Origin of the sequence: Ensifer soli (assembly GCF_041928815.1) — a bacterium.
Classification (GTDB): Bacteria; Pseudomonadota; Alphaproteobacteria; order Rhizobiales; family Rhizobiaceae; genus JBHFEI01.
Window position 1 is genome coordinate 219870 of record NZ_JBHFEI010000004.1, and the last position, 54555, is coordinate 274424.

General features: G+C 67.6%; 56 protein-coding genes (2 of these 56 running past the window's edge). 30 read left to right on the top strand and 26 right to left on the bottom strand.

Annotated features, from left to right (window positions below):
- Together ACEVQ6_RS08165 and ACEVQ6_RS08170 are read right to left on the bottom strand one after the other, a co-directional pair.
- A protein-coding gene (locus ACEVQ6_RS08165; protein ID WP_374888442.1) for an alpha/beta fold hydrolase crosses the window boundary here: on the bottom strand, positions 1-887 show its 5' portion. 10 nt of this gene lie to the left of the window's left edge; only the first 887 of its 897 coding nucleotides appear in the window; it begins with the start codon at positions 885-887; its stop codon lies beyond the left edge, outside the window.
- Positions 888-903: 16 nt separating this feature from the next.
- The gene (locus ACEVQ6_RS08170) at positions 904-2973 is read right to left on the bottom strand and encodes a transglycosylase SLT domain-containing protein (protein ID WP_374888443.1); all 2070 of its coding nucleotides are present in this window, start codon (positions 2971-2973) and stop codon (positions 904-906) included.
- A 351-nt stretch (positions 2974-3324) separates the two neighbouring features.
- Here ACEVQ6_RS08170 and dapA point away from each other — a divergent pair, with 351 nt between their 5' ends.
- Positions 3325-4209 carry a 4-hydroxy-tetrahydrodipicolinate synthase gene (gene dapA, locus ACEVQ6_RS08175; RefSeq protein WP_374888444.1) on the top strand — a complete coding sequence of 295 codons (885 nt, stop codon included), beginning with the start codon at positions 3325-3327 and terminating at the stop codon, positions 4207-4209.
- Entirely contained in the window at positions 4209-4688 is a 480-nt protein-coding gene (gene smpB / locus ACEVQ6_RS08180) for an SsrA-binding protein SmpB (protein WP_374888445.1), read from the top strand. The genes dapA and smpB overlap by 1 nt, the downstream gene beginning before the upstream one ends.
- Positions 4689-4725: 37 nt before the next feature.
- Here smpB and ACEVQ6_RS08185 read toward each other — a convergent pair whose 3' ends face one another.
- Both ACEVQ6_RS08185 and ACEVQ6_RS08190 read right to left on the bottom strand, forming a co-directional pair.
- The gene (locus tag ACEVQ6_RS08185) at positions 4726-5064 is read right to left on the bottom strand and encodes a hypothetical protein (protein ID WP_374888446.1); all 339 of its coding nucleotides are present in this window, start codon (positions 5062-5064) and stop codon (positions 4726-4728) included.
- Positions 5065-5184: 120 nt separating this feature from the next.
- Complete coding sequence (locus ACEVQ6_RS08190; RefSeq protein ID WP_374888447.1) at positions 5185-5763, bottom strand: LabA-like NYN domain-containing protein; 579 nt, start codon at positions 5761-5763, stop codon at positions 5185-5187.
- A 495-nt stretch (positions 5764-6258) separates the two neighbouring features.
- On the opposite strand from ACEVQ6_RS08190, the gene rpoZ reads away from it, so the two are divergent.
- The 8 genes from rpoZ to ACEVQ6_RS08230 all read left to right on the top strand — a co-directional run bounded on the left by rpoZ (position 6259) and on the right by ACEVQ6_RS08230 (position 13672).
- Entirely contained in the window at positions 6259-6666 is a 408-nt protein-coding gene (gene rpoZ / locus ACEVQ6_RS08195; protein ID WP_374888448.1) for a DNA-directed RNA polymerase subunit omega, read from the top strand.
- 101 nt (positions 6667-6767) lie between these two features.
- Positions 6768-8987, top strand: coding sequence for a RelA/SpoT family protein (locus tag ACEVQ6_RS08200; protein WP_374888449.1), 2220 nt, complete (start codon positions 6768-6770; stop codon positions 8985-8987).
- A gap of 197 nt (positions 8988-9184) precedes the next feature.
- The gene (locus tag ACEVQ6_RS08205; protein ID WP_374888450.1) at positions 9185-9337 is read left to right on the top strand and encodes a DUF3563 family protein; all 153 of its coding nucleotides are present in this window, start codon (positions 9185-9187) and stop codon (positions 9335-9337) included.
- 242 nt (positions 9338-9579) lie between these two features.
- A complete protein-coding gene (acpS, locus tag ACEVQ6_RS08210; protein ID WP_374888451.1) occupies positions 9580-9999 on the top strand; it encodes a holo-ACP synthase in 420 nt (139 codons plus the stop codon).
- Positions 10000-10132: 133 nt separating this feature from the next.
- Positions 10133-10876 carry a signal peptidase I gene (gene lepB / locus ACEVQ6_RS08215; RefSeq protein WP_374888452.1) on the top strand — a complete coding sequence of 248 codons (744 nt, stop codon included), beginning with the start codon at positions 10133-10135 and terminating at the stop codon, positions 10874-10876.
- A complete protein-coding gene (gene rnc, locus ACEVQ6_RS08220; protein WP_374888453.1) occupies positions 10876-11589 on the top strand; it encodes a ribonuclease III in 714 nt (237 codons plus the stop codon). Before lepB ends, rnc begins: the two co-directional genes overlap by 1 nt.
- Positions 11590-11605: 16 nt before the next feature.
- A complete protein-coding gene (era, locus tag ACEVQ6_RS08225) occupies positions 11606-12541 on the top strand; it encodes a GTPase Era (protein WP_374888454.1) in 936 nt (311 codons plus the stop codon).
- 129 nt (positions 12542-12670) lie between these two features.
- Positions 12671-13672 carry a glutathione S-transferase family protein gene (locus ACEVQ6_RS08230; RefSeq protein WP_374888455.1) on the top strand — a complete coding sequence of 334 codons (1002 nt, stop codon included), beginning with the start codon at positions 12671-12673 and terminating at the stop codon, positions 13670-13672.
- Positions 13673-13676: 4 nt separating this feature from the next.
- On the opposite strand, the gene ACEVQ6_RS08235 is transcribed toward ACEVQ6_RS08230, so the two are convergent.
- Positions 13677-14498 carry a DUF2865 domain-containing protein gene (locus tag ACEVQ6_RS08235; protein WP_374888456.1) on the bottom strand — a complete coding sequence of 274 codons (822 nt, stop codon included), beginning with the start codon at positions 14496-14498 and terminating at the stop codon, positions 13677-13679.
- Positions 14499-14770: 272 nt separating this feature from the next.
- Here ACEVQ6_RS08235 and ACEVQ6_RS08240 point away from each other — a divergent pair, with 272 nt between their 5' ends.
- The 3 genes from ACEVQ6_RS08240 to ACEVQ6_RS08250 all read left to right on the top strand — a co-directional run bounded on the left by ACEVQ6_RS08240 (position 14771) and on the right by ACEVQ6_RS08250 (position 18443).
- Positions 14771-17071 carry a Tex family protein gene (locus ACEVQ6_RS08240; protein ID WP_374888457.1) on the top strand — a complete coding sequence of 767 codons (2301 nt, stop codon included), beginning with the start codon at positions 14771-14773 and terminating at the stop codon, positions 17069-17071.
- 113 nt (positions 17072-17184) lie between these two features.
- Positions 17185-17931 carry a DNA repair protein RecO gene (gene recO / locus ACEVQ6_RS08245; protein WP_374888458.1) on the top strand — a complete coding sequence of 249 codons (747 nt, stop codon included), beginning with the start codon at positions 17185-17187 and terminating at the stop codon, positions 17929-17931.
- Between the two features lie 2 nt (positions 17932-17933).
- Positions 17934-18443 (top strand): PaaI family thioesterase, encoded by a 510-nt coding sequence (locus ACEVQ6_RS08250; RefSeq protein WP_374888459.1) that lies wholly within the window; start codon positions 17934-17936, stop codon positions 18441-18443.
- A 42-nt stretch (positions 18444-18485) separates the two neighbouring features.
- On the opposite strand, the gene ACEVQ6_RS08255 is transcribed toward ACEVQ6_RS08250, so the two are convergent.
- Positions 18486-20519 carry a PhoX family protein gene (locus tag ACEVQ6_RS08255; RefSeq protein WP_374888460.1) on the bottom strand — a complete coding sequence of 678 codons (2034 nt, stop codon included), beginning with the start codon at positions 20517-20519 and terminating at the stop codon, positions 18486-18488.
- Positions 20520-20679: 160 nt separating this feature from the next.
- On the opposite strand from ACEVQ6_RS08255, the gene ACEVQ6_RS08260 reads away from it, so the two are divergent.
- The 3 genes from ACEVQ6_RS08260 to ACEVQ6_RS08270 all read left to right on the top strand — a co-directional run bounded on the left by ACEVQ6_RS08260 (position 20680) and on the right by ACEVQ6_RS08270 (position 25699).
- Positions 20680-23490 (top strand): DUF2339 domain-containing protein, encoded by a 2811-nt coding sequence (locus tag ACEVQ6_RS08260; RefSeq protein ID WP_374888461.1) that lies wholly within the window; start codon positions 20680-20682, stop codon positions 23488-23490.
- Positions 23491-23492: 2 nt separating this feature from the next.
- A complete protein-coding gene (locus ACEVQ6_RS08265; protein ID WP_374888462.1) occupies positions 23493-24347 on the top strand; it encodes an MOSC domain-containing protein in 855 nt (284 codons plus the stop codon).
- Between the two features lie 161 nt (positions 24348-24508).
- Positions 24509-25699: an MFS transporter gene (locus tag ACEVQ6_RS08270; protein WP_374888583.1), complete on the top strand. Its 1191-nt coding sequence runs from the start codon at positions 24509-24511 to the stop codon at positions 25697-25699.
- Positions 25700-25703: 4 nt separating this feature from the next.
- Here ACEVQ6_RS08270 and ACEVQ6_RS08275 read toward each other — a convergent pair whose 3' ends face one another.
- On the bottom strand, positions 25704-25946 hold the full coding sequence (locus tag ACEVQ6_RS08275) for a hypothetical protein (RefSeq protein ID WP_374888463.1): 243 nt from the start codon (positions 25944-25946) through the stop codon (positions 25704-25706).
- A 110-nt stretch (positions 25947-26056) separates the two neighbouring features.
- Between ACEVQ6_RS08275 and ACEVQ6_RS08280 the strand changes: the two genes are divergently transcribed.
- Positions 26057-26572 (top strand): superoxide dismutase family protein, encoded by a 516-nt coding sequence (locus ACEVQ6_RS08280; protein ID WP_374888464.1) that lies wholly within the window; start codon positions 26057-26059, stop codon positions 26570-26572.
- A 120-nt stretch (positions 26573-26692) separates the two neighbouring features.
- Here ACEVQ6_RS08280 and ACEVQ6_RS08285 read toward each other — a convergent pair whose 3' ends face one another.
- The 8 genes from ACEVQ6_RS08285 to ACEVQ6_RS08320 form a co-directional block, all read right to left on the bottom strand.
- A complete protein-coding gene (locus ACEVQ6_RS08285) occupies positions 26693-27598 on the bottom strand; it encodes a mechanosensitive ion channel family protein (RefSeq protein WP_374888465.1) in 906 nt (301 codons plus the stop codon).
- Between the two features lie 73 nt (positions 27599-27671).
- Positions 27672-28211, bottom strand: a complete 540-nt coding sequence (locus ACEVQ6_RS08290; protein ID WP_374888466.1) for a tyrosine phosphatase family protein — start codon at positions 28209-28211, stop codon at positions 27672-27674.
- A 1-nt stretch (position 28212) separates the two neighbouring features.
- On the bottom strand, positions 28213-28788 hold the full coding sequence (locus ACEVQ6_RS08295) for an HD domain-containing protein (protein WP_374888584.1): 576 nt from the start codon (positions 28786-28788) through the stop codon (positions 28213-28215).
- A gap of 26 nt (positions 28789-28814) precedes the next feature.
- A complete protein-coding gene (gene ygfZ / locus ACEVQ6_RS08300; RefSeq protein ID WP_374888467.1) occupies positions 28815-29660 on the bottom strand; it encodes a CAF17-like 4Fe-4S cluster assembly/insertion protein YgfZ in 846 nt (281 codons plus the stop codon).
- A gap of 43 nt (positions 29661-29703) precedes the next feature.
- Positions 29704-30471 (bottom strand): hypothetical protein, encoded by a 768-nt coding sequence (locus tag ACEVQ6_RS08305; RefSeq protein WP_374888468.1) that lies wholly within the window; start codon positions 30469-30471, stop codon positions 29704-29706.
- 14 nt (positions 30472-30485) lie between these two features.
- Complete coding sequence (locus tag ACEVQ6_RS08310) at positions 30486-30743, bottom strand: hypothetical protein (protein WP_374888585.1); 258 nt, start codon at positions 30741-30743, stop codon at positions 30486-30488.
- A gap of 356 nt (positions 30744-31099) precedes the next feature.
- Complete coding sequence (locus tag ACEVQ6_RS08315) at positions 31100-31492, bottom strand: TIGR02301 family protein (protein ID WP_374888469.1); 393 nt, start codon at positions 31490-31492, stop codon at positions 31100-31102.
- Positions 31489-31899, bottom strand: coding sequence for an NUDIX hydrolase (locus tag ACEVQ6_RS08320; protein ID WP_374888586.1), 411 nt, complete (start codon positions 31897-31899; stop codon positions 31489-31491). Before ACEVQ6_RS08320 ends, ACEVQ6_RS08315 begins: the two co-directional genes overlap by 4 nt.
- Before the next feature lie 72 nt (positions 31900-31971).
- Here ACEVQ6_RS08320 and ACEVQ6_RS08325 point away from each other — a divergent pair, with 72 nt between their 5' ends.
- A complete protein-coding gene (locus ACEVQ6_RS08325; protein WP_374888470.1) occupies positions 31972-32739 on the top strand; it encodes an SOS response-associated peptidase in 768 nt (255 codons plus the stop codon).
- A gap of 66 nt (positions 32740-32805) precedes the next feature.
- On the opposite strand, the gene ACEVQ6_RS08330 is transcribed toward ACEVQ6_RS08325, so the two are convergent.
- Together ACEVQ6_RS08330 and ACEVQ6_RS08335 are read right to left on the bottom strand one after the other, a co-directional pair.
- On the bottom strand, positions 32806-32976 hold the full coding sequence (locus ACEVQ6_RS08330) for a hypothetical protein (RefSeq protein WP_374888471.1): 171 nt from the start codon (positions 32974-32976) through the stop codon (positions 32806-32808).
- Between the two features lie 113 nt (positions 32977-33089).
- A complete protein-coding gene (locus ACEVQ6_RS08335; RefSeq protein WP_374888472.1) occupies positions 33090-33224 on the bottom strand; it encodes a hypothetical protein in 135 nt (44 codons plus the stop codon).
- A 119-nt stretch (positions 33225-33343) separates the two neighbouring features.
- Here ACEVQ6_RS08335 and cysS point away from each other — a divergent pair, with 119 nt between their 5' ends.
- From cysS to rarD, 8 genes are all read left to right on the top strand, one after another.
- Entirely contained in the window at positions 33344-34756 is a 1413-nt protein-coding gene (gene cysS / locus ACEVQ6_RS08340; protein WP_374888473.1) for a cysteine--tRNA ligase, read from the top strand.
- 40 nt (positions 34757-34796) lie between these two features.
- Complete coding sequence (locus tag ACEVQ6_RS08345; RefSeq protein ID WP_374888474.1) at positions 34797-35195, top strand: VOC family protein; 399 nt, start codon at positions 34797-34799, stop codon at positions 35193-35195.
- Complete coding sequence (locus ACEVQ6_RS08350; RefSeq protein WP_374888475.1) at positions 35192-35674, top strand: GFA family protein; 483 nt, start codon at positions 35192-35194, stop codon at positions 35672-35674. The genes ACEVQ6_RS08345 and ACEVQ6_RS08350 overlap by 4 nt, the downstream gene beginning before the upstream one ends.
- The gene (locus ACEVQ6_RS08355; protein ID WP_374888476.1) at positions 35671-36162 is read left to right on the top strand and encodes a GFA family protein; all 492 of its coding nucleotides are present in this window, start codon (positions 35671-35673) and stop codon (positions 36160-36162) included. The genes ACEVQ6_RS08350 and ACEVQ6_RS08355 overlap by 4 nt, the downstream gene beginning before the upstream one ends.
- Positions 36159-36632: a GFA family protein gene (locus ACEVQ6_RS08360; protein ID WP_374888477.1), complete on the top strand. Its 474-nt coding sequence runs from the start codon at positions 36159-36161 to the stop codon at positions 36630-36632. The genes ACEVQ6_RS08355 and ACEVQ6_RS08360 overlap by 4 nt, the downstream gene beginning before the upstream one ends.
- 18 nt (positions 36633-36650) lie before the next feature.
- Positions 36651-37610 (top strand): prolyl aminopeptidase, encoded by a 960-nt coding sequence (pip, locus tag ACEVQ6_RS08365; protein WP_374888478.1) that lies wholly within the window; start codon positions 36651-36653, stop codon positions 37608-37610.
- A gap of 38 nt (positions 37611-37648) precedes the next feature.
- The gene (gene cimA, locus ACEVQ6_RS08370) at positions 37649-39265 is read left to right on the top strand and encodes a citramalate synthase (protein WP_374888479.1); all 1617 of its coding nucleotides are present in this window, start codon (positions 37649-37651) and stop codon (positions 39263-39265) included.
- Between the two features lie 121 nt (positions 39266-39386).
- Positions 39387-40316, top strand: coding sequence for an EamA family transporter RarD (gene rarD / locus ACEVQ6_RS08375; RefSeq protein ID WP_374888480.1), 930 nt, complete (start codon positions 39387-39389; stop codon positions 40314-40316).
- Between the two features lie 169 nt (positions 40317-40485).
- Here the strand turns inward: rarD and ACEVQ6_RS08380 are convergent, their stop codons facing one another.
- The gene (locus ACEVQ6_RS08380; RefSeq protein WP_374888481.1) at positions 40486-41103 is read right to left on the bottom strand and encodes an LOG family protein; all 618 of its coding nucleotides are present in this window, start codon (positions 41101-41103) and stop codon (positions 40486-40488) included.
- 250 nt (positions 41104-41353) lie between these two features.
- On the opposite strand from ACEVQ6_RS08380, the gene ACEVQ6_RS08385 reads away from it, so the two are divergent.
- From ACEVQ6_RS08385 to pssA, 4 genes are all read left to right on the top strand, one after another.
- Positions 41354-43264, top strand: coding sequence for a LysM peptidoglycan-binding domain-containing protein (locus ACEVQ6_RS08385; RefSeq protein WP_374888482.1), 1911 nt, complete (start codon positions 41354-41356; stop codon positions 43262-43264).
- A gap of 169 nt (positions 43265-43433) precedes the next feature.
- Positions 43434-45320 carry an ABCB family ABC transporter ATP-binding protein/permease gene (locus tag ACEVQ6_RS08390; RefSeq protein ID WP_374888483.1) on the top strand — a complete coding sequence of 629 codons (1887 nt, stop codon included), beginning with the start codon at positions 43434-43436 and terminating at the stop codon, positions 45318-45320.
- Between the two features lie 86 nt (positions 45321-45406).
- Positions 45407-46105: a phosphatidylserine decarboxylase gene (locus tag ACEVQ6_RS08395; protein WP_374888484.1), complete on the top strand. Its 699-nt coding sequence runs from the start codon at positions 45407-45409 to the stop codon at positions 46103-46105.
- Positions 46106-46191: 86 nt separating this feature from the next.
- Positions 46192-47037, top strand: a complete 846-nt coding sequence (gene pssA, locus ACEVQ6_RS08400; protein ID WP_374888485.1) for a CDP-diacylglycerol--serine O-phosphatidyltransferase — start codon at positions 46192-46194, stop codon at positions 47035-47037.
- Between the two features lie 3 nt (positions 47038-47040).
- Here pssA and ACEVQ6_RS08405 read toward each other — a convergent pair whose 3' ends face one another.
- From ACEVQ6_RS08405 to ACEVQ6_RS08440, 8 genes are all read right to left on the bottom strand, one after another.
- Complete coding sequence (locus tag ACEVQ6_RS08405; protein ID WP_374888486.1) at positions 47041-47871, bottom strand: M15 family metallopeptidase; 831 nt, start codon at positions 47869-47871, stop codon at positions 47041-47043.
- A gap of 49 nt (positions 47872-47920) precedes the next feature.
- Complete coding sequence (locus ACEVQ6_RS08410) at positions 47921-48307, bottom strand: hypothetical protein (protein WP_374888487.1); 387 nt, start codon at positions 48305-48307, stop codon at positions 47921-47923.
- A 214-nt stretch (positions 48308-48521) separates the two neighbouring features.
- The gene (locus tag ACEVQ6_RS08415) at positions 48522-49265 is read right to left on the bottom strand and encodes an SDR family NAD(P)-dependent oxidoreductase (RefSeq protein ID WP_374888488.1); all 744 of its coding nucleotides are present in this window, start codon (positions 49263-49265) and stop codon (positions 48522-48524) included.
- 140 nt (positions 49266-49405) lie between these two features.
- A complete protein-coding gene (gene purF / locus ACEVQ6_RS08420; RefSeq protein WP_374888489.1) occupies positions 49406-50896 on the bottom strand; it encodes an amidophosphoribosyltransferase in 1491 nt (496 codons plus the stop codon).
- Between the two features lie 142 nt (positions 50897-51038).
- A complete protein-coding gene (locus tag ACEVQ6_RS08425) occupies positions 51039-51638 on the bottom strand; it encodes a CvpA family protein (RefSeq protein WP_374888490.1) in 600 nt (199 codons plus the stop codon).
- A 36-nt stretch (positions 51639-51674) separates the two neighbouring features.
- Entirely contained in the window at positions 51675-53087 is a 1413-nt protein-coding gene (gene radA / locus ACEVQ6_RS08430; RefSeq protein ID WP_374888491.1) for a DNA repair protein RadA, read from the bottom strand.
- A 35-nt stretch (positions 53088-53122) separates the two neighbouring features.
- Positions 53123-54256 carry an alanine racemase gene (alr, locus tag ACEVQ6_RS08435; protein ID WP_374888492.1) on the bottom strand — a complete coding sequence of 378 codons (1134 nt, stop codon included), beginning with the start codon at positions 54254-54256 and terminating at the stop codon, positions 53123-53125.
- A gap of 4 nt (positions 54257-54260) precedes the next feature.
- On the bottom strand, positions 54261-54555 hold the end of the coding sequence (locus tag ACEVQ6_RS08440) for a replicative DNA helicase (protein ID WP_374888493.1). 1205 nt of this gene lie beyond the right edge of the window; only the last 295 of its 1500 coding nucleotides appear in the window; the start codon falls outside the window, past its right edge — the gene reads right to left on this strand; its stop codon occupies positions 54261-54263.

The following is a 54555-nucleotide window of genomic DNA, read 5'->3' on the forward strand; positions in this document are numbered from 1 at the left end:
CGTTCCACGCGTTCGACAAAGTCGCGGATCGCCGCGAGGCAGTCCGGCCTGTGCAGCAGGGGCGCATGGCCCTGTCCGGCGGCCGTCACCGCGGTGCAGTCCCCATGGCGCGCCTGCATGGCCGCTACGGTTTCTTCAGAGAGAAGATCGGAGTGCTCGCCCCGGATGACCATCAGCGGCATGCCGGCAAAGCCGGCGAACAGCGGCCAGAGGTCCGGTAACGGGGTCTCCGGCGTCAGGCTCGCGAGCGGCGCCCGGATTGCCGGATCGTAGGCGGCGACGAAGCGGCCATCCTCCTCGACATGGATCGCCTGCGCCATGTCGTTCCAGTCCTCGTCATCCAGGGCAGGAAAGCGGGCGCCATGGACGGCGCGGAGCGCCGCAGCCGCATCGTTCAGCGACGGATAGGGGCGCGCGGCGTGAAGATAAGCGGCAATGTTCATCAGCCCCTGCCGCTCGATGACCGGACCGATATCGTTGAGGACGACGCCGCGAAGACGCGTCGGATCGCTCGCCGCCAGCAGATGCAGCACGAGGCCGCCGCGCGAGGTGCCGATGAACACGGCCGGCGGCAAAGCGAGATGGCGGAGCAGGGTGCCGACGTCGGCGGCCTCGACGGGGAGCGTGTAGCTGGTGCCGGCCGGGTCCCGCGCCGAGCGCCCGCGTCCGCGCGCGTCCAGTGTCACGATACGACGCGGCGTGGCGCGGTCCTTTGACAGGAGAACCGCCAGGGCATGAAAATCGCCGCTGTTGCGCGTCAGTCCCGGTAGGCAGACGATCGTCGCGGCTTCCGGGTTCGGGACATCCGGGCGATAGTCGCGCGCGTAAAGCATAAGCCCGTCGTCGGCGGCGAAAACATGCTCGATGAAGGCGTTCTCAGGCGGCATGTCGATCCTTCAGGCTTCAGGTCCGGCCGCGCCGCAGGTCCTCGACGATGTCGGCCGGCTGGCCGAGGCGGCTCTTGTAGACCTGGTAGTTCTCCATCACCCTCTGCACGTAGTTGCGCGTTTCGGCGAAGGGAATGCGTTCGATCCAGTCGACCACCTCGTCGATCGGCTTGCCGCGCGGGTCGCCGTAACGGGCGATCCACTGCGGCACGCGGCGTGGGCCGGCATTGTAGGCGATGAAGGTCAGGATGTAGGACCCGCCGAAACTGTCGATCTGCTCGCCGAGATAATGGGCGCCGAGCGTCGCATTGTAGGCGGCATCGCTGGTCAGCCGTTCCTTCGAATAGGCGAGGCCGTAACGGCTGGCGACGCCCTTCGCCGTGCCGGGCAGGATCTGCAGCAGTCCGCGCGCATCCGCCGGCGAGACGGCGGCGGGGTTGAAGGCGCTTTCCTGCCGGGCGATGGCATAGGCGAGCGCCTTGCCCGAGCCGCCGATATCGGCCTCGCCCGGAATGACGCCGAGCGGGAAGGCGAGCGCCGCGACGTCGATGCCGCGGCCGAAGGCGATCTTGCCTATCTGCAGCGACAGCGCGTGGCTGCGCTTGCGCTCCGCCTCGGCCGACAACAGCGCCAGTTCGCCGGGGCTCGTCAGTTCGCCCGCGAGCGCGCGGTAGAGCGCATCGCCCCGCCAGCCATGCCCGGCCGCGTCGAGCCGGGCGATCGCCTGCACCGCCTGTCGGCTTGAAAACCGCCGGCGGTCCTCCTCGGACGGGGCCGGATAGGCGACGTTGAGCGCGGTCCGCCCGAGCTTTGCCGCGGCAAGCTGGCCGTAAAAGGTGCCGGGGAAGGCAGCCGCCCTGGTAAATAACGCCGACGCCGTGCCGGGGCCGCCCGCTTCCGCCGAACGGCCGAGCCAGTAGAGCGCCCGCGATGCCGAGACCGGCCGGGCGGAGACATCGAGCAGCCGCTGGAAATGCCGGGCGGCGGTCGCTGGCTCGCCGAGGCCGCGCAACGCATACCAGCCCGCGTGGAATTCCGCGTCGATCATGTCCGTCGGATCGGCCGCGACATGGGCGGCGGCGATGCGATAGGCGGCCGCATAGTCGCCTCGATCGGCGAGGCCGCGGCTGACGACCCGCTGCTCGACCCACCACTCGCCGGGATCGATCAGTGCGGCCTTGTCCTTCGGCACGCCGGCGAGCAGGGCCGCCGCCTCCTCATAGCGCTCCTGCTTGCGCAACTGCTCGATACGGATGAACCGATAGGCGGGATCGTTGTACCAGGAGCGGTCGACCGCCGCGATCAGCGCCGGCGCGGTCTTCGCGCCACGGATCATCGCCGCCCAGGCGCGGAACAGCGACTGCGCGTCGCCGCGCTCGGAAAAGCGGGCGGCCTGTTCGATCCGGCTGCGATAGAGCAGCATTTTCATCCGCCGCGCATGGTCGCCGACGGTGAGGAGCGTCGGGAACTCGGTCATGATCCGGGTTTCCGTCGCAACGTCGAGCACGTCCTCGCGCCAGACGTGGCCGAGCAGCGTCTTCGCGTCGTCGATGCGTCCGGCGGCGCTCAGGGCCCGCGCCAGGACGATGGCGCCATCCGCCGTCTCCGGCCGGGTCTTGCCGAACGCGGCGATTACCTCGGCGGGGGAGGGGTTTTCGCGCAGCAGCGCGCGCTCGGAATGGCCGCGCAACGCCTCGAGCCCCGGCCAGCCCTTCAGCAGCTTTTGCGCCTCAGCGATCTCGAAGGAGGGAACGCCCCGCTGGCCGGAAACGGCGATGGCCCAGGTGAGCACCAGCCGGTCGGCGGCATTGCGCGGCATGCGGTCGCGCGCGGCGATCGCCGCCTCCGCCTGCCGGTTGGACAACGCGTCGAGCCCTTGCTTCAGCAGGCTGATATCGGCGATCGGTGAACTCGCGCGCAGGATGGAGCCGGTCACCTCGCCCGAGGCGCCGTTCATCGCGATCGCACGCGTTTCGGGCTTGAACGTCGGCACCGGTACGGCGTTGCCGACCGAGCCGCTCGTCACGATGACGGCGCCGATCCCCAGCATGGCGGCGGCGATCCCCGACCAGAGCTTCACGCGCATGAAGAACCTCGCGCCTTTGGCGCTCCGCGGGCCTTGGCCCGCCGCGCCCGAACACCCTCTGCACAGGCCGGGGCGACGCCCGGCCGGCGGTTTCGGGATGTCATACGGTCAAAACCCATTTGAGGATGCTTATCCTAACGAAACGTTAAGCCGTCGGTTCAAATACGGTCGTTATCCGGCCCTTGGAGGCAAGATTGCCTGTTCTCTCCGCCATGCCGCCCTGTCGTCAAATGGTCACAGAGGGCGCTTGCCGCCATCGGGACACATCATTATGGTGCCTGCGATTTCCTAACCAGCGAATACGGCCAAAGCATGGGGCGAACCCTGCGGCCGGCGATCAGGAGCAGTCCGATGTTCAAGGGGTCCATTCCCGCTCTTGTCACCCCTTTTACGGAAACCGGCGCCGTCGATGCCGATGCTTTCGTCGCCCATGTCGAATGGCAGATCGCCGAGGGCAGCCACGGCCTCGTGCCGGTCGGCACGACCGGCGAATCGCCGACGCTGTCGCATGACGAGCACCGTAAGGTGGTGGAACTCTGCATCGAGGCGGCAGCCGGTCGCGTGCCCGTGATCGCCGGCGCCGGATCGAACAACACCCGGGAGGCGATCGAACTCGCCCAGCACGCCGAAAAGGCCGGCGCCGATGCCGTCCTCGTCGTGACGCCCTACTACAACAAGCCGACGCAGAAGGGCCTTTATGCCCATTACGCGGCGATCGCCGGCGCCACCCGCCTGCCGATTGTCATCTACAACATTCCCGGCCGGTCCGTCGTCGACATGTCGCCGGAGACGATGGGGGCGCTGTCGAAGGCCTTTTCCAACATCGTCGGCGTCAAGGACGCGACCGGCAAGATCGAGCGCGTCTCCGAGCAGCGGATCGCCTGTGGGCCCGACTTCGTCCAGCTTTCGGGCGAGGATGCCACCGCGCTCGGCTTCAACGCCCATGGCGGCGTCGGCTGCATCTCGGTGACCGCCAATGTCGCCCCGCGCCTGTCGGCGGAATTCCAGAACGCCACGCTCGCCGGCGATTTCGCGCGGGCGCTCGACTATCAGGACAGGCTGATGCCGCTGCACAAGGCGATCTTCCTGGAGCCCGGCCTCTGCGGGGCGAAATACGCGCTGAACCGGCTGCGGGGCGTCAGCCGCGCGGTGCGCACGCCGCTGCTGCCGACGCTGGAGCCGGGCACGGAAGCGGCCATCGACGCGGCGCTTCAGCATGCGGGATTGATGAACTGATGGCACCCAAGGGCAGCCAGAGGACGGTCGGCAAGATCGTGGCGGAGAACCGCAAGGCGCGCTTCAACTACGAGATCGTCGATACCTACGAGGCGGGTCTGGTGCTGACCGGCACGGAGGTCAAGTCGCTGCGCGACGGCAAGGCCAACATCGCCGAATCCTACGCCACCAACGAGGGTGGCGAGATCTGGCTGATCAATTCCCACCTGCCGGAATATCTCCAGGCGAACCGCTTCAACCACGCGCCGCGCCGCCGCCGCAAGCTGCTTCTGTCGCAGCGCGAGATCCACAAGCTGACGAGTGCGGTCAGCCGCGACGGCATGTCGCTGGTGCCGTTGAAGATCTATTTCAACGAAAAGGGCCGGGCGAAGCTCGAACTGGCGCTGGCGCGCGGCAAGAAGCTGCACGACAAGCGCGAGAGCGAGAAGGAGCGCGACTGGAACCGGCAGAAGGGCCGCCTGCTGCGCGAGCGCGGCTGAGGCAGGCGCCGTCTCGCCACACGGGCGCGGCCGGGCGTCACAGTTCCGAATAGAGCCTGTCGATGAGGGAGCCTGCTTTTGCCGGCGGCGGGCCGTCGGGTGCGAAAGGGCGCAACTGTGCGAGCACCGCGACGCTCAGCGTATTCGCGGCCGTCGCGGCAAATCCGGTTTCCTCGGCAAGCGCCTTCAGGCGCGCGGCATGCCCGGCATCCTCGGCCGCCTTCCTCGCCGAGGCGTCCTGCGCCGAGGGGGGAGGGGCGCCGTCGCTCGCCTGAACCTCACGCGGGGGATGACCGTCGCCGCCGCTCGGGGCTGGCGGTGCTAAAAGCGGGTGATCGCCGGACACGGCATTGACCGACATGACATTGACCGACATGCGTTTCCTCCTGATGCGCGGCCTTCCGACATCTGACGCATAGCAGAAGAAAATTGCGGCAGCATTGCTGCTACCGCATTGATTTTATTAAAATGAAAGCCATTGGCACGGGCCGTGCGATCAGTTGTCCTGCGTATCGTGGACCGGCTCGACGACGCGCGAGGCCCGCTCCGAGGGGTCGCGCCCCACTTCCGCCTTCAGTGTGATGAGGTCGATGAAGTGATCCGACTGGCGGCGCAGGTCGTCGGCGATCATCGGCGGCTGGGTCGCCATCGTCGAGACGACGGACACCTTGCGGCCCTTGCGCTGCAACGCTTCGACCAGAGTGGTGAAATCGCCGTCGCCGGAGAAAAGCACCAGGTGATCGACCGTCTCGGACTGTTCCATGGCATCGATTGCCAGTTCGATGTCCATGTTGCCCTTGACCTTGCGGCGGCCGAGGCTGTCGGTGAATTCCTTCGCCGGCTTGGTGACGACCTTGTAACCGTTGTAGTCCAGCCAGTCGATCAGCGGGCGGATCGAGGAATATTCCTGGTCCTCGATCAGCGCGGTATAGTAATAGGCGCGCAGCAGATAGCCGCGTTTCTGGAAGGCCTTCAGCAGCTTTCGATAATCGATGTCGAAACCCAGGCTTTTCGATGCGGCGTAAAGATTGGCGCCGTCGATGAAAAGCGCGATTTTTTCACGGGGGTCGAACATGGACCTATCCTTTTTTTGATTATGACGAACCTGCGGTCGGACGACTCCTACACGGAATACGCAAGTCCGTACATTAACTTTTCTTCATGTAATGTGATCACGGATCACGAAATGAGATAGACCAGTTTTCTGAACGGTCCTATCGCTAGATCTTGCGGGTTCGGCAACCCGTTGCGCGCCGTCGCGGCCGGCCTTTTGCGACGCATGCCGGTCATGGCTCCGGCATTGTCTCGGCGCTCGATGCCGGCATGGGCGTTGTTCCTTCCGGGGTTTCGTCCGGTGTTGAGAGACGTTCCCGGCTGACGGAACTCCACCTGGTTTTGACGGAGACCTTGAAATTCACCCGGTTTGATAGTATCGCCGGCCTACGTATCTGGACCACAGGTTTGGCGACGCAAGTACGCTATGCTGCCTTCCGGAACAATTCAACTGCGCCAATGCGCCGCTGCGGAACTTTATTCCGCCTTGCGACCGCTTCACACGAGAGGACTGACCATGGCCCGCGTCACGGTAGAAGACTGCATCGACAAGGTCGACAACCGCTTCGAGCTCGTGCTCCTGGCAAGTCATCGCGCCCGCCTGATTTCCCAGGGCGCGGCCATAACCGTCGACCGGGACAACGACAAGAACCCGGTCGTGGCGCTGCGCGAGATCGCCGACGAGATGTTGTCGCCCGACGATCTCAAGGAAGACCTGATCCATTCGCTGCAGAAGCATGTCGAGGTCGACGAGCCCGAGCCCGATGCCGCCTCGCTGATCGCCGGCGATGCGATTCCCGCCGACGCCGCGCAGGTCGAAGACGAGGACCAGCCGGAACTGATGACCTTCGACCGCATGTCGGAGGAAGAACTGCTCGCCGGCATCGAGGGCCTCGTGCCGCCGGAAAAGAGCGACGACTACTGATCCGCACGCCGGCGCCGTCCTTTGCGCCATGAAATCTTTGCAAAAGGATGCGCCGGTCCTATGATCGGCGCATCTTTTTGTTTTCCCGGAGCTTCTCCAGCATGATGCGTCAGTACGAGCTCGTCGAGCGCGTCCAGAAATACAAGCCTGACGTCAACGAGGCCCTGCTCAACAAGGCCTATGTCTATGCGATGCAGAAGCACGGCCAGCAGAAGCGCGCCAGCGGCGATCCCTACATCTCCCATCCGCTCGAGGTCGCGGCGATCCTCACCGAGATGCATCTCGACGAATCGACGATCGCGGTCGCGCTGCTGCACGACACGATCGAGGACACGACGGCGACGCGCGCCGAGATTGACGATCTTTTCGGCGAGGACATCGGCGCGCTGGTCGAGGGGCTGACCAAGATCCGCAAGCTCGACCTCGTCACCAAGAAGGCGAAGCAGGCGGAAAACCTGCGCAAGCTGCTGCTCGCGATCTCCGACGACGTGCGCGTGCTGATGGTCAAGCTCGCCGACCGGCTGCACAACATGCGCACCCTCGACCACATGTCGGCCGAGAAACGCAAGCGCATCTCCGAGGAGACGATGGACATCTATGCGCCGCTCGCCGGCCGCATGGGCATGCAGGACATGCGCGAGGAACTGGAGAACCTGTCCTTCCGCCATATCAATCCGGAAGCCTTCGAGACGGTCACCCGCAAGCTCGCCGAGCTTTCGACGGTGAACGAAGGCCTCGTCAAGAAGATCGAGGACGAGCTGCGCGAGCTGCTGTCGGCCGAGGGGCTGGTCAACGCGCAGGTGAAAGGCCGGCAGAAGAAGCCCTATTCCGTCTTCCGCAAGATGCAGTCGAAGTCGCTGTCCTTCGAGCAGCTCTCCGACGTCTGGGGCTTCCGCATCCTCGTCGAGGACATTCCCGCCTGCTACCGCGCGCTCGGCATCGTCCACACGCGCTGGCGCGTGGTTCCCGGGCGTTTCAAGGACTATATCTCGACGCCGAAGCAGAACGACTACCAGTCGATCCACACGACGATCGTCGGTCCCTCGCGCCAGCGCATCGAGCTGCAGATCCGCACCCGGCAGATGCACGAGATCGCCGAATACGGCATCGCCGCCCACACGCTCTACAAGGACAGCGTCGCCGCTCCCGGCGCCAATTCGATGGCGCCCGGCTCGAATGCCTATTCCTGGCTGCGCCGGACGATCGAATCGCTGGCCGAGGGCGAGAACGCGGAAGAATTCCTTGAATACACCAAGCTCGAGCTTTTCCAGGACCAGGTGTTCTGCTTCACGCCGAAGGGGCAGCTGATCGCGCTGCCGCGCGGGGCCACCCCGATCGACTTCGCCTACGCGGTCCACACCAATATCGGCGACACCTGCGTCGGCGCCAAGATCAACGGCCGGATCATGCCGCTCGTCACGCGGCTCACCAATGGCGACGAGGTCGAGATCATCCGCTCGGGCGTTCAGGTGCCCCCACCGGCGTGGGAGGAGATCGTCGTCACCGGCAAGGCGCGCTCGGCGATCCGGCGGGCGACGCGGGCCGCGATCCGCAAGCAGTATGCCGGGCTCGGCCACCGGATTCTGGAGCGCACCTTCGAGCGGGCGGGAAAGAGCTTTTCGCGCGAGGCGCTGAAGCCGTCGCTGCACCGGCTCGGCCAGAAGGAGGTGGAGGACGCGATCGCGCTGGTCGGCCGCGGCGAACTGTCCTCCCTCGACGTGCTGCGCGCCGTCTATCCGGATCACCAGGACGAGCGGGTGACGCCGAAGCCGAATACGGACGAGGGCTGGTTCAACATGCCCTCGGCGACCGGCATGGTGTTCAAGCTGCCGCAGCGCCGCCGCGATGCCGAGACCGGCGCGGAGGGACCGGAGGCGCTGCCGATCCGCGGCCTTTCGGGCAATGCCGAGGTGCGCTTCAGCCCCTCCGGCGCCGTCCCCGGCGACCGGATCGTCGGCATCATGGAGAAGGACCGCGGCATCACCATCTATCCGATCCAGTCCGCGACCTTGCAGAAGTTCGACGACGAGACCGATGCCTGGATCGACATGCGCTGGGATCTCGACCAGGCCAACAACACCCGCTTCATGGCGCGGATCGCCATCACGGCGCTGAACGAGCCCGGAACGCTGGCCGAGGTCGCCCAGGCCGTCTCCTCGAGCGATATCAACATCCGCTCGCTCGCCATGGGGCGCGTCGCCGCCGATTTCAGCGAATTGCAGCTCGATCTCGAGGTCTGGGACCTGCGCCAGCTGAACCACCTGATCGCGCAACTGCGCGAACTGCCCTCGGTCTCGAGCATCAACCGCGTCTTCGACTGACGCCGTCGCCCCATCCCCGCCATGATTGGCGCCCTCGATGCCGTTCGAGGGCGCAAATGCCTATCCTGGCGGCAAAGATTGCGGCGAAGCTGTGAAGGTCATGCGGTCGGCGCATGGCTGCCGCCAGCTTCTGGCGCTGGTGGGGGAGGGGCCTCTCGCCTATCTTCTGTCCCGGGAGATGAAGAAAGAGGTTTGTCATGTTTAAGCAGCTCAAGAAAATCACCCGCGCCCTCCAGGTCCCGAGCACCGAAGAGCGGGAACTCGCCTATCTCAACGGGTCGCTCGATCGTATCGATCTCGAGTTCCGTCAGCGCCAGATCGACCGCGGCATGTTCCGCAAGAGCTTCTGAGCCTACGCACAGCCATAAGGCTTTGAGAAAAAGCCATGCAATGAGTGCATGGCTTCGATGCGGTTGTCCGCGATCGGGTGCGCCATGACGCCGCACCTGTCCCCGGTCCGTGTGATTGCCGCCGGCCTGCGCGATGCGGCCACGGCGGATTTGACCGTCGCACGGGCTTGGCATTCGTCCTCGAAACTGGTTTCCTCCGGCGCCGGCCGGCGCACTCCGCCGCCGGCGGATCGCGAGGCCGCATGATTATCGGTATCGGAAGCGACCTGATCGACATCAGGCGCGTCGAACAGTCGCTGGAGCGTTTCGGCGAGCGCTTCACCCGCAGGGTCTTCACGCCGGTCGAGGTCGCCAAGTCCGACGGCCGGAAGAACCGGGCGGCCTCCTACGCCAAGCGGTTCGCCGCCAAGGAGGCCTGCTCCAAAGCGCTCGGCACCGGCCTGTCCCAGGGCGTGTTCTGGAAGGACATGGGCGTCGTCAATCTGCCCGGCGGCAAGCCGACGCTCGCGCTGACCGGCGGGGCCGCGCTGCGGCTTGAGGCGATGCTGCCGCCCGCGCACCGCGCCGTCATCCACCTGACCATCACCGACGACTTTCCGCTCGCGCAAGCCTTCGTGATAATCGAGGCCCTGCCGGTTGCTCCCTTGGCGGGAAACGGCTAGAGCATCAAAAATTGCGCGCCGGCAGGGCCCGGCGGGGACCGACGCGATCGACGCCCGGTGACGACGGGACCGGCACGCAACCAGGACGGCCGCGCATTCCGATGGCCCGGCAATCACGAAGGAACGACGCAGCGTGGCTGAGAAAATCGAATCGAAACAGAGCGGCCTCTGGGAAAACGTCAAGGTCATCATCCAGGCGCTGCTGCTCGCGGTGGTGATCCGCACGGTGCTGTTCCAGCCGTTCACGATTCCGTCGGGCTCGATGATGCCGACGCTGCTCGTCGGCGACTATATCTTCGTCAACAAGTTCTCCTACGGCTATTCGAAATACTCGCTGCCCTTCTCGCTCGATCTCTTCGAGGGCCGCATCTTTGCCAGCGAACCGAAGCGCGGCGACGTCGTCGTCTTCCGCTTTCCGCCAAACCCCGACATCGACTACATCAAGCGCCTCGTCGGCCTGCCCGGCGACCGGATCCAGGTGCGCAACAGCGTGCTTTACGTCAACGACCAGCCGGTCGAGCGCATCGCCGACGGCGAGTTCCGCGCCGACGACCAGTACGACACCGGCGCGCCGGTCCCCGTCTTCCGCGAAACGCTCGACACGGGCGTGACCTATGACACGCTCGACCAGTTCCCGGATTCGCGCGGCGACAACACCCGCGAGTTCATCGTCCCCGAAGGCCACTACTTCATGATGGGCGACAATCGCGACAACTCCGCCGACAGCCGCTTCGACGTCGGTTTCGTGCCGGCGGAGAACCTCATCGGCCGCGCCAGCATCATCTTCTTCTCGCTCGGCAGCGACACGTCCTTCCGCGAGATCTGGAAGTGGCCGGCGAATCTTCGCTACGACCGCCTGTTCAAGGTCGTCGAGTAATGGCCGAACGGCCTCTCGGCGCCGAGGAGGCGGCGGAGCTCGAGGCGGTGCTCGGCCATGCCTTCGGCGACAGGTCCCGGCTGGAGCGCGCCGTCACCCATTCGAGCGCGCGCGCGGCGAAGAAGGGCGCGAGCTACGAGCGCCTCGAATTCCTCGGCGACCGGGTGCTCGGCCTGTGCATCGCCGAGCTTCTGTTCGAGACCTTCCGGACGGCGAACGAGGGCGAGCTTTCCGTGCGCCTCAACCAGCTCGTCAGTGCGGAGAGCTGCGCGGCGGTCGCGGACCGGCTCGATCTCGCCCGCTTCATCCGCACCGGCGCCGACGTGAAGAAGCTGACGGGCAAGCACATGCTCAACGTGCGCGCCGACGTGGTGGAATCGCTGATCGCCGCCGTCTATCTCGACGGCGGGCTGGAGGCGGCGCGGTCCGTCGTGCTCAAGCACTGGTCGGACCGGGCCAGCCGCGCGGACGGCGCAAGACGGGACGCGAAGACGGAATTGCAGGAATGGTCGCACGCCAAATTCGGCGTCGCGCCGCAATACAGGATCGACGAGCGCTCCGGGCCGGATCACGATCCGCGCTTCCGCGTCACCGTCGAGATCGCCGGCCTCGCGCCGGAAACGGGAACGGACCGCTCGAAGCGCGCCGCCGAGCAGGTGGCGGCGACGCGCATGCTCGAGCGCGAGGGCGTCTGGCAGAAGGCTTCGGCCTGAACGGGATGGGACGAGGATGACGGACAGCACTGAAGAGATCGCCGGGGCGGAGACGCCGCCGACCCGTTCCGGTTTCGTCGCGCTGATCGGCGCGACCAATGCCGGCAAGTCGACGCTGCTCAATCGGCTGGTCGGCGCCAAGGTGTCGATCGTCAGCCACAAGGTGCAGACGACGCGCGCGATCGTGCGCGGCATCGCCACTCATGACAATGCCCAGATCGTCTTCATGGACACCCCCGGCATCTTCAAGCCGCGCCGCAGACTCGACCGCGCCATGGTGACGAGCGCCTGGGGCGGCGCCAAGGACGCCGACGTCATCCTCATGCTGATCGACAGCGAGCGTGGCCTGAAGGGCGACGCGGAGGCGATCATCGACGGCCTGAAGGAGGTCCACCAGCCGAAGATCCTCGTCCTCAACAAGATCGACCAGGTCGCCCGCGAGGACCTGCTGACGCTCGCGGCGGCCGCGAACGAGGCGATCCGCTTCGAGCGCACCTTCATGATCTCGGCGCTCAACGGGTCGGGCTGCGAGGATCTTCTCGACCATCTGGCGAAAACCCTGCCCGAAGGCCCGTGGTATTATCCGGAAGACCAGATCTCCGACCTGCCGATGCGCCAGCTCGCCGCCGAGATCACCCGCGAAAAGCTGTTCCTGCGGCTGCACCAGGAGCTTCCCTATTCCTCCCATGTCGAGACGGAGCGGTGGGAGGAGCGCAAGGACGGATCGGTGCGCATCGAACAGGTCATCTACGTCGAGCGCGACAGCCAGAAGAAGATCGCGCTCGGCAAGAATGGCGAGGCGATCAAGGCGATCTCGATGGCATCGCGCAAGGAACTGTCCGAGATCCTCGAACAGCCGGTGCATCTCTTCCTGTTCGTCAAGGTGCGCGAGAACTGGGGCGACGATCCCGAGCGCTTCCGCGAGATGGGGCTCGATTTCCCAACCTCCTGACCGTCGGGATCCTGAACAGTCTGTCGAGGGTTGGGCGGCTTGCCGCGATGATGCCGGCGTGGGATGCCGTTGCCCGACAACAGCAACGCCGCCGCGCTGCGCGCGCCGGCCCGACCGGGATCCTCCGCCATGCCGCAACTCGTCGACGGGAAATGGGAAAAGGGCGACGTCGCCGCCAGCGAAATGAAGAACGGCGCCTTCCACCGCGAGCCGACCGTCTTTCGCCGCTGGATCACCGCCGACGGAGGTCCCGGCCCGGACGGCCAGCCGGCGGTCAAGGCCGAGCCTGGCCGCTACCGGCTCTTCGTCTCCTATCTCTGTCCCTGGGCCTCGCGCACCATCGCCATGCGGTCGTTGAAAGGGCTCGACGGGATCGTCGGCCTCTCGGTGTCCGAGCCCGAGCTCGGCGAGAACGGCTGGGAATATGCCGAGCCGCAATTCGCCGGCGCGCGCGTCGGCGCGATCCGCTACCAGCACGAGCTCTACACCGCCTCGGAGCCGCATTATACCGGCAAGGTCTCCGTGCCGGTGCTCTGGGACATGCGGGAGGGCGTCATCGTCAACAACGAATCGGCCGACATCATCCGCATCCTCAACGGGGCCTTCGACGGGATCGGCGGCAACCGGCTGGATTTCTATCCCGCCGACCTCAAGGACGTCATCGACCATTGGAACGCGCCAATCTACGAGACGGTCAACAACGGCGTCTACCGGGCCGGCTTTGCCAAGACGCAAGCCGCCTATGAGGAGGCCGTCACCCGGCTCTTCAAGACGCTCGACATGCTCGACGCCCATCTCGGCGAAAACCGCTATCTTGCCGGCACGCGGCTGACCGAGGCGGATCTGCGCCTGTTCGTCACGCTGATCCGCTTCGACGCCGCCTATCATGGCGCCTTCAAGTGCAACATCCGCAGGATCGAGGACTATGCCCATCTGCCCGGCTATCTGCGCGAGATCTACCAGTGGCCCGGCATCCGCGCCTCGGTCCGCATCGACCACATCAAGCGCGGCTATTACGGCATCCGCCACATCAACCCGACGGGCATCGTGCCGCTCGGACCGCTGGTCGACTATGATACGCCGCACGGCCGCGGGGCGCTTGCCGGCGAGGGCGTGACCGTCCGGCCCTGAACGATCACTCGGCCGGAAAGAAGCTCGGCCCGACCAGGCGCACCTTGCGCGGCACGTCGAGGCGGCCGCGCAGGGCCGTCTGCATCAGGCCGCCGGTCGTCACCGTCGCGTCGATGGCGGGCGCGCTCGCCGCGAGGTCGGCTTCCGCCTCGCTGGTCACGGCCGGCTCCTTCCGCCTCTCCTTCGTCGAGCGGGCGATGATCTCGGCGGCCTGGCGGTAGTAGCGGGCCGTGTCGCAGCGCTTGACGGGCGAGGCGGCGCGATAGGCGCCGGCCGTCGGCAGGTCGGCGTAGCGGCGCCCCGTCGCAAGCGAGGTCATGCTCTCGCTCGTCCGGTCGATGCCGTCGACGCGGAACACTTCCATGTCCTGCGTATCGCAGATCAGCCGGCACTGGGCGGCGATCAGCGTTTCGTCGCGGGCGCTGCCGTAGCCGGAATTGGGCGAGGGAAAATAGTAGCCGTCGGACAGGCGCACGCACATGGTCTGGATCTTGCCGCGGGCTGCCGGCACGCCGTCGCCGGGCCCGCGCTTCGGCGTCTGCGCGCTCGCGACGGCTGCGCAGTCGGCGGCCGGCGACACCGCCGAGAGCGCGCGCTCGGCCGCCGCCAGCCGCCGGTTGATGTCGCGGCAGGCGGAGAAAAGTCCGTCCTCGGCGCCGGTGCAGCCTCGTCTTGCGGAACTCGCCCGGATCGCCGCGATCTGGCGGACGAGCGCCTGCGACGCGCCGTCGAGGCCCACGCCGCGGCAGGTCTCCGCCTTTGCCGTACCGGCCAGCGCGACGAGCGCGCCCGCGAGGATCGCCATGCGCAAGGCAATACCGGTCATCGTCATCTCTCCCGCCTCATCACATCCTTCGTCACGCACACGCAGCCATGGCGCGCAGTGTCTTGCGCGGCCCTGCAACTCATGGTCTCGTCAGGATCGTGTGGCAGCTATACAGCCGGGCGGTGCGCATTGGCCAGTGGCATTCGCGTGGATCTTTACAAATGGTAAACCGCAAAGCTGTGGACCGGCCGGGCCACGCCTTCGCCTTGCCTTGGCCTTATCCGAGCGCCTATCTATGGTCCGACGCCTTTCGACAGAAACCGGAATTGCCCATGCCCCCGATCCCGTCCAAATCCATTCCCGTCCTCATCGCGGCGGAGATCAAGGCGACGCCCGCGCAGGTGACGGCGGCGATCGGCCTGATCGACGAGGGCGCGACCGTGCCCTTCATCGCCCGCTACCGCAAGGAAGTGACCGGCGGGCTCGACGACACCCAGCTTCGCACTCTTTCCGAACGCCTCGTCTATCTGCGCGAACTGGAGGCCCGCCGCGCGTCGATCCTTGATTCGATCCGCACGCAGGGCAAGCTGACGGACGAGCTTGAACAGAAGATCGCCGCCGTCGCCACCAAGGCGGAGCTGGAAGACATCTATCTTCCCTACAAGCCGAAGCGGCGCACCAAGGCGGAGATCGCCCGCGAGCGCGGCCTCGGGCCGCTCGCCGAGGCGATCCTCGCCGACCGCAGCGTCGCACCGGCCGAGCGCGCCAAGGCCTTCCTCACGGCCGAGGTCGCCGACGTCAAGGCGGCGCTCGAGGGCGCCCGCGACATCGTCGCAGAGGGCATCGCCGAGAATGCCGACCTGCTCGGCCGCCTGCGTACCCACATGCGCTCCGTCGCGATGATCCGTTCGAAGGTCGTCGAGGGCAAGCAGGAGGCGGGCGCCAAGTTTTCCGACTATTTCGACCATACCGAGCGCTGGTCCGGCGTGCCCGGCCACCGGGCGCTCGCCATGCTGCGCGGCTGGAACGAGGAGTTTCTTTCCGTCGACCTGACGGTCGACCTCGACGATCCCGCGCCGGTCCGGCCGGTGGAGCGGATCATCGCTGCGGCCTACGCGATCGGCAAGGCGCCGGGCGACCTCTGGCTGATGGAGGTGATCGGCTGGACCTGGCGGGTGAAGCTGTCGCTGTCGCTGTCGCTCGATCTCATCCGCGAGCTGCGCGAGCGGGCCGAGCAGGAGGCGATCGGCGTCTTTGCCCGCAACCTCAAGGATCTGCTGCTCGCCGCGCCCGCCGGCTCGCGCCCGACCATGGGGCTCGATCCCGGCATCCGCACCGGCGTCAAGGTCGCCGTCGTCGACGGCACCGGCAAGCTCCTCGAAACCGCCACCGTCTATCCCTTCCCGCCGCGAAACGACGTGCGCGGCACGCAGGCGGAGCTGGCGGGCCTCATCCGCAAGCATAAGGTGGAACTGATCGCCATCGGCAACGGCACCGGCAGCCGGGAAACGGAAAAGCTCGTCGCCGACATGCTGGCGCAGCTTCCCGCTCCGAAGCCAACCAAGGTGATCGTCTCGGAGGCCGGCGCCTCCGTCTACTCCGCCTCCGAAACCGCGGCGGCCGAATTTCCCGGCCTCGACGTCTCGCTGCGCGGCGCCGTGTCGATCGCCCGCCGCCTGCAGGATCCGCTCGCCGAGCTCGTCAAGATCGAGCCGAAGTCGATCGGCGTCGGCCAGTACCAGCACGATGTCGACCAGGGCCATCTCGGCCGCTCGCTCGACGCGGTGGTGGAGGACGCGGTGAACGCCGTCGGCGTCGACCTCAACACCGCCTCCGCGCCGCTGCTCGCCCGCGTCTCCGGCCTCGGCAGGTCGTCGGCCGAGGCGATCGTCGCCTATCGCGACGCGACCGGGCCTTTCGGCGCACGCAAGGAGCTTTTGAAGGTGCCGCGCCTCGGCGCCCGCACCTTCGAGCAGTGCGCCGGCTTCCTGCGCATCCCGAACGGCAAGGAGCCGCTCGACGCCTCCTCGGTGCATCCCGAGGCCTATGGCGTCGCCCGCCGGATCGTCGAGGCCTGCGGGCGCGACCTGCGCGCGCTGATGGGCGACAGCGCCGCGTTGAAGAGGCTCGATCCGCAGACCTTCGTTGACGAGCGCTTCGGCCTGCCGACGGTCAAGGACATTCTGTCGGAACTGGAAAAGCCCGGCCGCGACCCCCGCCCGAGTTTTAGGACGGCGACCTTCGCCGACGGCATCGACGACATCAAGGACCTGAAGCCCGGCATGCTGCTCGAGGGCACGGTGACCAATGTCGCCGCCTTCGGCGCCTTCGTCGACATCGGCGTGCATCAGGACGGGCTGGTGCACGTCTCCCAGCTCGCCGACCGCTTCGTCAAGGACCCGCACGAGGTCGTCAAGGCCGGCGACGTGGTCAAGGTGCGCGTCACCGAGGTGGACGTTCCCCGCAAGCGCATCGGCCTCTCCATGCGCAAGGACAGTGGCGCGGAGCAGGGCAGGGCGCCGGGCGGCAGGCCGCAGGAACGGTCGCAGGCGCGCGCCCCCCAGCAGAAGCCCCAGCCGCAGAGTCAGGGTGCTTTCGGTGCGGCACTCGCCGAGGCGATGCGCAAGAAGTGAGCCACAAACCATGTCGCGCAGGAACGTCACGCGTCAAGACAGACGCTTGGAGCCTGCGCGGCGAACCCGGCTCGCGGCACGCTTTCCGTCGCGGTGAAAGGCGGCCCTGAGCCATGCAGTGGAGTGACGCGGCGATCATCCTCGGCGTCAAGCGGCTCGGCGAGACCTCGGTCATTGCCGAGGTGATGACGCCCGGCCATGGCCGCCATCTCGGCATCGTCCGTTCCGGCCGCTCGCGGCAGATGCAGCCGGTGCTCCAGCCCGGCAACGGCGTCGAGGTGACCTGGCGGGCGCGCCTCGACGAGCATCTCGGCGAATTCCGCATCGAGCCGGTCCGCATGCGCGCAGCCGCGCTGATGGAAGCGGCCGGGCCGATCCATGCGGTGCAGGCGATGGCGGCGCTGCTGCGGCTCCTGCCCGAACGCGATCCCCATCCCGCCCTCTACCGAAGCCTCGACGTCATCCTCGATCATCTCGACGTCCCGGCCGATGCCGGCGAACTCTACATCCGTTTCGAGCTCGCCGTCCTCGCCGAGCTCGGCTGCGGGCTCGATCTCGGCGCCTGTGCCGCGACGGGTGCGCGCAGCGGCCTTGCCTATGTCTCGCCGAAGAGCGGCCGCGCCGTCAGTGAGGGGGCGGGCGCGCCCTATGCCGACCGGCTTCTGCCGCTGCCGCCCTTCCTGCGCGAGGAGGAGCGCCGGGCGGCGGATGCGCAGGGCCTCAGCGACGCCTTCCGCCTCACCGCCTTCTTCCTCGCCCGCCACGTCTTCGAGCCGCGCGGCATCGCGCCGCCGCTCGCCCGCGAGAGCTTCGTCCAGGCGACCCTGAAGGCCCTCGATCCGCAACGCGCGAAAGGATGACGATGAGCGTCGAACTCTATCCGGGCATGACCGCCTCCGGCATCGGCACGGTGCCGCTCTCAGCGCTGGAGCAGGACGGCGGTCTCGCGGCGCTGCTCGACCTTCTGTCCGGAAAGCATCCGGCGCCGCCGATGGCGAAGACGCTGAAGATGGGATTGCGCGAGGCGGAGGCGGGCAGGGTGCTCTTTTCCGGCCTGCCCTCGGAGGAGCATCTCAACCCGCTCGGCACGGTCCATGGCGGATGGACGGCGACGATCATGGATTCCGCGCTCGGCTGCGCGGTGATGAGCGTGCTTCAGCCCGGCGAGGCCTATACCACCGTCGAGTTCAAGGTGAACCTCGTCCGCCCGCTGTTTCCGTCGAGCGGCGAGGTGTTCTGCGAAGGCAGGCTCCTGCACCGGGGCCGCACCCTCGCCACGTCCGAGGCGACGCTGAAGGACGGCGCGGGCAAGCTGATCGCCCATGGCACGGAAACCTGCGCCATCTTTCCCGTCGCCGCCCTGAAACGATAGCGGCGACCGCACCGGATCTCTCCGGTGCGGCTCCGGCGAGGGTCAGCCAATCCGGCCGCCGCCCGTCCGGGTGACGGCGACGACGGCCGGGCGCACCGGCATGTCGTCGCGGAAATCCGGCCAGCGGGTCGCCGGGTTTTCGAAGGTGGCGAGCCCCGCGTCGCCCGGATGCTGGACGGCGAGGAAGAAGGTGTCGGCGGTCGGGTTGAAGCTCGGCCCGCACATCTCCGCCCCGACCGGCACGCGGAAGAACAGGGTCGAGGTGCCGCGCGCAGCGCCTTGCGTGTCGATCGCCCAGATGCCGTCGGTGCGGCCGGTGTCCTTCTCGTTGTTGCCGTCGGTCGAGACCCAGAGGCGGCCCTCCGCGTCGATGGCGCAATTGTCCGGCATGCCGAACCAGCCGTTCCTCGTCGTCGCGGTGGAAAAGGAGGCGCCAACCTCGGCGAGCGACGGATCGCCGCATTTGAGTAGAACGTCCCAGGTGGCGCTGGTCGCGGCGAAGTCGCCGTCAGGCTCGCTGATCTCGATGATGTGGCCGAAGGCGTTGTCCGCGCGCGGATTGGCCGCGTCGGTCTGGTCGGCCTTGCGCCGCGTGTTGTTGGTCAGCATCACATAGACCTTGCCGGTCTTCGGATTGGGCTGAACGTCCTCCGGCCGGTCCATCTTGGTTGCTTGAAGCAGGTCGCCGGCGCGGCGCGTCTCGATCAGCACGTCCGCCTGGCTGTTGAAGCCGTTCTCCGGCGTCAGCGGGCCCTGGCCGAAGACGAGCGGAAGCCAGGCGAGCGTGCCGTCCTCGTCGAAGCGGGCGACATGGAGCGTTCCGGCGTCGAGGAGATCTCGGTTGGCGGCGCGGTCGTCCGGGTTGAACGTGCCGGCGGTGACGAATTTATAGACATAGTCGAAGCGCTCGTCGTCGCCGCAGTAGAAGACGACGCGGCCGTCCTTGTTGACGACCGATTCGGCGCCCTCGTGCTTCATCCGGCCGAGCGCGGTGCGCTTCTTCGGCACGGATGCCGGATCCAGCGGGTCGACCTCGACCACCCAGCCGAAGCGGTTCGCCTCGTTCGGCTCCTTGGATACGTCGAAACGGTCGTAGAACGACGCCCATGCATATTGGCCGCCGGGGATGCCCATGCGCTTCATCTGGGCGAATTCGGGATGGTCATCGGCGAGCGTGCCGCCGAAATAGCCGTTGACGTTTTCCTCCGCCATCAGCCAGGTGCCCCAGGCGGTGACGCCGCCGGCGCAGTTGTTGAACGTGCCGAGCACCTTCGTCCCGGTCGGGTCGGCGGAGGTCTTCAGCCGGTCGTGGCCGGCGGCGGGGCCGGTGATCTCCATCGCGGTCGCGACCGTGATGCGACGGTTGTAGCGCCCGTCGAGAACCGGCTGCCACTTCCCGTCGATCTTGCGGATCTCGATGACCGTGCCGCCATGCGCGGCCATCTCGATGTCGACCAGGGCTTTCGTGTAGTCGCCGAGGACGACCTTCTCCTCCTCGACCTCGACGCCGTTCTCGACGACCGGCTTGCCGTCCTTCGTCTTCTTCTCTTTGACGACGCGGGCGAAGTTCGGGAACATCAGCTCGGCATTGGTATATTCGTGGTTGACCACGAGAAGCCCGTGGTCGGGATTTCCGTCGAGCGGGATGAAGCCGACATAGTCGTTGTTGTAGCCGAAGAGCCGTGCCTGGGCCTCTGCCGTCTGGTTCATCGGGTCGAAATCGGGGCTGTCGGCGAACACCTTGTCGCCCCAGCGCATCAGGATCTCGGCCTCGTGGCCGTCGGCGACGTGATGGGTCCCGTCGACGCCGGCCTCCACTTCCGCAAAGTCGAAGGCGGAGCCGGTCTCGGCGCGCGCATCCTCGGCGGTCAGGAGCGCGAGCGGACTGACCGTGGTCGAGATCGCCGCGACGGCGAGCGATCCGGACATGAAGGCGCGGCGGGAGAAGCGGCGACGGATGATGTCGCCCATCGTCGGATTGGCGGAACAGTTCCGTCCGACATCCTCGACGGCCTCGCGGCGCTCGGTCAGCGTCTGGAAACCGGTTGCGTCATGACCGTTCACATGCGTGTCCATCGTGTGCTCCTCTCGTCGCCAAAGCCCGTGCGGCCGCCGGCCGCCCGCATCCTCTCTGCCCTCCCTCCGTGACAGGCGCACGACAATCTCGGCGCGGCGCGGCCACCTCAGGCGGCAGCGGCATTGGGCCGGACGACAAAAGCGGCTATGGTCGCCGCCCGTGCCGATCGAGGATCCGATGTTCGAACTGCTTGCCGTTGCCGCTTTCCTTCTCTCGCTTGCCGCCTGGCGGGGGCGCAGCCGCCTTGCCGCCCTGGAGCGCGAGGTGGCCGACCTGCGCCAGGAACTCGGCCGCATCACCGGCGTCGCGATCGAACCGGCCGGCCGCAGGGGACTGCCGGCGGCAGCCGCGGCCGGCCACCCGCCGCCGCGCAAGACCATCCTCTTCAAGCCGGCCGTCACCGGCGCCGCGAGTTTCTCCGGCGAGGGCGACCTGCCGCAGGAAGCGGTGGAGAAGGCCGCGCGCGGCGAGCCCGCCAGCGTCAAGGCGCGCGTCGCCGAAGCGCCGCAGCCCTCCGAATCACCCGCGCCGAAGGAGAGCCTCGAAAGCCGGCTCGGCGCGCGCTGGGCGGTCTGGGTCGGCGGCATCGCGCTCGCGCTCGGCGGCGTCTTCATGGTGAAATATTCGATCGATGCCGGGCTGTTGAGCCCCGGCGTGCGGCTGGCGCTCGCCGCCCTCTTCGGCCTCGCCCTCGCCGCGGCCGGCGAATTCATCCGCCGCCGGGCCGTGCCGCGGATCGTGCCCGCTTTCGGCAATGCGATGATTCCCGGCGTGCTGACCGCCGCCGGCGCGGTCACGCTCTTCGGCGTCGTCTATGCGGCCTATGGCGTCTACGGCTTCATCGGGCCGACCGGCGCCTTCCTCCTTCTGGCGCTGGTCTCGGTCGGAACCGTCGGGCTCTCGCTCCTGCACGGGCAGGCGCTCGCCGGCCTCGGCCTGCTCGCCGCCATGGAGACACCGCTTCTCGTCGACACCGAGGCCCCGGACGGCTGGAGCCTCGTCGCCTATCTCCTCGTCGCCTTCGCCGCGACACTCGCCGCCGCCCATCGCCGCGGCTGGCGCGTCGTGCCCTCGCTCGCCAATCTCGGCCTCGGCCTCTGGGCCTTCTTCATCGTCCTGTCGAACGGCGCCGTGTCCCCGACGCCGGCGATGCTGGCGATGCCCGTCATGCTTGCCGGAAACGGCCTTTTCGCCGGACTGCGGCGGCGCGGCGATGAAACGCCCGGCGACGCGGCCGCCGGGCCGCGGGAGACCTGGCGCGGCGTGTTGCGGCCGCTTCTCCTGCCGCTGGTGCTGACGGCGTCGCTCTCCGCCGCCCTGGCGGCGCTCGTCATCGCCAGTCCGCTGTTCGGGCCGGGCGGCCGTGCCGACGTCGCGCAGTTCGCTCTGATCGTCGCGGCGATGGCTGTCCTCGGCGCGGTCGAGCGGCAGGCGGCGTCCGCCGCGCTGCTTTCCGCCGTCACCGCGCTCGCCGGCCTGTGGAGCCTGATGCCCTCGACCCTGTCGTTCCTGCCCGAGACCGGCCTGCCGCTCGCCGCGGTCGAGGCGTCGACGCTGATCGCCGCGGCGCTCGTGCTCTCGGTCGTCTTCCTGCTCGCCGGTGCCTTGGCGATCCACCGCCGGATCGCCGACGACCCGCGCCTCGCCGCGCTCTGGTCCGGCATCGTCGCGGCGGTGCCGGCGGCGATCGTCGCGCTGTCTTTCCTGATGCTCGGCACGCTCGGCTTCGACCCGTTGCACGGCCTGTTCGCGCTCGGCTGCGGCGCGGCGCTGCTGGCGCTGGCGGACGTCTTCTCCCGCCGCAAGGCCGCCGGCCTGCCCGCCGTGCAGGCGCTGCTGACGGCCGGCTCGCTCGCCGCCTTCGCCGTCGGCCTGCACGCGCTGACGGACGGGGTCTGGACGACGATGCTGCTCGCCGCGCTCGGCCTTGCCTATGTCGTCGCGGCGCGGATCCGCCCCTGGCCGGTCATGCCCTGGATGATGGTGGCGGCGGCCCTCGGCGTGCTCGGCCGCATCGCCTGGGAGCCCTCCATCGTCGGGCCGCTCAGCCTCGGCACGACGCCGGTCGTCAACGCGCTTGCCGCCGGTTACGGCGTGCCGGCGGCCCTTCTGGCGCTCTCGGCCTATGAGATGCGCCGCTGGTCGAGCATCCGGGTGCGCAACCTGCTGCAGGCGCTCGCCTGCCTCTTCGCGCTGCTGACCGCCGCAATCCTCGTGCGCCATGCGATGAACGGCGGGCGGCTCGATTCCGGCATGCCGACGCTTGCGGAACAGTCGATCTACACGCTCATCGTCATCGGCGCCTCGGCGATCATGATGCTGCTCGACCTGCGCTCGCCGGGCACGGTGCTGCGCTACGGCAGCATGGCGCTCGGCATCCTGTCGATGCTCTCGGTGCTCGCCGCCCACCTGGTCGGCCTGAACCCCTATTTCACCGGCGAACCGCTCGGCCCCTGGCCGCTCCTCGACCTGCTGCTGATCGGCTACCTGCTGCCGGGCCTCGCCTATGCCGCCCTCGCCTGGCTGGCGCAGGGGCGCCGGCCGCCGCCTTACATCGCCGCGCTCGCCGTCAGTGGTGGCGTGCTCGTCTTCGCCTGGGCGACGCTCTGCGTCCGCCGGGCCTGGCAGGGTCCGGGCATCGCCGACTGGAAGGGCTTTCTGGCCGGCGAGACCTACACCTATTCGGTCGTCTGGCTGGCGATCGGCGTCGCCATGCTCTGGCTCGGCGCGCGCTTCAACGCGCGCGCGATCCGCATCACATCGGCGGTTCTCGTCATCGTCGCGGTGATCAAGGTGTTCCTGATCGACATGGCCCATCTCGAAGGATTCCTTCGGGCATTGTCCTTCATCGGCCTCGGCGGCGTTCTCATCGGCATCGGCCTCTTCTATCAGAGGCTGCTTTCGGCGCGCCCGCCCGCCTCCGCCGCTGCGGCCGCGCCCGCCGATCCTGCTCCTGCCGAAAGGGCCTGACCATGCCGCGTTCCGTCACGCAACTGAACATCCATCCGCTGAAGAGCGGCCGCGCCATTCCGCTCGACGCCGTCGACGTCGCGCGCGACGGCTTTGCCGGCGACCGGCGCTTCATGCTGATCGACGAGACCGGCGCCTTCATCACCCAGCGCGAACTGCCGGCGCTTGCCCGCGTCGAGGCGCGGGGCGAGGGGAGCGTGCTTCATCTCGCCAAGGACGGGGCGGCGCTGACCCTGCGCTTTGATCCCGAACGCCGCCTCGGCGTCACCGTCTGGGGCACCACGGTGGACGCGGCGATCTCGCAGCCCGAAGACGATGCCGTTCTTTCCGACTGGTTCGCCAAGCCCGTGCGTCTCGCCCATATGGACGCGCGCGCCGCGCGGCTGACGAGCGCCACCTGGACGGGCATCCCGGTGCCGGTCGGTTTCGCCGACGGCTATCCGATCCTCGTGACGACAACCGGCTCGCTTGCCGACCTCAACCGCACCCTCGTCGGGACGGGCGGCGAGGCGGTCGGCATGGACCGCTTCCGCACCAACATCCTCATCGATTGCGACGAGCCCTGGGCGGAAGACCGCTGGCGGTCGATCGCGGTCGGCGGGATCGTGCTCGACCTCGTCAAGCCCTGCGCGCGCTGCATCATGACGACGCAGGACCAGACGACCGGCGCGCGCACCGGCGGCAATCCGATTGCCGGCCTTGCGGAGAAGCGCATGTCGGCCGACCGTCGCGTGCCGGGCGTGCTCTTCGGCTGGAATGCCGTTGCGCGCGGGCCGGGCCGCATCGCGCTTGGCGATCCGGTGACGGTGATCGAGAGGCGGGACGCGGTCTGGCCGATGAAGCGGCGCGGCGGCTGAGCCGCATCAGCGCCGCTGATCGGTCCTGTCAATGAAATTGGCTTTTGTCGCGCGCCCGCGATGGTAGGATGGCACGTCCCCCGAGGAGTCGCCCGCAAATGTCCCCTTCATCCGCGTCCCGCCCCGCAACGCCGGCCGTCGCGCAGGCCCGGCCTGCCCCGATGCCCTGGCTGATCATCGTCGCCGGCTCGCTGGTCGCGATGCTGACCTTCGGTCCGCGTTCCGCCATGGGCTTCTTCCAGCTGCCCATGCTGACGGATACCGGCTGGGACCGCACCACCTTCGGCCTCGCCATGGCTCTCCAGAACCTCTGCTGGGGCCTCGGCCAGCCGTTCTTCGGCGCGATCGCCGACCGCTTCGGCACCTGGCGCGTGCTGGCGCTCTCCGGCGTGATCTACGCCGCCGGCCTCGTCGTCATGGCCCATGCGACGGCGCCGGTGTGGCTGCATGTCGGCGGCGGCGTCCTTGTCGGCCTCGGCGTCGCTTCCGGCTCCTTCGGCATCATTCTCTCGGCCTTCGCCCGCAATGTCGCGCCGGAACGCCGTTCCATGGCCTTCGGCATCGGCACGGCGGCGGGCTCGGCGGGCATGTTCCTGTTCGCGCCGTTGTCGCAGGGGCTGATTTCCGCCTATGGCTGGTCCGACAGCCTCGTCTATCTCGGCGTGCTGATGCTGCTCGTGCCGCTGATCGCCATTCCGCTGAGGGGCAATTCGACCTCCGGCAGCCAGCGCGAGGCTGCGAGCCGGCAGACGGCCGGCGAAGCGCTGATCGAGGCCTTCACCCATCGCAGCTATGTCCTGCTCGTCTCCGGCTTCTTCGTCTGCGGCTATCAGGTCGCCTTCATCACCGCGCATTTTCCCGCCTATATCGGCGATCTCGGCATCGATGCGCGCTATGCGGTGATCGCGCTGGCGCTGATCGGCTTCTTCAACATCATCGGGTCGCTCTCCGCCGGCTTCATCGGCCAGCGCTACGCGAAGCCGTCGTTTCTCTCGCTGATCTATCTCGGCCGCTCGATCGCCGTCTCGGCCTTCCTCCTCCTGCCGCAGACGCCGCTGTCCGTCATCGTCTTCGCGATCGTCATGGGGCTCCTGTGGCTGTCGACGGTGCCGCCGACCAACGGGCTGGTCGCCATCATGTTCGGAACGCGCCATCTGGGGCTGCTCGGCGGCATGGTCTTCCTGTCGCACCAGATCGGCTCGTTCCTCGGCGTCTGGATGGGCGGCTATCTCTACGACCATTTCGGCTCCTACGATCCGGTCTGGTGGATCGGCGTCGCCCTCGGGCTCTTCGCGGCGGCCGTCCACTGGCCGATCGAGGAGAAGCCTGTGCTGAGGCCCGCGACGGCCTGACGCGTCAGCGCTGGAGGACGAAGGGACAGGTCGCGCGCTCGCCGACGGTGAGCGATGCGCCGCAATCATAACGGCAGGTCTTGAACCGGCCCGCCATGCCCTGCGAGCTCAGGCTGCATTGCTTCAGCGCCGGCCTCCCGCTGTTCTGATTGCCGAAATAGTCGGGGATGGCGTCCTTGCGATGCGATGCCGGTCCCTGCTCGGAAAGCGGCGTCAGCAGCGTGATCAGGAGGAAGAGGACGGGCATCGCGATCTTTCCTGAAAACCTCTTTCCGGCGCGGAGACGCTCGGCGAGGAACATGCCCGGCGAGCAGGCGTTGCGTCCAGGTGTAGATAGGACATCGGGAAGGAAAATCCATGAAGACGATGGTTGCAACCCTTATGGCGCTCGCGATCGCCGGCGCCGCACCGGCGCTGGCGCAGCAGACGTCCCAGACCGCGACGGCGGATTTCATCGACAGGGATGGCAAGGAAGCCGGCCGCGCGGCGCTGACCGCCGGCAGGCACGGCGTGCTGATCGAGGTCGAGGCGACGGGACTGCCGGCCGGCAGCTGGGTCGCCTTCCATGTGCACGAGACCGGCACCTGCGACCATGCGGCCGGCCACGAACCGGCCGGTGGCCACTTCAATCCGGGCGAGACGGAACACGGTTTCCTCGCGGCGAACGGACCGCACGCCGGCGACATGCCGAACCAGTATGTCGGCGCCGACGGCGTGATGCGTGCGCAGGTCTTCAACGCGCTCGTCACCCTCGACGACAAGGAGACCGGCATTCGCGGCCGGGCCCTGATGATCCACGCCCGCTCGGACGACAACCGCAGCCAGCCCTCGGGCGAGGCGGGCGAGCGTCTCGCCTGCGCCGTGATCCGCTGACAAGACCGGCCCGCCGTTGGCGGGGTGAGTGGGACAGAGCTCCGGCCGGGGCAGAACAGCGCCGGCTTGGATCTTCTTGACCAAGACGATCCGGCGTCAGGCGCGGCGCGTCCGTGGCGCTCAGCTCGACACCGCCGCCGGCGCGCGCGGGCTCGCCGTCGGCGCCTTGCCATCCGCCTCGTCCTCGGGCGGCGTATAATTGTAGGTGACCTGCGGATAGGGAATTGAGATCCCCTTGTCGTCGAAGGCGAGCTTGGCGGCCTTGGTCAGGTCGCGCGTCGTCGCCCACCATTCCGGCGTCGCCACCCAGTAGCGCAGCGTGATGGCGATGGCGCTGTCGCCCAGTTCCTTGACGAAGGTGCTTGGCGCCGGCGTGCCGAGGACACGCCTGTCGGCGGTCGCGAGATCCATCAGCGTCTTTTCGGCCAGGGTGATGTCGTCGTCATAGCCGATGCCGATGGTGAGATCGTGCTGGCGGCGCGGCTCGCGGCTGTAATTGGTCACCGGCGTGTTCCAGAGCGTCGAGTTGGGCGCGAGGCGATAGAGTCCGTCGCCGGTCACGAGCTCCGTCGCGAACAGGCCGACCTCGCGCACGGTCCCGGACACTTCCTTGGTTTCGATATATTCCCCGACACGGAACGGGCGCAGCACCAGAAGCATGATGCCGGCGGCGATGTTCTGCAGCGTGCCCTGCAGCGCCAGCCCGATCGCAAGGCCGACCGCGCCGAGTGCTGCGATGATCGACGCCGTCTGCACGCCGAACTGGCCGAGCACGGTGATGAAGACCAGCACCAGCATCGCGTAGCGCACGATGTTGGCGAAGAAGCGCGACAGCGTCTCGTCGATGCCGCGGACATGGGCGAGACCGCTGAGCAGCCAGTCATGCACGAGGCGGGCGATCAGCCAGCCGATCAGCAAAAGGATGATCGCGCCGATGACGGAGAATGAATATTGCACCGCGAGCGCGCTCGCCTGCGCCAGCGCCGTGCGCGTCGCCAGCAGGATGTCCGGCGCCTGTGGATCCATGGTCCTCACCTCAAAGCCGATGTTGATGCGGGGGAAGATGGGGCGGGCGGGATGGCCGTCAACCCACGCGCCGTCAGCGCCCCGGCGGCAGCGGCAGCACGAAGGGCGCGTCGCCGTCGGCCTCCGCGCCGCGTCCGATTGCCGCGATCGCCTCGACGAGCGCGCCGCCGCGGCCGAGCAGGCGGTCGGCGATGGCGATCATCAGGCTGTTCGGCGTCGCATGGGGCGAGGCCCGGCGCAGGGCAGCGGCCAGTGCCGCATCGCCTGTCTCCGGCGCGACCGCAAGGCCGGCGATGACGGCCGCCGCCGGCGAGCGCGACACACCCATCCAGCAATGGATCAGCAGCGGCGCCTGCTTGTCCCAGCGGCGCGCGAAATCGATGATCGCCGCCACATGGTGGTCGGCTGGCAGGATCAGCCCTGCGGCCGTGTCCGCCTGTCCGGCATCCGCCGTCATGTCGTTGACGTCGATGACGCGGTGGCGCGCCGCCGCGATGACGCCGGGACGGTGGAAGGCCTGGCCGCGCGCGAGCAGGCTCAGCATGTCGCGGCACCCGTGGCGGACGGCCATTTCGGCGATGCGGGCCAGCGGGGAGACGACGATCGCCGGCATCTCAGGCGACCCTTGCGGCGCGGGCGCGCTCCAGCGCATCGAACCGCAGGAGGAACTGTGCCTGCGCCTCCGTCGCGGGCAGCGGCGCGATCGGGATCATCTCGCGGGTGATGCCGCGCGGCTGGCCGAAGAATGTCCGCGCCTCCGCCGGGGTGAAGCCGGCGATCAGCGTCGCCTCGAAATAGGCGGCGATCTGGTCGGCCTTCTTGATCCGCGCCTTGAGCGCGGCCGGCGGCGCCGGCGGCAGGCCGAACCGCAGGTGGACCGCGCTTTCGAGCCGTTTCTCGACCGTCTTGTAGCCGCCGCCGACGACGGCCTTGAACGGTGAGATCATGTCGCCGATCACATATTCCGGCGCATCGTGCAAAAGCGCCGCGAGGCTTTCTTCCGGCGTCGGCAGGTTCAGACGCGAAAAGATCGTCTCGACGACGAGGCAATGCTGGGCGACGGAGAAGGCATGGTCACCGATCGTCTGGCCGTTCCAGCGGGCCACGCGCGCAAGGCCATGGGCAATGTCGCCGATCTCGATGTCGAGGGGGGACGGGTCGAGCAAATCGAGGCGGCGGCCGGAAAGCATGCGTTGCCAGGCGCGGGCTTTCCCCGTCACGCCCCGGCCTCGGCGGCGCTCGTCGGAAAATCGAGCCCGGTCCAGGGCGCGAGCGCCAGCGTCACCGGCGTCTCCCCGGCAAGAATCGCCGTTCCCGCCGCGATCGCCTCGCCGGCCTTGTCGATCCGTACGATCGCAAGGCCCGCCCCGCCCGCGACGCTTCCGAGCGTTCCGACGGCGCGCCCGTCCGCCGTCAGCGCGGTGCCGGGCGCCGGCAGGTCCGCGCCATCCCCCGCGACCAGTGCGACGCGGCGGCGCGCCGTGCCGCGATGCTGCATGCGCGAAACCACTTCCTGCCCGACATAGCAGCCCTTGCGAAAGGAGAGCCCGCCGGTCCGGTCCATCAGCACGTCGTGGGGAAAGGCATCCTGCAACGCGAAATCGTCGCCCGGCTCGGCAAGGCCGGCGCGGATGCGCAGCGCCGTGTAGGCGGTCGGGTCCGCGGGTGCGTCCGCGGCGGCCTCGCCATGGATCCGCCACAGCGTGATGCCCGCCTTGGCGAAGCGCATGTCCCGCAGCCCCGCACCGGGTTCGGTCGAGACCGCCACCGGCGCCGGGGACTGAAGATCGAGCGTCACGGCGGCGCGCAGGCGGTAGAGGGTCAGCCGCTTCTGGAGTGCCGCGGCCTCTTCGGCCCGCGTCTCCAGGACGAAGCCGTCATCGGCGCGCGACACGAGGAAGGCAAAGAGGATCTTGCCCTGCGGCGTCAGCAACGCCCCGTCATGGGCCTCGCCGGGCGCGACCTGGCCGAGATCGGTTGTGATGATCGCCTGAAGGAAAGTCTCCGCATCCGCTCCGGAGACGACAAGAAGCGCGCGGTCGGCGAGCGCAATGACAGTCATGGCCTTCACCCTTGAAATGCCGCGTGGCAGTGGACCGACAGATTCAGTCGCCGGCGACGAAGAACTTCCACTGCCCGTCCGGCGTGATCCCGACGCGGTAGAAATTGTAGCTGCCGAACTCTTCCATCTCGGCGAAATCGCCTGCGGTGACCAGCCGGAGCAGATCGACCTTCTCCGGTGGCGTCAGACTGGACAGCGGCCGTGCGGCGAAATACGGCCAGACATAGACCTCGTCCGGCGTACCGGCATCGAGATGGACGAAGTTTGTCGAGAGCACGTCGAGCAAGATCGCGAGGATCTCCAGCCCTTCCGCATCGCCGGACTGTCCCTTCAGCACCGCGACCGCGTCGTCGTCCTCTTCCGCCGCGCCGACCTGCGTCTCGGTCGGCCCCTTGCCGAGAAGCGGGCGCAGCCGCTCTATGTCGCCGGAGGCGGCCGCCTCGACGATCATCTGGCGCATGCGCCGCACCGGTTCCGGCACCGCGTCGATATCGCTCAGCACCTCGACCGGACCCTCCGGCTGGTCGGGCTCGGCCGCTTCGGGATCGACCTCGACGGGAGGGCGCTGCGCGGCCCCGCCGCTCTTGTCGATCAGCGGACCCGGCATCGGGATGCCGCCCGGCGTGGCCGCCGGTTCGTCGCTGCCCTGCTCGGGCTTATCCTTGGCGACTGTGCCATCCGCCGGCTTCAGTTCGCTGAGCGCCCGTGCGTCGGGCACAACGCCGAAGGTCGCGCCGAGGAAAAGGCCGGTGACGATGAAAAGGCTGGCGCAGGCCCCGCGGAGCCGTTTCGCCCTGATCTGGCGTGGCATGGCTCGACTTTCGATTACTGCAGGGTGCGCGACGGCGAGAATTCCCCGGCGAGCATGCGCTCGCGCAACGACGTCAGCATGGCTTCCGCACCGTCCTCGCCGTAGAGGCGGATGGTTTCGCGGATCGCGCGCGCGATCGCGGCGTCGGCAATGATTTCCGGCTCGATCCCGTCGGCCATGCCGTCGGCCCAGGCTTCGTTCTGATGTTCGAGCGCCGCCTGCATTTTCTCATGAACGATCATGTCGTCGATGTCACTGAGGCCTGATTCCATCATTCGATCCGTGGCTTTCGATACGGGTACGCGACAAGAACGTGACGCCGTCATGGCGACGCGCTCCGACTTTCGATCCGGAAAACGAATGACACGGCCTTTCCACCTGCGTCGTCCGGTCCCGGCATCCGCCGGCAGGTTAAGTCTCGCGAATCTGCGAGAACGCCTCGGGAGCGAGTGCCATTGTTATCACTCCCTTAATGCTCTTAACAGCCTTTTCGTGAAACTGTGCCGCGACGGGAAAAAAGGGGGTTAATTAAACGTGAACCCCGCCTCTCGAGCGATCACACAGCACGTTACATCGAAATTCGATTGAATTCAATGCCTTGGGCCGTGGTCGAGCCCGGCTTCGGCTCTCAGTTGCCATAGCGCGCGACGATTTCGGCGACGAGTGTTGCACCTTCGGCACGGTAGTTCTGCTCGGCGCTCACGGCTGCAGGCGTGCAACGGGTGTAGACGGAGGCGAAACTGCGGTATCCGCGGTTGAAGGCGGCGGTCAGGCGCTCGCGCCGCTTCTCCTCTCCGGCCGTTTCCCGCTCGATCAGGTCCTGCATCGCCGTCCGCCATTCGGCGGCGTCGGTGGCGCCGCACAGATGCCGCAGATAGTCGACCGAGCCGAGGATCTCGGCGAGCCTCAGGAGCTTGCCGTCATAGGGCGCGGCATCGGTCTGAGCCGGCGCCGACTGCGACACGGCCGGCGATGCAGCGAGAAGGGCGAGCGCGCAGGCAAGGGAGAGGCGGCGCATCATGGCCGCGTTCCGGTGATCGCGGCGATGCAGTCGCGCACGCTGTCCGGCGCGGGCAGGCGCCGGATCTCGTCGGGGGTGAACCAGCCGACCGCATCCGCGTCGTCGGCCGCCACCGCCACCGCGCCGGGATCCGCCTCGACGGTGAAGACCGAGAGCACGAAATAGCGCGCGGCCGTCTCCGGCGGCGCGAGATCATAGACGCGAAAGAGCACGGGATTGCGCCCGACGATGCCGGTCTCCTCGCTGAGTTCGCGCAGCGCCGTCTCGGCCGGTGTCTCCCCCGCCTCGCCGCGCCCGCCGGGAAAGGCATACATGCCGGCCGAGGGTGCACGACCGCGCCGGACCAGCAGGAAACGTCCGTCGCGCTCAAGGATCGCGGAGGAGGCGGGCTGGGCTTTCGGCGGCATGGTCTTCGTCCCGTGGTCGGCGTGCGTCGTCATTTCTTGACCCATGCCGGATGAAATGCCAAGCATGGAAACATGTGCGGACGATATGCGCTGACAGCCACGCCCGGAGATGTCGCCGAGGCCTTCGGACTTGCGGGCCTGGAAGCGTTTCCGCCGCGCTACAACATCGCGCCGACCCAGCCGATCCTCGTCGTGCGAGCCGGAGAGAAGGGCCCTCCCGGCAGCAACCTGCCGGAACGCCGGGCGTTGCTCGCCCGCTGGGGGTTCACGCCCGCCTGGGTCAAGGATCCGGCAACCTTTCCCCTGCTGATCAACGCGCGTTCGGAAACGGCGGCGGAAAAGGCCTCGTTCCGTGCCGCGATGCGCCATCGACGGATTGTCGTCCCCGCCTCCGGCTTTTACGAATGGCATCGTCCTGCCAAGGGCTCGGGCCTGCCGTCGCAGGCCTACTGGGTGCACCCCCGGCGCGGCGGGCTCGTCGCCTTCGGCGGCGTGATGGAGACATGGGCGTCTGCGGATGGTTCAGAGGTCGACACAGTCGCGATCCTCACGACCCGCGCGACGGGGCCGATGGCCGCCGTGCACGAGCGCATGCCCGTGGTCATCGCTCAGGAGGAGATGAATCGCTGGCTGGATTGCCTGAGGCAGGAACCCCGCGACGTTGCCGATCTGATGCGGCCGCCGCCCGAGGATGCCTTCGAATTGATCCCGGTGTCGGATCGCGTCAACAAGGTTTCGGACACCCATCCCGACATCCAAGCGCCCGTTGTCCCGCAGCCGGTGAAAGGGGAGACGCCTGGGATGCAAAAGCCGCGTTCGTCGCAGCTTTCGCTTTTTTAACGCCGCCCGTGCTCCCGATAGAGGTCACTTAAAAGAGGGGACGGCATGTGCGGGCGGCCTGCCCGTTCAATCCCGGACGCTGACGAGGCCGCCTTTCGGCTGGGCCAGGGCTGGCTTCTTCTTGCCCTTCAGTTGCAGGGCGGCAGCCAGAACGGCCTTGAGACCGAGCGGGCGATACTGGTTGACCAAGTCGGTCTTGGTCTTCTTGCCGGCGTCGGTGGGCTTCGGGGTCGTCACGTCATGTCTCCTTGCTTGCTCTTGCCAGTTTACCGTTACTCAAACGATTTGATCCCCATTCTTGACGCCAAACGTGACGAATTGGAGGCATTTGAGATAAATTTAGCGCCGGCTTACGCATTTGCGGAAATCACATGTTTTGCCGCACGGAAAGCATCCGTGATCGCCGAGGCGGCCTCGTCGCGAACGGCCTTGACGGCGTAACGGCGACGCGCAATAAGGATCGCCATGAAAACGACGATCTGCACGCTCGGGATTATCATTGGTTAGCATCACGCTGACCCGACCGTTTTCGTCTCTCGCTCCTTCAGGATGACAAACGCACGGGTCGCAGCCGGGCGATGCCTATGTGCGGGGGAACGGGACGATGGCCGCAGAGCCGGGATTGAAGCTCTACAACACGCTGACGCGCGAGAAGCGCGCCTTTGCACCGATCGATCCCGGCCATGTCCGCATGTATGTCTGCGGCCCGACGGTCTATGATTTCGCCCATATCGGCAATGCCCGGCCCGTCATCGTCTTCGACGTGCTCTACCGGCTGCTGCGCCATCTCTATGGCGAGGCGCATGTCGCCTATGCCCGCAACATCACCGACGTCGACGACAAGATCAATGCGCGGGCGCTGCGCGACTTTCCCGACCTGCCGCTGAACGCGGCGATCCGCAACGTGACCGAAAGAACGGCAGCGCAGTTCCATGCCGATGTCGCGGCGCTCCACTGCCTTCCGCCGACGCACGAGCCGCGCGCCACCGACTTCGTCCGTCCGCGCGCCGACGGCAAGGTGGACATGATCACGCTGGTCGAACGGCTGATCGCGCGCGGCCACGCCTATGTGGCCGGCGGCGAGGTGCTGTTCGACACGCGCTCCATGGCCGACTACGGCCAGCTCTCGAAGCGCAATCTCGACGAGCAGCAGGCCGGCGTCCGCGTCGCCGTCGACGCGCACAAGAAGAATCCGGGCGATTTCGTGCTCTGGAAACTGTCCTCGCCGGAGGAGCCGGGCTGGGAAAGCCCCTGGGGACGGGGCCGCCCCGGCTGGCATATCGAATGCTCGGCGATGTCGGCCGCCTATCTCGGCGAAGTCTTTGATATCCATGGCGGCGGGCTCGACCTGATCTTCCCGCATCACGAGAACGAGATCGCTCAGTCGCGCTGCGCCCACGGCACAGAGGTCATGGCCAATGTCTGGATGCACAACGGCTTCGTCCAGGTCGAGGGCCGCAAGATGTCGAAGTCAGAGGGCAACTTCGTCACGATCCACGACCTGCTGGCAACGGAGACGTTCGGTGGCCGGTCCTGGCCCGGGCCGGTGCTCCGGCTCGCCATGCTGATGACCCATTACCGCGAGCCGATCGATTTCAGCGTCAAGCGGCTGGAGGAGGCCGAGCGGCTTCTGGCGAAGTGGCCGGCGGTGGACGGCGAGGGCGGCGCGGTCGACGAGACGGTGCTTTCGGCGCTCAGCGACGATCTCAACACGGTCGCGGCGGTGCAGGCGCTGCATGCGCTGGCCGGCCGCGCCGCGGGCGATGCCGATGCGCTCGCCCGCTTCAACGCCTCCGCCGACCTCATCGGTCTTCGCCCCGCGAAGGCGAAAATGGCGACCGGGCTTCGGGAGGAGATCGAGTCGGCCGTCTCCGCGCGGCTGGCGCTGCTGAAGGCGAGGAATTTCGCCGAGGCCGACCGCATCCGCGACGCGCTGGGGCAAAAAGGCGTCCAGCTCAAGGACGGCAAGGACGCGGCGACCGGCGAACGCGTGACGACATGGGACTTCAGGGGCTAACGATCGGCGGCGTCCGCTCGCTTACGGAAAGGGTTGTGGCATGATCGATCACATGGGCATCACCGTCCCCGATTTCGACCGGTCGAAGGCCTTCTACGACGCGGTTTTCGCGCCCCTCGGCGCGACGCTTCTCATGGTCGTGCCTCCGGAATACACGAACGGCGTCAAGGTCGGCGGCTATGGCCGCGACCATCCCTCCTACTGGCTGTACGAGGGGACGCCGCCGGCGAACGATTGCCAGCACATCGCCTTCACGGCTGAGGATCGCGCCGCGGTGGACGCCTTTTCCGCGGCCGCCATCGCCGCCGGCGGCAGGGACAAGGGCCCGCCCGGCCTGCGCCTGCACTATCATCCGAACGACTACGGCGTCTTCGTCTTCGATCCCGACGGCAACACTATCGAGGCGGTCTGCCACCTGCCGCTGGGGGAGGGCGCATGAACGCGCCCGCGCTCTCCGGCGGCTGCCAGTGCGGCGCCGTGCGCTTCCGCGTCGAGGGAACGCCCGGCGACGCCTCGGTCTGCCATTGCCGCATGTGCCAGAAGGCGGCCGGCAACGTCTTCCTGCCGCTGGTGAGCCTCGGTTCGGCGGCGCTGACATTCACCCGCGGGCAACCGAAGCGTTTTCGCTCCTCGAACGCGGCGACCCGCGGCTTCTGCGCGGACTGCGGCACGCCGCTGACCTACGAGGCGCCGGACGGCGTCGCGCTGGCGATCGGCGCCTTCGATCGTCCGGAAGGCCTCGCGCCTTCGATCCAGTGGGGCATCGAGGCGAAGCTCGCCTATGTCGATGCGATCCCCTCGCTGCCGGCCGAGGAGACGCTGGCCGATCAGGAAGCCGCCTCTTTCCTCTCGACCCTCGTCTCCTACCAGCATCCGGATCACGACACGGATGCCTGGCCTTTGGAGGAGCGCAGATGACCATGTCCGTCACCGGCGGCTGCCAGTGCGGCGCCATCCGCTATGCCGGCCCCGTCCGGCCGGGCGATGCCCATCTCTGTCACTGCCGCATGTGCCAGAAGGCGGTCGGCGGCCTCTTCGCCGCGCTGGTCGGCACCGTCGCGGGCGAGTTCCGCTTCACGCGCGGCACGCCGTCGGCGTTTCGCAGTTCCGCCCATGTCGAGCGCGGCTTCTGCGCCGCCTGCGGCACGCCGCTCTTCTATCGCGAGACGGTCGAAGGCCATATGAGCGTCACCATCGGCTCGCTCGACGATCCGCAGGCAATGATGCCGGCCTTTCAGGTCGGCACCGAGGCGCGCATGTCCTGGTTCGACGCCCTGCCGGCGCTGCGCAGTTTCGGCGCCACGGAAGACGGCGATCCGGCGGAGGTTGCCGACGCGATCAAGGCGAGCAACCGTCAACACCCCGATCACGAGACCGATGTCTGGCCCAGGGAGGCGACACGATGAGCGAGACCCACAGAACCGGCGGCTGCCAGTGCGGCGCCGTGCGCTTCCGCCTGCACGGCGCGATCGGCCGCCCGTCGATCTGCCATTGCCGCATGTGCCAGAAGGCCTTCGGCGGCTTCTTCGGCCCGCTCGTCACCGCACCGAAGGACGGGACGGAATGGACGCGGGGCGAACCCGCCTGGTTCCAGTCCTCGATCAACATCGAGCGCGGCTTCTGCAAGGCGTGCGGCACGCCGCTCGCCTACCGCCATCCCGGCGGGCTGGAACTTTCCATCGGCGCCTTCGACGACCGCTCCGACCTTGCTCCCCGCATCCAGGTGAATTTCGACCGGCGCAATCCTTGGGTGACGGAGATCTTCGACCAGCCCGTCCATGACGATCCCGATTTCTACAGGCGGCAGGAAGAGATCATCTCCTTCCAGCATCCCGACCACGACACTGAGGTCTGGCCGCCCTTCCGCGACCTCTGAACACCGAAAGCCCCGACGATGAGCGACAGCCTGCGCAGCCTCTATCCCGAGATCGAGCCCTATGCCTCCGGCCATCTCGACGTCGGCGACGGCCACAGCGTCTATTGGGAGCGGGCGGGCACGCCCGGCGCCAAGCCGGCGGTGTTCCTGCATGGCGGCCCGGGCGGCACGATCTCGCAGAAGCACCGGCGTCTGTTCGATCCGGCGCTCTACGACGTCACGCTGTTCGACCAGCGCGGCTGCGGGAAGTCGACGCCGCATGCGAGCCTCACGGCGAACACGACCTGGCACCTCGTCGCCGACATCGAGCGGCTCAGGGAACTGGCGGGCGTCGAGCAATGGCTGGTCTTCGGCGGCTCCTGGGGCTCGACGCTGGCGCTCGCCTATGCCGAGACCCATCCTGCGCGCGTTTCCGAACTTGTGCTGCGCGGCATCTACACGCTGACGAAGGCCGAGCTCGACTGGTACTACCAGTTCGGCGTCTCGGAAATGTTCCCGGACAAGTGGGAGCGATTCATCGCGCCGATCCCGCCGCAGGAGCGCCACGAGATGATGCTGGCCTATCACCGCCGCCTGACCAGCGACGACCGGGCGGTGCGGCTCGAAGCAGCGAGGGCCTGGAGCCTCTGGGAGGGCGAGACGATCACGTTGCTGCCCGAGCCTTCGACCAGTTCGACCTTCGGCGAGGACGACTTCGCCCACGCCTTCGCCCGCATCGAGAACCATTTCTTCGTCCATGCCGGCTGGCTGGAGGAGGGGCAGCTCCTGCGCGACGCGAACAGGCTCGCCGGCATTCCCGGCGTCATCGTCCACGGCCGCTACGATATGCCCTGCCCGGCGAAATATGCCTGGGCGCTGCACAAGGCCTGGCCGGAGGCCGCGTTCCACTTGATCGAGGGCGCCGGCCATGCCTATTCGGAACCCGGCATTCTCGACCGGCTGATCCGCGCGACGGACGGATTTGTCGGCAAGGCATGACACGAGCGAAAAGCAGCGTTCCCATGGGAGGGAGCATCATGGCGAAAGACCGTATCCACCTCTTCGACACGACGCTGCGCGACGGGCAGCAGACGCCCGGCATCGATTTTTCCGTCGAGGACAAGATCGCGATCGCCGCGATGCTGGACGAGTTCGGCATGGACTATGTCGAGGGCGGCTATCCCGGCGCCAACCCGACCGACACCGCCTTCTTCTCGAAGAAGCGCACCGGCCGCGCCCGTTTCGTCGCCTTCGGTATGACCAAGCGCGCCGGCATCTCGGCCTCCAACGATCCGGGCCTTGCGGCGCTGCTCGCGGCGAAGGCGGACGCGATCTGTCTCGTGGCGAAGAGCTGGGATTACCATGTCCGCGTCGCGCTCGGCTGCACCAATGCGGAAAACCTCGAATCGATCCATGCCTCCGTCGAGGCGGTCGTCGCGGGCGGCCGCGAGGCGATGGTCGATTGCGAGCACTTCTTCGACGGCTACAAGGCCAATCCGGACTATGCGCTCGCCTGCGCGAAGGCCGCCTTCGGGGCCGGCGCCCGCTGGATCGTTCTCTGCGACACCAATGGCGGCACGCAGCCACCGGAGGTGCGCGCCATCGTCGAGGCGGTGATCGCCGCCGGCGTGCCCGGGGATCGCCTCGGCATCCACGCCCACAACGACACCGGCCAGGCGGTCGCCAATTCGCTCGCCGCCGTCGAGGCTGGCGTGCGCCAGGTGCAGGGGACGCTGAACGGCATCGGCGAGCGCTGCGGCAATGCCGATCTCGTCACCCTGATCCCGACGCTGGCGTTGAAGGAAACCTATGCGACCCGCTTCGAGATCGGCATCGATTCCGAGAGGCTTGCCGGCCTGACCCGGCTGTCCCACGCCTTCGACGAGTTGCTCAACCGCTCGCCGGACCAGCAGGCGCCTTACGTCGGCGCATCCGCCTTCGCCACCAAGGCCGGCATCCACGCCTCGGCGCTGCTGAAGGACCCGCGCACCTACGAGCACGTCACGCCGGAATCGGTCGGCAACCTGCGCAAGGTCATGGTCTCCGACCAGGGCGGCAAGGCGAACTTCATCAATGCGCTGAAGCTGCGCGGCATCGCGGTCGGAAAGGACGATCCGAAGCTCGACCGGCTGATCGCGATCGTCAAGGAACGCGAGGCGACCGGCTACGCCTATGAGGGCGCAGATGCGAGCTTCGCGCTGCTCGCCTACCGCACGCTCGGCGCCGTGCCCGATTTCTTCCATGTCGAGAGTTTCCGAGTCATGGTCGAGCGGCGCTACGACGCCAATGGCAATCTGAAGACGGTCTCGGAAGCCGTGGTCAAGGTTGTGGTCGACGGCGAGACGATGATGTCGGTCTCCGAAGGCCACGGGCCGGTCAACGCGCTCGATCTGGCGCTGCGCAAGGATCTCGGCAAGTATCAGCAGGAGATCGCCGATCTGGAGCTTGCCGACTACAAGGTGCGCATCCTCAACGGCGGCACCGGGGCGGTGACCCGCGTGCTGATCGAATCGACCGATGCGACGGGTGCGCGCTGGCGTACCGTCGGCGTCTCGGACAACATCATCGACGCCTCCTTCCAGGCGCTGATGGACAGCATCGTCTACAAGCTCTTGAAGAACCGGGACGGGGCCGCGCGCGCTGCCGCCGAGTGACGGAACCGGCAAGGACCGGATCAGCCTCCCGCATGTTTTGCTTCACGGAAATGAATTGGTGCATCGCGCGCGAAGGGCGTATGCACCGGCAAAACACCAAGAACATGCGGGATGAGACACCATGGCCGAACCGAATGCCGTTCCGGTTCCCTTCGACGGCGATTCGCCGAAGGGCTTCGCCTTCGCGCTGACGGCCTATCTGCTCTGGGGCTTCCTGCCCTTTTTCATGAAGGCGCTGTCGCACATGTCGGCGGGGGAGGTGATCGCCCACCGCATCCTCTGGTCGGTGCCGGTCGCCGGCATCATCCTCGTCGCGCTTGGCCGCACCGCCGACGTGAAGGCGGCGCTGCGCAGCCCGCGCATTCTGGTGATGGCGGCGGTGACGGCGACGATCATCACGGTCAACTGGGGCATCTATGTCTGGGCGATCACCCATGACCGCGCGGTCGAGACCGCGCTCGGCTACTACATCAATCCCCTGTTCAGCATCTTTCTCGGCGCCGTGCTCCTGAAGGAGAAGCTCAGCCGGACGCAGAAGGCGGCGATCGGCCTTGCCGTCGTTGCCGTCGCCGTGCTTGCCTATGATGCGGGCGGCCTGCCCTGGATCTCGGTCAGCCTCGCCTTCACCTGGGGCATCTATGCCTACATGCGCAAGACGCTGCCGGTCGGCCCGAACCAGGGTTTCTTCCTCGAGGTGCTGATTCTCGGCCTGCCGGCGCTCTGCTACATCGTCTACCTGCAGGCGACAGGACAGGGCCATTTCGGCACGACCGGCACGCTCGATGTCGTCATGCTCGCCTCCTGCGGCCTCGTCACCGCGATCCCGCTGATGATCTACGCCAACGGCGCCAAGCTGCTGCGCCTTTCGACCATCGGCATCATGCAGTATATCGCCCCGACGATGATCTTTCTCATCGCGCTCTTCGCCTTCCACGAACCCTTCGGCCCGGCGAAGATGGTCGCCTTCCTGTTCATCTGGGCGGCGCTCGCGATCTATACCTGGGGCATGGTCTCGGCGAGCCGCGCGCGACGCCGGCTGGCGGACGCCTGAGGCCGCAGGGGACTGGAGCACCTCCGGTGAACACCGGTTCGCCGAATGTAATCGATCGTGTTGTTCTTGCCGCGTTGTCCGACGCCGACGAGAGCCCGCTTCGGCGGGAAATTCGCGAAAAACAGAGAGCAGACCTGTTCCGGTAAGCCGGATGTCACGCAGAATGCCCTTAGAGGCGGGCGATGATGCCGGGATCGCCTTCGCTGTCGCGCACATCGCCGGCGGCGAGGATCGCCGGGACGATGTCCTCGGCCGCGTCGATGACGAGCGGCTTCACCAGATGCGACCGGTGGATGAATCCCTCGCCGCGCATGTGGTCGAGCAGTTCCAGCATCGGTTCCCAGAAGCCGTTGATGTTGGCGAAGACCATCGGCTTGCGATGGCGGCCGAGCTGGCCCCAGGTCATGATCTCGACGATTTCCTCCAGCGTGCCGATGCCGCCCGGGAGGGTGACGAAGGCGTCGGAACGCTCGAACATCAGGTGCTTGCGCTCGTGCATGCCGGGCGTGACGATCAATTCGTCGAGGGAGCCCAGCGACTGGCGCGTGGCCTCCATATCCATCAGGAATTCTGGTATGATGCCCGTGACCCGGCCACCGGCCTCCATCACGCCGGCGGCGACCGCGCCCATGATGCCTTTCGTGCCGCCGCCATAGACGAGGCGGAGCCCGTGCTCGGCGATCGAACGGCCAAGGATGCGGCCTGCCTCGATGTGGGAGGGATCGCGTCCCGGCTGCGAGCCGCAATAGACACAGATGGATCGAATCGGAACGGTCGCGTCGGTCATGGGTCAAAAAAGCACCGCGCTGCAGCAGGCGTCAAGGCGATCGACGGGAAAAGGCGTGCGGAACGGAGGCCGGCATGCGAGAATGCTTGTAGAAAGCTGCGGAAATCGTTAGCAATTTCTGAGATGCTAAAGGCGGTTCCGCAGCGCTCGGGGCCATTTCGGGAAAGATGCGGCAGGGGACGCTGCGGCCGGGGCCAGGCTTCGCCCATGGAGCACAGAGCGGGCGGTCGCCGCCCGGGGAGTAACGGGTATGATGATGAACAAGGCCGGCTGGGTGGCCCTGATTGTCCTGGCGATTGCGTCGCTCCTGATGGTGTTCGTCGTTCTGCCGAATGTCTCGAACAAGGGCGGCGAGGTGGCGAGCGCGCCGGTGGCCGAAACCCGGCCGGCGCCCGCCGAAACGCCGCCCGCGGCGATCTCGACGACCGGTGAAGCACCCGCCGCCGTGGAGCCGAAGTCCGAGGCGCCGACGACCGAGGCGGCCGCGCCGCCGGTTGCCGCCGAGCCTCAGGCGGCAACTGCCGAAAAGCCCGTCGCCGATGCGCCCGCACCGCTCGCGACCGGGAACGATGTCGCGACGGCCGAAAAGACGGCCCGCGAGGCGGCGACCGCGCCGCCGCAGGCGGATCCGGCAGCGGACTGGACCGAGCCCGCCTTCGATGTGCTCCGCGTCGAACCGGACGGCTCGACCGTCATCGCCGGCAAGGCGGAGCCGAACACGACACTGGAAATCGTCGACGGCAAGGACGTCGTCGCCAAGACCGATGTCGGCCCGAACGGCGATTTCGCCGCCGTCTTCGATGAGCCGCTGCCGCCGGGCGATTACCAGCTCACCTTGCGCAGCGTCGACGAGGACGGCGCCTCGAAATCCTCAAGCGAGGTCGCGACCGTGTCCGTGCCGAAGGACAAGGCGGGCGAACTTCTGGCGATGGTGTCGAAGCCGGGCGAGGCGAGCCGCCTGATCGCGACCCCCGAGCCGAAGGCGGAGGCCGATGCCGACACCAAGGCCGGCCCCGACACCAAGGCCGATCCGAAGACGGCCCGTCCGGCCGCTTCGAACCAGCAGGCGGCCGTCGATCCGGCGACGGAGCCCGCGGCCGCGCCGGACGCGGCGGTGCCGGACACCACGGCGCCCGCCGATACCACGCCTGCCGGCCCCTCCGCCTCGCTTCTGTCCGTGTCCGCCGTCGAGATCGAGGGCGACCGGATGTTCGTCGCCGGCCGCGCCCGTCCCGGCGCGCTGGTCCGCGTCTATGCCGACGACCGGCTGGTGGGCGAGGGCAAGGCCGACGAGGCCGGCCGCTTCGTCGTCGACGGGGTGATCACGCTGTCGATCGGCCGGCACACGATCCGCGCCGACATGATGTCGGCCGACGGCAAGCGCGTCGAGCTGCGCGCCGCCGTGCCGTTCGACCGGCCGGAAGGCGACATGGTGGCGGCGGTCGCCGGACCCGCCCCCGGCTTTCTGAACGGCGGCGGCTTCGAGGCCCTGCGCGCGGAGGTGACCAAAGCCTTCGGCCTGCTGAAGGGCCTCTTCGCCTCCGAGGCGTTGCCCGGCGCCGAGCAGCTCGCGGCGGCCCGTTCCGCGACCGAGATCGCGCTGCGCTCGCTCGCCGACGCGCGCCTCGCCGAAGGGGTCGACGAGGGCGTGCGCGCCACCGCCGAAACGATCTCGACCGCCGCCCGCGCCGCCTTCACCATGCTGAAGGCCCTGCCGCAGGACGCCGTCAGCGTGCGCGCCGGGCTTGCGAAGCTCGAAACCGCGATTGGGCCCGTTCTTCTCGACGACGGCGCGCCGGATGCGCCGGTGGCGACCGACACGGCACCCGCCGTCGCCCGGCCCGAGACCGCCGCCGCGCCGGCGGCCAGCGAGCCGGTCTCGACGTCCGAGGCGGCGGACGAGCCGGAGACCATGCATCAGGCGCCGCTGCAGCAGAGCAAGACCTCCGTCATCATCCGGCGCGGCGACACGCTCTGGCAGATTTCCCGCCGCGTCTACGGCGCGGGTGTCCGCTACACGACGATCTATCTCGCCAACGAAAGCCAGATCCGCGATCCGGACCGCATCCTGCCCGGCCAGATCTTCGGCGTGCCGGACAAGGCGATGGACGACGCGGAGTCCGAGAAGATCCACCGCCGCCACGTCACCGGCCAGGATTGATGCGGAAAAGCGGGTCCGTCGCATTGCGGCGGGCGGCGCCGCTTCCTATGTGAAAACGGGTCGCCCGCTACGGCGCCCCGTTTTCATGCCGTTCCGCTGCTTCATCCGCATCGCCGGCGACAGGTGCTTGAGGGCGTGCTCCCGGCCGGGCCGCGCGCGGAGACCATCCATGGCAGTTAAGACCAAGACGGTGTCGGCCGATGCCGGCAATCCGCTCGGAACCCTTGTCAATCTCTGGCCCTATATGTGGCCGAGCGACCGGCACGATCTGAAGATGCGTGTCGTCTGGGCGACCGTCATCCTCGTCGTCGCCAAGATCGTCCTCATCCTCGTTCCCTATTTCTTCAAGTGGGCGACGGATGCGCTGGACCTGAAGCCGGACGCGATCGGCCTCGTTCCGGTGCTGGCGACCGGCGCGATCACGCTGGTCGTCGCCTACAATCTGGCGCGCATCCTGCAGGCCGGGCTGAACCAGCTGCGCGACGCGCTCTTTGCCCGCGTCGGGCAATATGCGGTGCGCAAGCTCGCCTACCGCACCTTCGTGCACATGCACGAACTGTCGCTGCGTTTTCACCTGGAGCGGCGCACTGGCGGCCTGTCGCGCATCATCGAGCGTGGCACCAAGGGCATCGAGACCATCGTTCGCTTCACCATCCTCAACACGGTGCCGACGCTGATCGAGTTCCTGCTGACGGCGGTGATCTTCTGGTGGGGCTACGGCTTCAGCTATCTGCTCGTCACCGCGATCACGGTCTGGCTTTACATCTGGTTCACCATCCGGGCGAGCGACTGGCGCATCGCCATCCGCCGCTCGATGAACGACAGCGATACCGAGGCCAACACCAAGGCGATCGATTCGCTGCTGAACTTCGAGACGGTCAAGTATTTCGGCAACGAGAAAATGGAGGCGCGCCGCTTCGACGAATCGATGGCGCGCTACGAGAAGGCGGCGACCGAGGTATGGACCTCGCTCGGCTGGCTGAACTTCGGCCAGGCGGTGATCTTCGGCGCCGGCACGGCGGTGATGATGGTGATGTCGGCGCTGGCCGTCCAGCGCGGCGAACAGACGCTCGGCGATTTCGTCTTCATCAACGCCATGCTGATGCAACTGTCGATCCCCTTGAATTTCATCGGCTTCGTTTACCGCGAGATCCGCCAGGGGCTGACCGACATCGAGCAGATGTTCGATCTGCTGGAGGTCGCGCCGGAAGTGGTGGACAGGCCGGAGGCGAACGATCTCGTCGTCGACCGCGGTGCGATCGCATTCCGCGACGTCCATTTCGCCTATGATCCCGCCCGGCCGATCCTGAAGGGCATCTCCTTCGAGGTGCCGGCCGGCAAGACCGTCGCCGTGGTCGGCCCCTCGGGCGCCGGCAAGTCGACGCTGTCGCGCCTGCTCTTCCGCTTCTACGACGTGCAGCAAGGCGCGGTGACGATCGACGGACAGGACGTGCGCGACGTGACGCAGGAAAGCCTGCGCCGGGCGATCGGCATCGTGCCGCAGGACACGGTGCTCTTCAATGACACGATCGCCTACAACATCCGCTACGGCCGCATCGACGCCGGCGAGGCGGAGGTGAAGCAGGCCGCCGAGATCGCCCAGGTCGGCCGTTTCATCGAGAGCCTGCCGGACGGATACCGCGCCATGGTCGGCGAGCGCGGGCTGAAGCTCTCCGGCGGCGAGAAGCAGCGCGTCGCCATCGCCCGCACCATTCTCAAGGCACCGCCGATCCTGATCCTCGACGAAGCGACTTCCGCGCTCGACACCCGCACCGAGCAGGACATCCAGCAGGCGCTCGACGCGGTGTCGCGCGACCGCACGACGCTCGTCATCGCCCACCGGCTGTCGACCGTCATCCATGCCGACGAGATCATCGTCCTGAAGGACGGCGGCATCGCCGAGCGCGGCACCCATGGCGAACTGCTCGACAGCAACGGCCTTTACGCCTCGATGTGGAACCGCCAGCGCGAGGCCGTGCAGGCAGAGGAAATCCTGACGAAGGTGCGCGAGAGCGACGATCTCGGCATCGTCGTGCGCGGCGCGACGGCGACGTGAGGCGGGAACCCGGCGCCCGCTTCTTCGTTGCCCGTCGCAAGGTTTTTCTATAGGTCAGGGGCAATCATTCTGGGAGACGACCGTTCATGAGCCTTGTCAGCACCATACGCCGCACATTCGTCCCGGTGCACCGGCTCGGCTATCCCTTCATCGCCGGCTTCTTCGTCGCCTCGGTCCTGCTCGGCTTCCTCTGGGAGCCGCTCTTCTGGATCGGCCTGATTCTCACCGCCTGGTGCGCCTATTTCTTCCGCGATCCGGAGCGTGTCACGCCGCTCGACGACGACCTCGTCATCAGCCCGGCGGACGGGCGCGTCTCCTCGATCGCCTTCATGACGCCGCCCGAGGAGCTCGGCCTCGGCGACCGGCCGATGCTGCGCATCACCGTGTTCATGAACGTCTTCAACGCCCATGTGAACCGCTCGCCGATGCGCGGCACGATCCGCCGCATCGCCTATCGCGCCGGGAAGTTCGTCAATGCCGAACTCGACAAGGCGAGCCACGAGAACGAGCGCAACGGGCTGGTGATCGAGACGCGCCATGGCGAGATCGGCGTGATCCAGATCGCCGGCCTCGTCGCCCGCCGCATCGTCTGCTGGACGCATGAGGGTGCCACGATCGAGGCGGGCGAGCGCTTCGGCCTCATCCGCTTCGGCTCGCGCCTCGACGTCTTCCTGCCGGAGGGCGCCGAGCCCCGGGTCAGCCTCGGCCAGATCGCCGTCGGCGGCGAGACGGTGCTGGCGGAATTCGGATCCGCGAAGGGACCGGTGATCAGCCGGCGCGACTGAGAAAGGCGCCGGCAGGGGCGGCCCGCGCGGCATTTGACCGCGAAGGGGGAGCCCGCACGTTTCCGAACGGACGACAGGAGACCATGATGGACACGCCGTTTCCGCCCTTCGAACCGAACGGTCCCAACCAGGAGGCGCGCGGCCCGCGCCTTCGCGAAATCCCGGTGCGGCTGATCATTCCGAACCTGATCACCGTGCTCGCCATCTGCGCCGGGCTCACTGGCATCCGGCTCGCCTTTGAGAACCGCATCGAGCTTGCCGTCGGCATGGTGCTGCTCGCCGCCTTTCTCGACGGCATCGACGGCCGCGTCGCCCGCCTCCTGAAGGCGACCTCGAAATTCGGCGGCCAGATGGATTCGCTCGCCGACATCGTCAATTTCGGCGTGGCACCGGCGCTGGTCCTCTATGTCTACGTGCTCGACCAGGCGCGCTCCTTCGGCTGGATCGCGGCGCTGATCTATGTGATCGCCGCCGGCCTCAGGCTCGCCCGCTTCAACGTCATGGCGGAGCGTGACGTCAAGGCGGCGTGGCAGGCGTCCTATTTCGTCGGCGTACCGGCACCGGCCGGCGCCATGCTGGTGCTGCTGCCCGTCTATCTCGGCCTGCTCGGCGTGGCGCCCGACCGGCTCGTCGCCTTCATCGCCTCGGGCTACACCGTGCTGATCGGCTTCCTGCTCGTCAGCCGCCTGCCGGTCTGGTCGGGAAAATCGGAAGGCAGCCGTGTGCGCCGCGATCTCGTGCTGCCGCTGATGCTGGCGGTCGTGCTCTATGTCGCGACGTTGATGAGCTTTACTTGGGAGACGATGGCGGTCACCGCCGTCGGCTATCTGCTCACCCTGCCGTTCGGCGCGCGCTCCTGGCAGAAGAAATATGGCGACTGGCCGGGCGTTCCGGCGCGGCCCGACGACAGCATCTCTCCGGAAGGGGAGTGAGGCTCACCGGCAGGCGGAAACGCCACCGAGCCGGGCGATCGCCAGCAGTTCCGGCCGGTATTCGAAATGCATCGTGTCGAAGTGATACCAGCGGCCGCCCCAGATGAAGCCATGGCGTTCGAAGGCCTCGACGATCGCCATCGGAAAGCGGTTGCGGTATTCAGGCACGCGGCCGGGCCTGCCGCCGGCCCAGACCCAGTAATCGGCGTGCGCGGTGTTGAGGTCGATCGCCGCGCCGAAACTGTGGACGGAGAGGTTGCGCTGCCCGGCGACCCTTCGCCAGTTGAAGACACCTGCCGAGGGCGACAGAAACGCCTTCAGGTCCGCATCCGCTGACAGTTCGTCGCGCACGGCAGCAAGCGCCCTGTCGACGCCCTGCCGCCGCGTGACGCGCAGCGTCTCGCCGAACCAGGGGACCGGCACGAGTTCGCGCTTAACCTCTCCGGCAGAGCTGCCGTAGAGCGCTTTCATCAGCGCTTCACTGCGGATACGCCCCGGATCGGCGTTGCGCTCCGGTCGCGTCTCGCAGGCGCCCGCCGGATAGGGCTGCGCGAGACTGTCCTCGATGTCGCCGGAGACGAGCTTTGCGGCATGGTCGCGGACCTTGCCGTCGTCGATGGCGATCCTCGTTCCGTCCCTCAGCATCAGCATGCCGTCGCCTGCGCCGGCGATCGTCTCCGGATAGGCGGAGACGAGGGCGGACACCTTCTGCTCGAGCGTCGGCCCTGCCGCAAGAACCGGGCTGGCCGCGAGCGAGGCGATGACTGCGAGGCCGATGCGCCGGAGCCCTGCCTTGCGGGCGCATGCGGCGGCCTTGCGGGAGAAGCTGCGCAAAGACAGGGAGCTTGAGCGCAGGAGCGCTCCCCGGGGGTCGCGGCGCGCGTCAGTAAACGGTGATGGCGAGATAGTCACCGCCGCGCCCCCGATAGATCCGCACATTGATCATCACGTCGCCCTGGTAGATCGCGGCGGCGGCGTTGGCGGAGATCCGCCCGCGCGCGATCATCCGCTCGGCGCGTTCGCGGTTCTTTGCCGAGCCGAAGAAGGCGTCGCCCTCATCGCCGCGCTGGCGGATGCCGAAGCGATGCACGTTCGCCCGGTCCTGCCGGATGATCTGCCAGGGTTCGCCGAGGCGCTGGCCGCCGGAACTGTAGAGGTCGTCCTCGCCGATATAGGCGTTGTACTCCTCGATCAGCGCGTCCGCCCGGGCCGGACCGCCGAAAAGCACGGCGGCAAGGGCAAAGGCCGTAAGCCAGGGTTTGATCGGCATGGATGTTCCTCCCGAAGATGCGCCTATCCTTACCTGAGGAACGGTCCGGCCGAAGCAGATATTCACCATACCCCGGAGAATATCCGCGTTTCGGTCACGTGCTGCGCGCAAACGCAAGGCGTTCCGCTCGCCGGGCCGCCCATTGAGTCGGGCAGGCATGATCAGGTGGCATCAAGCACGCGAGGCTCCTCGCCGCGGGAAGCCTGCGGCTGCGTCACTCCGGCATGCGGTAGTCGAGGAGGGTCCGCTCGCGGGCCATGAACAGCTTGCCGGTTTCCGTCAGCTCTGGCCCAATGACGCCAAGCATCGCGTCGGCGACCTCGGAGGGATGGGGCAGGGTGTTCGGGTCTTCGCCCGGCACGGCCTGCGCCCGCATCGCGGTGCGCGTCGCGCCGGGATCGACGGAGAGGATGCGCAGCGGCAGCCTCTGCGTCTCTCCGGCCCAGGTCCGCGCCAGGGCCTCGACGGCGGCCTTCGAGGCGGAATAGGGCCCCCAGAAGGGCTTGCACTTGTGCGGCGCGCTCGAGGAGAGCAGCAGCGCCCGGCCGGCATCGGATTTCACCAGCAGCGGCTCGACCGAGCGGATCAGCCGCCAGGTGGCGGTAACGTTGATCGTCATCACCTTCTCGAACACCTTCGCCTCGACATGGCCGATCGGCGACACTGTCCCGAGAATGCCGGCATTGGCGACGAGGATGTCGAGCTTGCCCCACCGCTCGTGGATCGCCGCACCCAGCCGGTCGATCGCGCCCATGTCGGCGAGGTCGAAAGGCACCAGCGTCGCCGGCTTGCCGCCCGCCGCCTTGATCGCGTCGTCGAGCTCCTCCAGCCCGCCGACCGTGCGCGCGGTGGCGATGACCTGCGCGCCGGCCTTGCCGAGCGCCAGCGCGGTAAAATAGCCGATGCCGCGCGAGGCGCCGGTGACCAGCGCGATCCTGCCGTTGAAATCGTGGCTCATGATACTCCGTCCCGTTCGAATTCAAGGCACGGTATGCCGCGCCCCCGATGGAGGCGGTCTAGCGCATTTCCGCTGGAAACGGGATCACCCGACCGGCCCGATCGCGCGCTTTTCTCCGGATTTCCGGCGATGATGCGCGCTCAGCCGTTGCTGGCCAGCACCGAGACCTTGCGTCCCATCGTCTCGCCGTCCTTGTCGAGAAGCCGTGTCGGATAGTCGCCGGTGAAATAGTGGTCGGTGAACTGCGGGCGCGCGGCATTGCGCGGCTCGCCGCCGACGGCGCGGTAAAGGCCGTCGATCGACAGGAACCGCAGCGAATCGGCGCCGATATAGCGGCCCATCGCCTCCAGGCTGTCATACTGATTGGCGATCAGCTTTTCCCGGTCGGGCGTGTCGATGCCGTAGAAGTCCGGATAATAGATCATCGGGCTCGCCACCCTCAGATGCACCTCGCGCGCGCCGGCGTCGCGCATCATCTGCACGATCTTCAGCGAGGTGGTGCCGCGTACGATCGAATCGTCGACGAGGATGACGCGCTTGCCCTCGATCATCGCCCGGTTGGCCGAATGCTTGAGCTTGACGCCGAAGGCGCGGATCTGCTGCGTCGGCTCGATGAAGGTGCGCCCGACATAGTGGTTGCGGATGATGCCGTATTCGAAGGGGATGCCGCTTTCCTGGGCGTAGCCAAGCGCCGCCGGCGTGCCGCCGTCCGGAACGGGCACGACCACGTCGCCGTCGACCGGCGATTCCTTGGCGAGGTTGATGCCCATGTTCTTGCGGGCGACATAGACGCTGCGGCCGCCGACCATCGAATCGGGACGGGCGAAATAGACATATTCGAACAGGCAGAGGCGCTCCGTCTGACCGTTGCCGGCCTTGCGCGAATCGATCGAGATCGAGCCGTCCGGCTGGACCTCGCAGATGATCACCTCGCCGTTCTCGACGTCGCGGACGAATTTCGCGCCGATGATGTCGAGGGCGCAGGTCTCCGAACAGAAGATCGGCTTGCCGTCGAGTTCGCCCATCACCAGCGGCCGGATGCCGGTCGGGTCGCGCGCGGCGATCAGCTTGGTGCGGGTGATCGCCACCATCGAATAGCCACCCTCCATCTGCCGGATCGCGTCGATGAAGCGGTCGGCGGTGGAGGAATAGCGCGAGCGGGCGATGAGATGCAGCACGACCTCGGTGTCCGAGGTCGACTGACAGATGGCGCCGCCGGCGATCAATTGCCGGCGCAGCGTCAGGCCGTTGGTGAAGTTGCCGTTATGGGCAATCGCGATGCCGCCGACCTCGAGCTCGGCGAAGAGCGGCTGGACGTTGCGCAGCGCCACCTCGCCGGTGGTGGAATAGCGCACATGGCCCATGGCGATGTCGCCGGGCAGTCGCGCCAGTGTCACGGGATCGGTGTAGTGGTCGCCGACGAGGCCCATGCGCCGCTCGGAATGGAAGCGCAGGCCATCGAAGGAGACGAGGCCGGCCGCCTCCTGGCCGCGATGCTGCAGGGCGTGCAGCCCGAGCGCCGTCAGCGTCGCCGCATCCGGATGGCCGAGAATGCCGAACACGCCGCATTCCTCACGCAGCGTGTCGCCCTCGAGGTCCTCGAGAAAAGTCTGGGAGTGCGAAGCGGTCATCTCGTTCGGCCTTCGTTCCGGGAATGCGCGGGGGGAACTGGAATAGATCTCATATCGTCCTGCCTCGGCAGGCGTTCAAGTCACGATTCGTGAACGCTCCTGTTACCGAACGGGTCCCATCCGGGCCGTCGGCCCGGATGCCTCAACCGTTCGTGTCGGGGGCTTCGCCGGCCGGCGCCGCCTCGCCGCCGGGTGCCGGCGTGTCCGTCTCGCCCTCGCCGGTCGCGTCGCGGCCGTTCAGCCGGTCGAGGATCGCCTTGTCGACCTCGGCGGGGAGGAGCGCCACGAGGCGCGTGCCCAGCGTGTCGAGCAGCGGCTTGGACTTGGCCTGCGTCACCCAGACGGGCTGCTGCGGCGGCGAGACCATCCAGTTGAAGAACAGCATGGCGACGACGACCAGCAGCACGCCGCGCGCCGCGCCGAAGAGAAAGCCGAGCGTCCGGTCCAGCGCGCCGATGCGGCTGTCGATGATGAAGTCGGCGATCCGCATCGTGATCACGGAAATGACGATGAGCGCGACGAAGAAGACCGCGCCGGCCGAGCCGATCTGCGCCACCGTGTCGCTGGTCGTGTAGTTCTTGGCGTAGGGAAGCAGGTAGGGATAGAGGAAATAGGCGGCGGCGGCGGCGCCGACCCAGCTTGCGACCGACAGCACCTCGCGCGAGAAGCCGCGCACCATGGCGAGCACCGCCGAAAACAGCGCGATACCCAGAACCAGACCGTCGAGAATTGTAATCGGCATCGTGTCCCAGTTCCGGATCCTGATCGATCCTCGTTCCTATCCGTCGTCGTCCGTCCCGGCCTGCTTCAGGGCGCCCCGCGAGCCGGCGATCTGCGCAACGACATCGGGCAGGCTCTCCATTCCGCTCCACGTGATGCCCGTTCCCGTCCGGGGAAGATCGGCAGAGGAGGCGGGCAGGACAGCCCTGGAAAATCCGAGTTTTTCGGCTTCCTTGAGGCGCTGCGCGGTCTGCGAGACCGGCCGGATGGCCCCCGACAGGCTCACCTCGCCGAAATAGACGCAATCGGCCGGAAGGGCAAGACCGGCAAGCGAGGAAACCAGCGCGGACGCGACGGCGAGATCGGCCGCCGGCTCGCTGATCCGGTAACCGCCGGCGACGTTGAGATAGACGTCGTGCATGCCGAGCCTGACGCCGCAATGGGCCTCCAGCACGGCGAGGATCATCGAGAGCCGCGCCGAATCCCAGCCGACGACGGCGCGGCGCGGCGTGCCGAGCGAGGTCGGCGCCACCAGCGCCTGCACCTCGACCAGCACGGGCCGCGTGCCCTCCATGCCGGCGAAGACGGCGGCACCCGGCGTTTTCGCATTGCGCTCGCCGAGAAAAAGCTCGGACGGGTTGGAGACCTCGCGCAGGCCCTTGTCCGACATTTCGAAGACGCCGATCTCGTCGGTCGGGCCGAAGCGGTTCTTCACCGTGCGCAGGATGCGGTAGTGGTGGCCGCGGTCGCCCTCGAAATAGAGCACGGCGTCGACCATGTGCTCGACGACGCGGGGGCCGGCGATCTGGCCGTCCTTGGTGACGTGGCCGACGAGGACGACGGTCGTGCCGGTCTGCTTGGCGAAGCGGATCATCGCCTGCACGCCGGTGCGCACCTGCGTCACCGTGCCGGGGGCCGCCTCGGCGAGATCGCTCCACAGCGTCTGGATCGAATCGATGACGGCGAGATCGGGGCGCTTGCCGTCGGCGAGCGTCGCCAGGATGTCTTCCACATTGGTTTCCGCCGCGAGCAGCACGTCGGTATCGGCCGCACCGAGCCGCTGGGCGCGCAGCCGCACCTGCGCCACCGCCTCTTCTCCCGAAACATAGATGACGCGATGCCCGCCGCGCGACAGGGCGGCGGCGGCCTGCATCAGGATGGTCGACTTGCCGATGCCGGGGTCACCGCCGATGAGCAGCGCCGAGCCGCGCACGAAGCCGCCGCCGGTCGCCCGGTCGAGTTCGGACATGCCGGAAACGATGCGCGGCGCGTCCTCGGTCTCGCCGGAGAGCGTCGTCAGCGCCACCGGCCGACCCTTCTTCGGGGTGCGGTTCGGCCCGCCGCCGATGCCGGCGGTCGGGTCTTCCTCGACAATGGTGTTCCACTGCCCGCACCCCTCGCACTTGCCGACCCAGCGCGTGTGCACCGTGCCGCAGTTCTGGCAGATGAAGCTGGTCCTGGCTTTCGCCATTCCGTCTCGCTTTCCCTTGACGGGCGTGTCCGCCGTCAGTCGATATAGAGCCGCTCGTAGCGGTTGCCGAGGCCGGTCAGCAGTTCGTAGCCGATCGTGCCGGCGGCCCGCGCCGTGTCGTCGAGCGCGACATTGTGGCCGAAGAGCTCGACATAGTCGCCGGCGCGCACCGCATTCTCCGGCAGGTCGGTGACGTCGAACAGGCAGAGGTCCATGGTGACGCGCCCGAGGATCGGGACGTGGTAGCCATTGACGAAACCGTGACCTCCGGCCTGCACGGCCCGGCGCAGCGGCACGCCGGAGCCGGAAAGCGAACGGTGGTAGCCGTCGGCATAGCCGATCGCGACCGTGGCGATGCGCGTGTCGCGCGAGAGCACGGCGGTCGCGCCGTAGCTTGCCGAATCCTGCGCCTTGGCCATGCGGATCTGCAGGATGCGGGCTTCGGCGGTGACGACCGGCGTCATCGGATTGGCGACGTCGTTCAGCGCCTCGCCGCCATAGACGGCGATACCGGGGCGTGTCAGGTCGAAATGGAAATCTGGGCCGTGATGGATGCCGGCGGAATTGGCAAGACTCGCGTCGATGCCCTCGAAGGCGCTCGCCACCGCGCGGAAGCGTTCGAGCTGCAGCCGGTTCAGCGCGTGGGACGGATCGTCGGCGCAGGCGAGATGGCTCATCACCAGCACGGGCGAGAAGCTCGCCGGCCGCGCCGGATCGTTGGCGAGCGCCAGCGCCTCCTCCACCGTCAGGCCGAGCCGGTTCATGCCGGTATCGACATGGAGCACGCACGGGTGGTCGCCATGCTCGCCGACGGCCGCCATGTAGACGGCGAGCTGCTCCTCTGAATTGACGATCGGCACCAGGCCGTTGTCGAAGAAAAGCGCCTCGTTGCCCGGCCACATGCCGGCAAGCACGTAGATGCGGCCCTCCGGCACGCTCTCCCGAAGGTCCACGCCTTCTTCCGCATTGGCGACGAAGAAGTCGCGGGCCCCGGCCGCATAGAGCGCTTCCGCCGCCGGCTCCAGCCCAATGCCATAGGCATCCGCCTTGAGCACCGCGGCGGCGCGCGCCTTTCCGGAGAGCCTGCCCATCTGCCGCCAGTTGTCGACGAGGGCGGCAAGGTCGATGGTCAGTCGGTTGGAGGCGGCGTCGAAGGCCGGGTCGATCATGGTGTCAATGCTCGTACTGGGTGAAGGAGGGGTCGGCGAGGTCGGAGAAGCGGGTGAATTCCGCCTGGAAACCGAGCTTCACCGTGCCCGTCGGCCCGTGGCGCTGCTTGGCGATGATGACGTCGGCGGTGCCGCGCACCTTGTCCATCTGCTGCTTCCATTCCTCGTATTTCGGGTCGAACTCGTCGCGCGGCTCGGCATTCTTCACGTAATATTCCTCACGGAAGACGAAGAGCACGACGTCGGCATCCTGCTCGATCGAGCCCGATTCGCGCAGGTCCGACAGCTGCGGCCGCTTG

Excerpts from the sequence above, each read along its gene's own strand:
- ACEVQ6_RS08170 (WP_374888443.1), bottom strand. The coding sequence starts at position 2,973 with ATGCGCGTGAAGCTCTGGTCGGGGATCGCCGCCGCCATGCTGGGGATC.
- dapA (WP_374888444.1), top strand. The coding sequence starts at position 3,325 with ATGTTCAAGGGGTCCATTCCCGCTCTTGTCACCCCTTTTACGGAAACC.
- smpB (WP_374888445.1), top strand. The coding sequence starts at position 4,209 with ATGGCACCCAAGGGCAGCCAGAGGACGGTCGGCAAGATCGTGGCGGAG.
- ACEVQ6_RS08185 (WP_374888446.1), bottom strand. The coding sequence starts at position 5,064 with ATGTCGGTCAATGTCATGTCGGTCAATGCCGTGTCCGGCGATCACCCG.
- ACEVQ6_RS08190 (WP_374888447.1), bottom strand. The coding sequence starts at position 5,763 with ATGTTCGACCCCCGTGAAAAAATCGCGCTTTTCATCGACGGCGCCAAT.
- rpoZ (WP_374888448.1), top strand. The coding sequence starts at position 6,259 with ATGGCCCGCGTCACGGTAGAAGACTGCATCGACAAGGTCGACAACCGC.
- ACEVQ6_RS08200 (WP_374888449.1), top strand. The coding sequence starts at position 6,768 with ATGATGCGTCAGTACGAGCTCGTCGAGCGCGTCCAGAAATACAAGCCT.
- ACEVQ6_RS08205 (WP_374888450.1), top strand. The coding sequence starts at position 9,185 with ATGTTTAAGCAGCTCAAGAAAATCACCCGCGCCCTCCAGGTCCCGAGC.
- acpS (WP_374888451.1), top strand. The coding sequence starts at position 9,580 with ATGATTATCGGTATCGGAAGCGACCTGATCGACATCAGGCGCGTCGAA.
- rnc (WP_374888453.1), top strand. The coding sequence starts at position 10,876 with ATGGCCGAACGGCCTCTCGGCGCCGAGGAGGCGGCGGAGCTCGAGGCG.
- era (WP_374888454.1), top strand. The coding sequence starts at position 11,606 with ATGACGGACAGCACTGAAGAGATCGCCGGGGCGGAGACGCCGCCGACC.
- ACEVQ6_RS08230 (WP_374888455.1), top strand. The coding sequence starts at position 12,671 with ATGCCGCAACTCGTCGACGGGAAATGGGAAAAGGGCGACGTCGCCGCC.
- ACEVQ6_RS08235 (WP_374888456.1), bottom strand. The coding sequence starts at position 14,498 with ATGACCGGTATTGCCTTGCGCATGGCGATCCTCGCGGGCGCGCTCGTC.
- ACEVQ6_RS08240 (WP_374888457.1), top strand. The coding sequence starts at position 14,771 with ATGCCCCCGATCCCGTCCAAATCCATTCCCGTCCTCATCGCGGCGGAG.
- recO (WP_374888458.1), top strand. The coding sequence starts at position 17,185 with ATGCAGTGGAGTGACGCGGCGATCATCCTCGGCGTCAAGCGGCTCGGC.
- ACEVQ6_RS08250 (WP_374888459.1), top strand. The coding sequence starts at position 17,934 with ATGAGCGTCGAACTCTATCCGGGCATGACCGCCTCCGGCATCGGCACG.
- ACEVQ6_RS08255 (WP_374888460.1), bottom strand. The coding sequence starts at position 20,519 with ATGGACACGCATGTGAACGGTCATGACGCAACCGGTTTCCAGACGCTG.
- ACEVQ6_RS08265 (WP_374888462.1), top strand. The coding sequence starts at position 23,493 with ATGCCGCGTTCCGTCACGCAACTGAACATCCATCCGCTGAAGAGCGGC.
- ACEVQ6_RS08270 (WP_374888583.1), top strand. The coding sequence starts at position 24,509 with ATGCCCTGGCTGATCATCGTCGCCGGCTCGCTGGTCGCGATGCTGACC.
- ACEVQ6_RS08275 (WP_374888463.1), bottom strand. The coding sequence starts at position 25,946 with ATGCCCGTCCTCTTCCTCCTGATCACGCTGCTGACGCCGCTTTCCGAG.
- ACEVQ6_RS08280 (WP_374888464.1), top strand. The coding sequence starts at position 26,057 with ATGAAGACGATGGTTGCAACCCTTATGGCGCTCGCGATCGCCGGCGCC.
- ACEVQ6_RS08285 (WP_374888465.1), bottom strand. The coding sequence starts at position 27,598 with ATGGATCCACAGGCGCCGGACATCCTGCTGGCGACGCGCACGGCGCTG.
- ACEVQ6_RS08290 (WP_374888466.1), bottom strand. The coding sequence starts at position 28,211 with ATGCCGGCGATCGTCGTCTCCCCGCTGGCCCGCATCGCCGAAATGGCC.
- ACEVQ6_RS08295 (WP_374888584.1), bottom strand. The coding sequence starts at position 28,788 with ATGCTTTCCGGCCGCCGCCTCGATTTGCTCGACCCGTCCCCCCTCGAC.
- ygfZ (WP_374888467.1), bottom strand. The coding sequence starts at position 29,660 with ATGACTGTCATTGCGCTCGCCGACCGCGCGCTTCTTGTCGTCTCCGGA.
- ACEVQ6_RS08305 (WP_374888468.1), bottom strand. The coding sequence starts at position 30,471 with ATGCCACGCCAGATCAGGGCGAAACGGCTCCGCGGGGCCTGCGCCAGC.
- ACEVQ6_RS08310 (WP_374888585.1), bottom strand. The coding sequence starts at position 30,743 with ATGGAATCAGGCCTCAGTGACATCGACGACATGATCGTTCATGAGAAA.
- ACEVQ6_RS08315 (WP_374888469.1), bottom strand. The coding sequence starts at position 31,492 with ATGATGCGCCGCCTCTCCCTTGCCTGCGCGCTCGCCCTTCTCGCTGCA.
- ACEVQ6_RS08320 (WP_374888586.1), bottom strand. The coding sequence starts at position 31,899 with ATGCCGCCGAAAGCCCAGCCCGCCTCCTCCGCGATCCTTGAGCGCGAC.
- ACEVQ6_RS08325 (WP_374888470.1), top strand. The coding sequence starts at position 31,972 with ATGTGCGGACGATATGCGCTGACAGCCACGCCCGGAGATGTCGCCGAG.
- cysS (WP_374888473.1), top strand. The coding sequence starts at position 33,344 with ATGGCCGCAGAGCCGGGATTGAAGCTCTACAACACGCTGACGCGCGAG.
- ACEVQ6_RS08345 (WP_374888474.1), top strand. The coding sequence starts at position 34,797 with ATGATCGATCACATGGGCATCACCGTCCCCGATTTCGACCGGTCGAAG.
- ACEVQ6_RS08350 (WP_374888475.1), top strand. The coding sequence starts at position 35,192 with ATGAACGCGCCCGCGCTCTCCGGCGGCTGCCAGTGCGGCGCCGTGCGC.
- ACEVQ6_RS08355 (WP_374888476.1), top strand. The coding sequence starts at position 35,671 with ATGACCATGTCCGTCACCGGCGGCTGCCAGTGCGGCGCCATCCGCTAT.
- ACEVQ6_RS08360 (WP_374888477.1), top strand. The coding sequence starts at position 36,159 with ATGAGCGAGACCCACAGAACCGGCGGCTGCCAGTGCGGCGCCGTGCGC.
- pip (WP_374888478.1), top strand. The coding sequence starts at position 36,651 with ATGAGCGACAGCCTGCGCAGCCTCTATCCCGAGATCGAGCCCTATGCC.
- cimA (WP_374888479.1), top strand. The coding sequence starts at position 37,649 with ATGGCGAAAGACCGTATCCACCTCTTCGACACGACGCTGCGCGACGGG.
- rarD (WP_374888480.1), top strand. The coding sequence starts at position 39,387 with ATGGCCGAACCGAATGCCGTTCCGGTTCCCTTCGACGGCGATTCGCCG.
- ACEVQ6_RS08380 (WP_374888481.1), bottom strand. The coding sequence starts at position 41,103 with ATGACCGACGCGACCGTTCCGATTCGATCCATCTGTGTCTATTGCGGC.
- ACEVQ6_RS08385 (WP_374888482.1), top strand. The coding sequence starts at position 41,354 with ATGATGATGAACAAGGCCGGCTGGGTGGCCCTGATTGTCCTGGCGATT.
- ACEVQ6_RS08390 (WP_374888483.1), top strand. The coding sequence starts at position 43,434 with ATGGCAGTTAAGACCAAGACGGTGTCGGCCGATGCCGGCAATCCGCTC.
- ACEVQ6_RS08395 (WP_374888484.1), top strand. The coding sequence starts at position 45,407 with ATGAGCCTTGTCAGCACCATACGCCGCACATTCGTCCCGGTGCACCGG.
- pssA (WP_374888485.1), top strand. The coding sequence starts at position 46,192 with ATGGACACGCCGTTTCCGCCCTTCGAACCGAACGGTCCCAACCAGGAG.
- ACEVQ6_RS08410 (WP_374888487.1), bottom strand. The coding sequence starts at position 48,307 with ATGCCGATCAAACCCTGGCTTACGGCCTTTGCCCTTGCCGCCGTGCTT.
- ACEVQ6_RS08415 (WP_374888488.1), bottom strand. The coding sequence starts at position 49,265 with ATGAGCCACGATTTCAACGGCAGGATCGCGCTGGTCACCGGCGCCTCG.
- purF (WP_374888489.1), bottom strand. The coding sequence starts at position 50,896 with ATGACCGCTTCGCACTCCCAGACTTTTCTCGAGGACCTCGAGGGCGAC.
- ACEVQ6_RS08425 (WP_374888490.1), bottom strand. The coding sequence starts at position 51,638 with ATGCCGATTACAATTCTCGACGGTCTGGTTCTGGGTATCGCGCTGTTT.
- radA (WP_374888491.1), bottom strand. The coding sequence starts at position 53,087 with ATGGCGAAAGCCAGGACCAGCTTCATCTGCCAGAACTGCGGCACGGTG.
- alr (WP_374888492.1), bottom strand. The coding sequence starts at position 54,256 with ATGATCGACCCGGCCTTCGACGCCGCCTCCAACCGACTGACCATCGAC.